This is a genomic window from Cryobacterium sp. TMT2-15-1, assembly GCF_004402345.1.
In the GTDB taxonomy this organism is placed as follows: domain Bacteria; phylum Actinomycetota; class Actinomycetes; order Actinomycetales; family Microbacteriaceae; genus Cryobacterium; species Cryobacterium sandaracinum.
Window position 1 is genome coordinate 1 of record NZ_SOGD01000056.1, and the last position, 57,061, is coordinate 57,061.

52 protein-coding genes and 1 tRNA gene (1 of these 53 cut by a window edge) are annotated in these 57,061 nt (G+C 67.1%); 35 read left to right on the top strand and 18 right to left on the bottom strand.

The window, feature by feature from the left end; all coding sequences use genetic code 11:
- The first annotated feature begins 765 nt into the window (after window positions 1-765).
- The gene (locus E3O62_RS14805) at window positions 766-1,374 is read left to right on the top strand and encodes a TetR/AcrR family transcriptional regulator (RefSeq protein ID WP_166784594.1); all 609 of its coding nucleotides are present in this window, start codon (window positions 766-768) and stop codon (window positions 1,372-1,374) included.
- Between the two features lie 227 nt (window positions 1,375-1,601).
- Here the strand turns inward: E3O62_RS14805 and E3O62_RS14810 are convergent, their stop codons facing one another.
- Entirely contained in the window at window positions 1,602-2,303 is a 702-nt protein-coding gene (locus tag E3O62_RS14810) for a response regulator (protein WP_134399004.1), read from the bottom strand.
- Complete coding sequence (locus E3O62_RS14815) at window positions 2,296-3,969, bottom strand: sensor histidine kinase (RefSeq protein ID WP_134399005.1); 1,674 nt, start codon at window positions 3,967-3,969, stop codon at window positions 2,296-2,298. The genes E3O62_RS14810 and E3O62_RS14815 overlap by 8 nt, the downstream gene beginning before the upstream one ends.
- Window positions 3,970-4,117: 148 nt before the next feature.
- On the opposite strand from E3O62_RS14815, the gene E3O62_RS14820 reads away from it, so the two are divergent.
- The 4 genes from E3O62_RS14820 (at window position 4,118) to E3O62_RS14835 (ending at window position 9,010) form a co-directional block, all read left to right on the top strand.
- Window positions 4,118-5,497, top strand: coding sequence for a cation:dicarboxylate symporter family transporter (locus E3O62_RS14820; RefSeq protein ID WP_134394239.1), 1,380 nt, complete (start codon window positions 4,118-4,120; stop codon window positions 5,495-5,497).
- Between the two features lie 385 nt (window positions 5,498-5,882).
- Window positions 5,883-7,151 (top strand): glycine betaine/L-proline ABC transporter ATP-binding protein, encoded by a 1,269-nt coding sequence (locus tag E3O62_RS14825; RefSeq protein WP_233191517.1) that lies wholly within the window; start codon window positions 5,883-5,885, stop codon window positions 7,149-7,151.
- On the top strand, window positions 7,148-8,035 hold the full coding sequence (locus tag E3O62_RS14830; RefSeq protein ID WP_134394238.1) for a proline/glycine betaine ABC transporter permease: 888 nt from the start codon (window positions 7,148-7,150) through the stop codon (window positions 8,033-8,035). Before E3O62_RS14825 ends, E3O62_RS14830 begins: the two co-directional genes overlap by 4 nt.
- Before the next feature lie 78 nt (window positions 8,036-8,113).
- Window positions 8,114-9,010 (top strand): glycine betaine ABC transporter substrate-binding protein, encoded by an 897-nt coding sequence (locus tag E3O62_RS14835; protein ID WP_134394237.1) that lies wholly within the window; start codon window positions 8,114-8,116, stop codon window positions 9,008-9,010.
- Window positions 9,011-9,078: 68 nt separating this feature from the next.
- Here E3O62_RS14835 and E3O62_RS14840 read toward each other — a convergent pair whose 3' ends face one another.
- From E3O62_RS14840 to E3O62_RS14865, 6 genes are all read right to left on the bottom strand, one after another.
- Window positions 9,079-9,861, bottom strand: coding sequence for an alpha/beta hydrolase (locus tag E3O62_RS14840; RefSeq protein ID WP_134399006.1), 783 nt, complete (start codon window positions 9,859-9,861; stop codon window positions 9,079-9,081).
- Window positions 9,862-9,961: 100 nt separating this feature from the next.
- Window positions 9,962-10,555 carry an energy-coupling factor transporter transmembrane protein EcfT gene (locus E3O62_RS14845; RefSeq protein ID WP_134399007.1) on the bottom strand — a complete coding sequence of 198 codons (594 nt, stop codon included), beginning with the start codon at window positions 10,553-10,555 and terminating at the stop codon, window positions 9,962-9,964.
- Between the two features lie 10 nt (window positions 10,556-10,565).
- Window positions 10,566-11,246, bottom strand: a complete 681-nt coding sequence (locus tag E3O62_RS14850; RefSeq protein ID WP_134399008.1) for an energy-coupling factor ABC transporter ATP-binding protein — start codon at window positions 11,244-11,246, stop codon at window positions 10,566-10,568.
- A complete protein-coding gene (locus tag E3O62_RS14855; protein ID WP_134394233.1) occupies window positions 11,243-11,902 on the bottom strand; it encodes a biotin transporter BioY in 660 nt (219 codons plus the stop codon). The genes E3O62_RS14850 and E3O62_RS14855 overlap by 4 nt, the downstream gene beginning before the upstream one ends.
- A 326-nt stretch (window positions 11,903-12,228) precedes the next feature.
- A complete protein-coding gene (locus tag E3O62_RS14860; RefSeq protein WP_134394232.1) occupies window positions 12,229-12,621 on the bottom strand; it encodes a hypothetical protein in 393 nt (130 codons plus the stop codon).
- Window positions 12,622-12,712: 91 nt separating this feature from the next.
- Window positions 12,713-12,901, bottom strand: coding sequence for a hypothetical protein (locus E3O62_RS14865; protein ID WP_134394231.1), 189 nt, complete (start codon window positions 12,899-12,901; stop codon window positions 12,713-12,715).
- A gap of 106 nt (window positions 12,902-13,007) precedes the next feature.
- On the opposite strand from E3O62_RS14865, the gene E3O62_RS14870 reads away from it, so the two are divergent.
- Genes E3O62_RS14870 through E3O62_RS14880 form a run of 3 tightly spaced genes read left to right on the top strand, consistent with a single transcriptional unit; the run spans window position 13,008 to window position 18,444 of the window.
- The gene (locus E3O62_RS14870) at window positions 13,008-13,625 is read left to right on the top strand and encodes a TetR/AcrR family transcriptional regulator (protein WP_241973531.1); all 618 of its coding nucleotides are present in this window, start codon (window positions 13,008-13,010) and stop codon (window positions 13,623-13,625) included.
- Window positions 13,626-13,630: 5 nt separating this feature from the next.
- Window positions 13,631-16,531: an MMPL family transporter gene (locus E3O62_RS14875; RefSeq protein WP_134399010.1), complete on the top strand. Its 2,901-nt coding sequence runs from the start codon at window positions 13,631-13,633 to the stop codon at window positions 16,529-16,531.
- Window positions 16,528-18,444 (top strand): YhgE/Pip family protein, encoded by a 1,917-nt coding sequence (locus E3O62_RS14880; protein ID WP_134399011.1) that lies wholly within the window; start codon window positions 16,528-16,530, stop codon window positions 18,442-18,444. Before E3O62_RS14875 ends, E3O62_RS14880 begins: the two co-directional genes overlap by 4 nt.
- Window positions 18,445-18,705: 261 nt before the next feature.
- On the opposite strand, the gene E3O62_RS14885 is transcribed toward E3O62_RS14880, so the two are convergent.
- Complete coding sequence (locus tag E3O62_RS14885) at window positions 18,706-19,482, bottom strand: PspA/IM30 family protein (protein ID WP_134399012.1); 777 nt, start codon at window positions 19,480-19,482, stop codon at window positions 18,706-18,708.
- Window positions 19,479-20,117: a hypothetical protein gene (locus E3O62_RS14890; RefSeq protein ID WP_134399013.1), complete on the bottom strand. Its 639-nt coding sequence runs from the start codon at window positions 20,115-20,117 to the stop codon at window positions 19,479-19,481. Before E3O62_RS14890 ends, E3O62_RS14885 begins: the two co-directional genes overlap by 4 nt.
- Before the next feature lie 203 nt (window positions 20,118-20,320).
- Here E3O62_RS14890 and E3O62_RS14895 point away from each other — a divergent pair, with 203 nt between their 5' ends.
- The 10 genes from E3O62_RS14895 (at window position 20,321) to E3O62_RS14940 (ending at window position 33,181) form a co-directional block, all read left to right on the top strand.
- The gene (locus E3O62_RS14895; protein ID WP_134394249.1) at window positions 20,321-22,573 is read left to right on the top strand and encodes a bifunctional alpha,alpha-trehalose-phosphate synthase (UDP-forming)/trehalose-phosphatase; all 2,253 of its coding nucleotides are present in this window, start codon (window positions 20,321-20,323) and stop codon (window positions 22,571-22,573) included.
- Between the two features lie 46 nt (window positions 22,574-22,619).
- Window positions 22,620-24,314: a dihydroxy-acid dehydratase gene (ilvD, locus tag E3O62_RS14900; protein ID WP_134394225.1), complete on the top strand. Its 1,695-nt coding sequence runs from the start codon at window positions 22,620-22,622 to the stop codon at window positions 24,312-24,314.
- A 37-nt stretch (window positions 24,315-24,351) separates the two neighbouring features.
- Window positions 24,352-26,172: an acetolactate synthase large subunit gene (locus tag E3O62_RS14905; protein ID WP_134394224.1), complete on the top strand. Its 1,821-nt coding sequence runs from the start codon at window positions 24,352-24,354 to the stop codon at window positions 26,170-26,172.
- A gap of 3 nt (window positions 26,173-26,175) precedes the next feature.
- Window positions 26,176-26,685: an acetolactate synthase small subunit gene (gene ilvN, locus E3O62_RS14910; protein ID WP_104102867.1), complete on the top strand. Its 510-nt coding sequence runs from the start codon at window positions 26,176-26,178 to the stop codon at window positions 26,683-26,685.
- Between the two features lie 41 nt (window positions 26,686-26,726).
- Window positions 26,727-27,755 carry a ketol-acid reductoisomerase gene (gene ilvC / locus E3O62_RS14915; protein ID WP_134394223.1) on the top strand — a complete coding sequence of 343 codons (1,029 nt, stop codon included), beginning with the start codon at window positions 26,727-26,729 and terminating at the stop codon, window positions 27,753-27,755.
- Between the two features lie 328 nt (window positions 27,756-28,083).
- Window positions 28,084-29,724, top strand: coding sequence for an alkaline phosphatase (locus E3O62_RS14920; RefSeq protein WP_134399014.1), 1,641 nt, complete (start codon window positions 28,084-28,086; stop codon window positions 29,722-29,724).
- A gap of 11 nt (window positions 29,725-29,735) precedes the next feature.
- Complete coding sequence (locus E3O62_RS14925) at window positions 29,736-31,025, top strand: alkaline phosphatase family protein (protein WP_134399015.1); 1,290 nt, start codon at window positions 29,736-29,738, stop codon at window positions 31,023-31,025.
- A gap of 99 nt (window positions 31,026-31,124) precedes the next feature.
- A complete protein-coding gene (locus E3O62_RS14930) occupies window positions 31,125-32,180 on the top strand; it encodes a zinc-dependent alcohol dehydrogenase family protein (protein ID WP_134399016.1) in 1,056 nt (351 codons plus the stop codon).
- Between the two features lie 39 nt (window positions 32,181-32,219).
- Window positions 32,220-32,816, top strand: a complete 597-nt coding sequence (locus tag E3O62_RS14935) for a hypothetical protein (protein WP_134399017.1) — start codon at window positions 32,220-32,222, stop codon at window positions 32,814-32,816.
- Window positions 32,813-33,181 (top strand): hypothetical protein, encoded by a 369-nt coding sequence (locus E3O62_RS14940; protein ID WP_134399018.1) that lies wholly within the window; start codon window positions 32,813-32,815, stop codon window positions 33,179-33,181. The genes E3O62_RS14935 and E3O62_RS14940 overlap by 4 nt, the downstream gene beginning before the upstream one ends.
- Before the next feature lie 162 nt (window positions 33,182-33,343).
- Here the strand turns inward: E3O62_RS14940 and E3O62_RS14945 are convergent, their stop codons facing one another.
- Complete coding sequence (locus E3O62_RS14945; protein ID WP_134399019.1) at window positions 33,344-33,739, bottom strand: DoxX family membrane protein; 396 nt, start codon at window positions 33,737-33,739, stop codon at window positions 33,344-33,346.
- A 97-nt stretch (window positions 33,740-33,836) separates the two neighbouring features.
- Between E3O62_RS14945 and serA the strand changes: the two genes are divergently transcribed.
- Entirely contained in the window at window positions 33,837-35,429 is a 1,593-nt protein-coding gene (gene serA / locus E3O62_RS14950) for a phosphoglycerate dehydrogenase (protein ID WP_134399020.1), read from the top strand.
- On the opposite strand, the gene E3O62_RS14955 is transcribed toward serA, so the two are convergent.
- Window positions 35,419-36,012 (bottom strand): TetR/AcrR family transcriptional regulator, encoded by a 594-nt coding sequence (locus E3O62_RS14955; RefSeq protein ID WP_134399021.1) that lies wholly within the window; start codon window positions 36,010-36,012, stop codon window positions 35,419-35,421. The two genes, serA and E3O62_RS14955, sit on opposite strands and share 11 nt — an antisense overlap.
- Window positions 36,013-36,143: 131 nt before the next feature.
- Between E3O62_RS14955 and E3O62_RS14960 the strand changes: the two genes are divergently transcribed.
- Entirely contained in the window at window positions 36,144-37,631 is a 1,488-nt protein-coding gene (locus E3O62_RS14960) for an MFS transporter (RefSeq protein WP_241973537.1), read from the top strand.
- Between the two features lie 158 nt (window positions 37,632-37,789).
- Here the strand turns inward: E3O62_RS14960 and E3O62_RS14965 are convergent, their stop codons facing one another.
- Window positions 37,790-38,041: a DUF6458 family protein gene (locus E3O62_RS14965; protein WP_134399022.1), complete on the bottom strand. Its 252-nt coding sequence runs from the start codon at window positions 38,039-38,041 to the stop codon at window positions 37,790-37,792.
- A gap of 102 nt (window positions 38,042-38,143) precedes the next feature.
- Between E3O62_RS14965 and E3O62_RS14970 the strand changes: the two genes are divergently transcribed.
- The 3 genes from E3O62_RS14970 to E3O62_RS14980 are packed head-to-tail and all read left to right on the top strand — an operon-like array spanning window position 38,144 to window position 41,126.
- Window positions 38,144-39,217 (top strand): 3-isopropylmalate dehydrogenase, encoded by a 1,074-nt coding sequence (locus tag E3O62_RS14970; RefSeq protein WP_134394214.1) that lies wholly within the window; start codon window positions 38,144-38,146, stop codon window positions 39,215-39,217.
- The gene (locus E3O62_RS14975; protein WP_134394213.1) at window positions 39,214-40,359 is read left to right on the top strand and encodes a branched-chain amino acid aminotransferase; all 1,146 of its coding nucleotides are present in this window, start codon (window positions 39,214-39,216) and stop codon (window positions 40,357-40,359) included. The genes E3O62_RS14970 and E3O62_RS14975 overlap by 4 nt, the downstream gene beginning before the upstream one ends.
- Entirely contained in the window at window positions 40,356-41,126 is a 771-nt protein-coding gene (locus tag E3O62_RS14980; RefSeq protein ID WP_134399023.1) for a fumarylacetoacetate hydrolase family protein, read from the top strand. The genes E3O62_RS14975 and E3O62_RS14980 overlap by 4 nt, the downstream gene beginning before the upstream one ends.
- Window positions 41,127-41,129: 3 nt before the next feature.
- Here the strand turns inward: E3O62_RS14980 and E3O62_RS14985 are convergent, their stop codons facing one another.
- Window positions 41,130-41,735, bottom strand: a complete 606-nt coding sequence (locus tag E3O62_RS14985) for a TetR/AcrR family transcriptional regulator (RefSeq protein ID WP_134399024.1) — start codon at window positions 41,733-41,735, stop codon at window positions 41,130-41,132.
- 92 nt (window positions 41,736-41,827) lie between these two features.
- Here E3O62_RS14985 and E3O62_RS14990 point away from each other — a divergent pair, with 92 nt between their 5' ends.
- Complete coding sequence (locus E3O62_RS14990) at window positions 41,828-42,847, top strand: NADP-dependent oxidoreductase (protein ID WP_134399025.1); 1,020 nt, start codon at window positions 41,828-41,830, stop codon at window positions 42,845-42,847.
- Between the two features lie 48 nt (window positions 42,848-42,895).
- Window positions 42,896-43,603 (top strand): type 1 glutamine amidotransferase domain-containing protein, encoded by a 708-nt coding sequence (locus E3O62_RS14995; protein ID WP_134399026.1) that lies wholly within the window; start codon window positions 42,896-42,898, stop codon window positions 43,601-43,603.
- A 56-nt stretch (window positions 43,604-43,659) separates the two neighbouring features.
- Here E3O62_RS14995 and E3O62_RS15000 read toward each other — a convergent pair whose 3' ends face one another.
- The gene (locus E3O62_RS15000) at window positions 43,660-44,760 is read right to left on the bottom strand and encodes an aminotransferase class V-fold PLP-dependent enzyme (protein ID WP_134399027.1); all 1,101 of its coding nucleotides are present in this window, start codon (window positions 44,758-44,760) and stop codon (window positions 43,660-43,662) included.
- An 81-nt stretch (window positions 44,761-44,841) separates the two neighbouring features.
- Here E3O62_RS15000 and E3O62_RS15005 point away from each other — a divergent pair, with 81 nt between their 5' ends.
- From E3O62_RS15005 to E3O62_RS15035, 6 genes are all read left to right on the top strand, one after another.
- Complete coding sequence (locus tag E3O62_RS15005; RefSeq protein WP_241973533.1) at window positions 44,842-45,846, top strand: LysR family transcriptional regulator; 1,005 nt, start codon at window positions 44,842-44,844, stop codon at window positions 45,844-45,846.
- Window positions 45,839-47,359, top strand: a complete 1,521-nt coding sequence (gltX, locus tag E3O62_RS15010) for a glutamate--tRNA ligase (protein ID WP_134399028.1) — start codon at window positions 45,839-45,841, stop codon at window positions 47,357-47,359. The genes E3O62_RS15005 and gltX overlap by 8 nt, the downstream gene beginning before the upstream one ends.
- A gap of 136 nt (window positions 47,360-47,495) precedes the next feature.
- Window positions 47,496-47,567 (top strand) — tRNA-Gln (locus tag E3O62_RS15015).
- Window positions 47,568-47,901: 334 nt separating this feature from the next.
- Entirely contained in the window at window positions 47,902-48,429 is a 528-nt protein-coding gene (locus E3O62_RS15020) for a hypothetical protein (protein ID WP_134399029.1), read from the top strand.
- A gap of 420 nt (window positions 48,430-48,849) precedes the next feature.
- Window positions 48,850-49,542: a response regulator transcription factor gene (locus E3O62_RS15030; RefSeq protein WP_134399030.1), complete on the top strand. Its 693-nt coding sequence runs from the start codon at window positions 48,850-48,852 to the stop codon at window positions 49,540-49,542.
- Window positions 49,539-50,657, top strand: a complete 1,119-nt coding sequence (locus tag E3O62_RS15035; RefSeq protein ID WP_134399031.1) for a cell wall metabolism sensor histidine kinase WalK — start codon at window positions 49,539-49,541, stop codon at window positions 50,655-50,657. Before E3O62_RS15030 ends, E3O62_RS15035 begins: the two co-directional genes overlap by 4 nt.
- On the opposite strand, the gene E3O62_RS15040 is transcribed toward E3O62_RS15035, so the two are convergent.
- Window positions 50,649-53,036: a cation-translocating P-type ATPase gene (locus E3O62_RS15040; RefSeq protein ID WP_134399032.1), complete on the bottom strand. Its 2,388-nt coding sequence runs from the start codon at window positions 53,034-53,036 to the stop codon at window positions 50,649-50,651. The genes E3O62_RS15035 and E3O62_RS15040 overlap by 9 nt on opposite strands.
- A 376-nt stretch (window positions 53,037-53,412) precedes the next feature.
- Between E3O62_RS15040 and E3O62_RS15045 the strand changes: the two genes are divergently transcribed.
- The 4 genes from E3O62_RS15045 (at window position 53,413) to E3O62_RS15060 (ending at window position 55,779) form a co-directional block, all read left to right on the top strand.
- Complete coding sequence (locus tag E3O62_RS15045; protein WP_134399033.1) at window positions 53,413-53,664, top strand: SHOCT domain-containing protein; 252 nt, start codon at window positions 53,413-53,415, stop codon at window positions 53,662-53,664.
- On the top strand, window positions 53,661-55,169 hold the full coding sequence (locus E3O62_RS15050) for a multicopper oxidase family protein (RefSeq protein WP_134399055.1): 1,509 nt from the start codon (window positions 53,661-53,663) through the stop codon (window positions 55,167-55,169). Before E3O62_RS15045 ends, E3O62_RS15050 begins: the two co-directional genes overlap by 4 nt.
- 104 nt (window positions 55,170-55,273) lie before the next feature.
- Window positions 55,274-55,603, top strand: a complete 330-nt coding sequence (locus E3O62_RS15055; RefSeq protein WP_134399034.1) for a hypothetical protein — start codon at window positions 55,274-55,276, stop codon at window positions 55,601-55,603.
- The gene (locus E3O62_RS15060) at window positions 55,600-55,779 is read left to right on the top strand and encodes a hypothetical protein (protein WP_134399035.1); all 180 of its coding nucleotides are present in this window, start codon (window positions 55,600-55,602) and stop codon (window positions 55,777-55,779) included. The genes E3O62_RS15055 and E3O62_RS15060 overlap by 4 nt, the downstream gene beginning before the upstream one ends.
- 89 nt (window positions 55,780-55,868) lie before the next feature.
- On the opposite strand, the gene E3O62_RS15065 is transcribed toward E3O62_RS15060, so the two are convergent.
- Entirely contained in the window at window positions 55,869-56,837 is a 969-nt protein-coding gene (locus E3O62_RS15065; RefSeq protein ID WP_134399036.1) for a M56 family metallopeptidase, read from the bottom strand.
- Window positions 56,834-57,061: the 3' portion of a BlaI/MecI/CopY family transcriptional regulator gene (locus E3O62_RS15070; protein ID WP_104171636.1), read on the bottom strand. 153 nt of this gene lie beyond the right edge of the window; only the last 228 of its 381 coding nucleotides appear in the window; its start codon lies off the right edge, out of view; it ends in the stop codon at window positions 56,834-56,836. The genes E3O62_RS15065 and E3O62_RS15070 overlap by 4 nt, the downstream gene beginning before the upstream one ends.

The window sequence follows — 57,061 nt, forward strand, 5'->3', positions numbered from 1 at the left end:
CCTCACGTCGGTCCCGGGCGAAGAGACGGGAACGACCGAACCCGCCGCTCACGGGCAGATCGAGGGCAACCCGGTGCCGATCTCGCAGGAAACCATCGATCGGCTGCTCTGCGAGACCGGCACCCGCGGCATAAAGTTCGACGACAACGGCCAGATCATCGACGTCGGCCGCGACGAACGACTCTTCACCGAGGCACAGCGGACCGCAATGGGGGTACGTGACGGCGGATGCCTCTGGGGCGGCTGCGACCGGTCACCGGCCTGGTCCGAGGCCCACCACATCAACGAGTGGCTGAAGGACACCGGGAACACCAACCTCGCCAACGGAGTACTGCTCTGCCACCCGCACCACCTGCTGCTACACAACCAGCACTGGAAGATCACCCGCACCGGAAACCANGTCGACCCGAAGCAGACACTGATCGCACTGCCGCGCAAGCGAGTGGGGCTGCAGGGCGTGGCTCTGGTCCCGGCTCTTGACAGGCTCGACCACCCGCGGGCTTGACTGTTGGGGACGGGAAAGAGGCACTCCGTGGCGGGCGATGGGGTTTGACTCGGGGGAGCAAACCCCAGCCAGATGCGAATCCGACTGGGGTTGCGTTGGTCCCCGGGTCCCCCTGAATCCCCCCGGTCAGTCGAGAACCGAATCTCACCCGGGGACTTGTACGATCGTACAGCACTCTCAGGTGAAGGCGTCCCAGCCCCGATGGTTACGCTGGCATATCGCACCATTCGGTCGAACGGTGACGATTCTCGGAGGTGCTGGTGGCTGGAAGTGATGCTCGCAAGATCGAGGCGCGTGAACGCATCCTGGCAGCGGCGGCAATCGAATTCGCCGACCGCGGCTACGCGGGCACCTCGATCGGCCTGGTTGCCGAAAAGTCGGGCACCGGCAAGGGGTTGGTGCAGTACCACTTCAAAGCCAAGTCGGATATGGCGCTCGCGCTCGTTCATTCCTCGTTTTCGCGGGCTCCGTTCGCCAACGTGCTGGGCGATGCGTCACCCGTGCGCGGGATCGAGGCCATCGTGGCGTCGATCCGCGGGGTTGCCGGCGCCTTCCGGAACGACGTGCGCGTGCGGGCCTCGGTGCGGCTCGTGCGGGAATATCACCTGATCCCGGCAATCCTGCCGACCCCGTACGTGGGCTGGGTCGCGCGCATCGCGATGCTGCTTGGCGAGGCCGAGGCTGCGGGGGAGATCCCCGCCGGGCTCGACCACGACCGCGAGGCCTGGCATCTGGTGGCGTACTTCAGCGGGGTTCAGGAGGTATCGAACCGGCTTGCCGAACGGGAGGACCTGCCGGAACGGATCGAGGAGATGCTTGCGCGGTCCCTGACTGCGCTGGGTGTGGTGGACCTCGACCGGTTCCTCTAAGACCCTGGCTGGCACCGGGTGCCCCGCCGCGGGATACAACAACCGTTCCGGCGCTGGTTTCGGTTGCGCCTGAGGGCCCTCCTTCGGCGGTGCGGTCCGCGCCGGTGGTCACGGCCGCCCCGACCCGCTGCATCGCGTGGCTGATCCGGCGTCTGACCCGGGTGCAGGACGACCACCTGTCCGAGATCATGAAGGAGGAGCAGCTCTGGAACAGCTACCCGAACGGTTCACCGGCGCCAGACGTATTCGTTTTCTGGCCGCCCCGGCGTACCGTAGCGCGGCGACCGTTCGAGCGAGCCGGTGTCGGCCAGATGCTCAAGGTAGCGCCGGGCGGTCACCCGCGAAATGCCGAGCTGCTCCATGACCTCGCTGGAGGAGACCGGAACGATCTGCAGCTTCAGGAACTCGATCACCGCGCCTAGGGTGCCCTCGGACAGACCCTTCGGCCGCGGCAGCTCGGTGGGCGTGCGCAGGCTCGCGAACGCCAGGTCCACGTCGGTCTGGCTGGTCATCGCGGACAGTCCGCCCAGTTGGAGCCGGAAGTCCCGATACTGCACCAGCTTCTGCGCGAAGGTTGAATAGGTGAACGGCTTGATCAGGTATTGAACAATGCCGGCCGCCACGGCGCCGCGAACAATGTGCAGTTCGCGCACCGCCGTGATGGCGATGATGTCCGTGGTCAGGCCGGCTGCGCGCATCCGCCGGCTCACGTCGAGGCCGTGCAGGTCGGGCAGGGTCATATCCATCAGCACCAGATCGATGGGCTGCCCGGCGGTGACGGCCGCAGCTAGGGCGCGCAGGGCGGAATGGCCGTCGCCGACGGTGCCCGCGTGCACGAAACCGGTCAGACGCCCGAGATAGGCGGCGTGCGCCTCGGCCGCAATGGTTTCGTCTTCCACGACGAGCACCCGGATGTCCCGTTCAGTCATGCGATCCGCCCGTCGCCGCGAGGTCGGGTTCGATGCCCGCAGCGGGCTCCTCCGGCTGCCGGGGGAGGGCGACCGTGAACACGGCCCCCTCGCGGCGGGTGATGCTGAGGCTGCCGCCGAGCCGGTTGACCGTCTGCCGCACCAACGCCAGTCCGAGGCCGCGGCCGAAACTGCCGGGCTCCTTGGTGCTGTAACCGCGGCGGAGGATGTCGGTCACGGCGTCCGGGTCGACGCCGGGCCCGGTGTCGGCCACCTCGATCGCCACCGACGAGGGCGTGGAGCCGACCGAGAGGTGCACCCGGCGGGGTGCCTCGCCGCCGGCGGCCGCGTCGAGCGCGTTATCGACCAGGTTGCCCACGACCGTGACCAGGTCCTGCGCCGTCAGGCCGGAATCGGCGAGGGTTCCGGCCGCCTCAACCGTGAGCAGCACGCCCAGCTCGCTGGCTTGGGCGAACTTGCCCATCAGCAGGGCGCTGAGCACCGGTTCGTCCACCGAGTCGAGCATGTCATCGGTGAGTTGCTGGCTGAGCTCCAGGTCTTTGGTGGCGAAATCGAGGGCCTCGGCGCCGCGCCCGAGTTCCATCAGGGACACGATGGTGTGAAGCCGGTTGGCGTGCTCATGGGTCTGGGCGTGCAGGGCATCCGAGAGGGTGCGCATCGACCGGAGTTCGCTGCCCATCGATTGCAGGTCGGTGTGGTCGCGGATGGTCGCAACCCAGCCCATCGGCGCGGGTTTGGTGCGGCCGCTGCCCGGTTTCAGTGCCGGCAGCTGGCTGACGACCAGCACGCGCGTGTCGGTGACGTGGATCTCGTCGGTGGCGGGGCGGCCGCTCTTCAGTAGCTCGGCGAGTGCCGGGGGAAGGTCGAGACGGTCAAGGCTCTGCGTGGCGGCGGAGGATGCTCGGCCCTCAGTCGGTGAGCGCGGCGGCAGGCCCAGCAGCCGGGCAGCCTGATCGTTGTAGAGCACGACCTCGCCCGTGAGAGTGACGAGTACGAGACCCTCCCGCACCGAATGCAGCACCGAGTCGTAGTAGACGAAGAGCTGGGCGAGCTGCTCCGGTCCCCAGCCGAGCGTGACCCGGCTCAGATAGCGACCGAGCAGCCAGGCGGCGAGGGTGCCCGTGGCTAGCAGCATCAGGGCCACCCCCAGCACGGCCGGCAGCCGCGCGCTCAGCGCGATGGAGAGGTTGCTCGTCTTCACCCCCGCAGCCACCAGGCCCTGAACGGCTCCCTGCTCGTCGGTGATCGGAACGACGGCCCGCACCGAGGGTCCGAGCGTGCCCGTGGTCACCTCGGTGAACGGTTCCCCGGCCAGGGCGGGCGTGACGCTACCGATGTAGGGGCGGCCGATCTCCAACTCGGTCGGGTGGGTCCAGCGGGTGCGGTCGGGCGCCATGATCGTGATGAAGTCGAGGGTGGCGTCGGCGGTGACCCGCTCGGCGTACGGCTGGAGCACCGCGCTGGGATCGGCTGAGCGGCTGGCCTCCAGTACGAGCGGGTTGTCGGCGATGGCGCTGGCGACGGACAGCATCCGTTCCTCGGCGGCGACGAAACCACGGTCGCGGGCGTCCACGAAGGCCGCGGTGCCCGCGAACACGGTTATCGCCATGATGACCAGGGCGTTCGCCAGGAACAGGCGGCGCGCAATGCTCCAGCCTTGCCCCATCGCATCCTTCTTCCATTTGCGCGACCGTGACCAATATGACCGCAACAGTGACGCGGGCGCCCCGGTCGTCCATTCTGAAACACACCACGGATGGTCCGGGCGCACCAGCGCCTCACCCCAGCCTAGTTACTAGACAAAGGAGTCTTTTATGGCATCACTGCCTCGCGCTCGCGCTGCACAGCCCGCGAAGAAGTTTGACAAGTCCCACTACTTGTACATGGCGGTCATCGTCGCGGTGATCATCGGCGTCATCGTCGGCCTGCTCTTCGGCGGCACAGACGGATTCGCCGTCTCGCTCAAACCGCTCGGGGACATCTTCATCGCCCTGATCAAGATGATGATCTCGCCGATCATCTTCTGCACGATCATCCTCGGCATCGGGTCCATCGCGAAGGCCGCCACTGTCGGCAAGATCGGCGGACTGGCCCTCGGCTACTTCCTGACCATGTCCACCTTCGCCCTGGCGATCGGCCTCGTCGTGGGCAACGTGATCAAGCCCGGCTCAGGGCTCGATCTCACCGCGACCACCTTCGTGCCGCCGGAAGCCGCCGAGTCGGACTTCTTCCTCGGCATCATCCCGACCACACTGTTCTCCGCACTGACCGCCGGCAACATCCTGCAGACCCTGCTGGTGGCCCTCATCGCCGGCTTCGCGCTGCAGAAGATGGGAGCCGCCGGCAAGCCGATCCTCGAGGGCATCGCGCACGTGCAGGCCCTGGTCTTTCGCATCCTGATCATGGTCATGTGGCTCGCGCCGATCGGCGCCTTCGGTGCGATCGCCGCCGTCGTCGGTGCCACCGGCTTCCAGGCCGTTATCAGCCTCTTCACCCTGATGGGCGCCTTCTACCTGACCTGTGTGCTCTTCATCGTCGTCATCCTCGGCGGGTTGCTCAAGATCGTCACCGGCATCAGCATCTTCAAGCTGATGCGCTATCTCGGCCGAGAGTACCTGCTGATCTTCTCTACCTCCTCCTCCGAGGCGGCGCTGCCGCGCCTGATCGCCAAGATGGAGCACCTCGGCGTCTCCAAGCCGGTCGTGGGCGTCACGGTTCCCACCGGATACTCCTTCAACCTCGACGGCACCGCGATCTACCTGACCATGGCGTCGCTCTTCATCGCCACGGCCATGGGTCAGCCGCTCGCCCTGGGCGAACAGATTGGGCTCCTCGCCTTCATGATTATCGCCTCCAAGGGTGCCGCCGGAGTGTCCGGTGCCGGGATCGCGACCCTGGCCGCCGGCTTGCAGGCCCACGCCCCGCAGCTGCTGGAAGGAGTCGGCTTCATCGTGGGCATCGATCGCTTCATGTCCGAGGCCCGCGCGCTCACGAACTTCACCGGCAACGCCGTCGCCACCGTGCTGATCGGATCCTGGACCAAGGAGATCGATCGTGCCCAGGTCGACCGGGTGCTCGACCGTCACGAGCCGTTCGACGAGACCACGATGATCGCGCACCACGGTGTGCCCAGCGCCGCCGAAACGGCCACCGCGACCGAGAAGTCCGCGCAGATCGCGGCGCTCAAGGCCTGAGTCCGGCCGGGTCGTCGAACGCGACCCGGCACGGATGCCCCGCGGCGACTGTCTCGCGGCCTGCGCTAGGGCCGGTTCCCCTCACTACCCGAATCCGTCGAGATCGCAGCTTCTGCGACGCAAGTACCCCCCCCGTGTTAGAGTAGCTTCTGGTCTTACGACCCTTCACCAGGACGCGAATGGACAGCCACGGCCCCATCGGTACGGCGCTTCGTATGGTGAGGCCATGACGGATGCGATCCCCATGATCGCTCCAGCCCACGCTTTCCATCGCGTCGAGGCCGGTCACGGCCTACCCGTCCGACACAGCGTGCATCCGTTCCGTCGGCCGTGATTCGGCCCCGCCCGGCGTGCACCGGGAGAATCCGTGACCGAAACTATTGCCGTGAAGGCAGATCGACTGTACAAAGCGTTCGGGCGTCGTCCGCACGAGCTCGTCAAGAAGCTGACCGCGGGAGCCAGCCGCGATGAGGTGTCCTCGCTGGGCACCGCCGCCGTTATCGACGCCTCATTCGAGGTCCACCGTGGCGAAATCTTTGTGGTGATGGGGTTGTCCGGTTCGGGCAAATCCACCCTGATCCGCATGCTCAACGGGCTACTCGACGCCACCTCCGGCAGCGTGACGGTGGCCGGCCAGGCCATCACCGGTATTTCCGCCGCCGCGCTGCGCGAGGTGCGCCGCACAAATATTTCCATGGTGTTCCAGCACTTTGCCCTGCTGCCGCACCGCACCGTGATCGACAACGTCGCCTACGGACTCGAGGTGCAGGGCATGGGCCGCGAGGAGCGGCTCGCCAAGGCGCGCACCATCATCCGCCTCGTCGGGCTCGACGGCTGGGCTGACAGCCTGCCGTCGGAGCTTTCCGGCGGAATGCAGCAGCGAGTCGGCCTCGGCCGGGCCCTCGCCGCCGACACCGACGTCCTCCTGATGGACGAGGCGTTCTCGGCCCTTGACCCGCTGATCCGCCGCGAAATGCAGGAGCAGCTGATCGAGCTGCAGGCCGAGCTCGGCAAAACCATCATCTTCATCACCCACGACCTTAACGAGGCCATGTTCCTCGGCGACCGCATCGCGGTCATGCGCGACGGTCGCATCGTTCAGATCGGCACGCCCGAGGAGATCCTGACCGACCCGGCAAACGACTACGTCGCTCAGTTCGTGCAGGATGTCGACCGCGCCCGGGTGCTGACCGCGGCCAGCGTGATGGAGCCCGTGCGCTCCGTGGTCACGATCACCGGCGGCCCCCGAGCCGCGCTCCGCACCATGCGCGACCTGCAGACCTCCGCCACCTTCGTGCTCAACCGCGACCGCACCTTCGCCGGTGTGGTGCGCGATCGCGACGTGCTGGGGCAGGTCAAGGCCGGCGAGACCGATCTGCGCGCGATAGTGCGCACGGATGCGATCTCCGTCAACCCGGACACCCCGCTGGTCGACCTGGTCGAACCCTCGGTCGGCAGTGACCTGGCCATCGCCGTGGTCGATGAGAAGAACCGTCTGCTCGGCGTCATCCCGCGGGTGACCCTGCTGGCCGCGCTCGGCAACGTGAGCACGAATACGGGGGACGTGCCCGTGATCGAGCCCGCGGCCACGATTTCCATCAGCGTGATCACCGAAACCCTCCGCGACACCGCTCTGGAAGGAGCCGACCTGTGAACGACTTCCGACTTCCTCTGGGCATGCTCGTCGAGGGGTTCATCGACTGGATCACCGACACGTTCGGGTTCTTATTCGACCTCATCCGGGCCGTCTTCGACGGTGCCTACGAACTGGTCGACTTCCTCCTGGTGGCGCCGCCCTTCTGGGTGATCATCGTGCTCTCGGCGGGGCTGGCCCTGGCCACCCGCGGTTGGAAATTCATGGTCGGTACCGTCCTCGGTCTGATCGTCGTCGTCGGCGTCGACCAGTGGGAGAACGCCATGGACACCCTCGCACTGGTGCTGGTCGCCAGTGTGCTCGCGATCGCTCTCAGCCTGCCGCTCGGCATCCTGGCGGCGAAATCCGCGGTGGCGTCCAACATCATCCGGCCGATTCTCGACTTCATGCAAACCATGCCGGCCTTCGTGTACCTGATTCCCGCGCTGATCCTGTTCCGCGTGGGCGTCGTGCCCGGAATCGTGGCCACCATCATCTTCGCGATGGCTCCGGGAGTCCGCCTCACCGAGCTGGGCATCCGCGGGGTCGACCGAGAAGTGGTCGAGGCCGGACAGGCCTTCGGCGCCTCGCCCTGGCGCATTCTCCGGCAGATCCAGCTTCCGCTGGCGATGCCGACGATCATGGCGGGTATCAACCAGGTCATCATGCTCTCGCTGTCGATGGTCGTCATCGCCGGTATGGTCGGGGCCGGGGGGCTGGGAGCGGATGTCGTCGCCAGTCTGAACCGCATCGACGTCGCACTCGGTTTCGAAGCCGGCCTCGCCGTGGTGATCCTCGCCATCTTCCTCGACCGCCTGACCGCCGCACTCGGCACCGGCGACACCCCGCTCGGTCGAAGCATGTCGGCCCGCAAGCGCCGTGCCCAGCAAGCCCTGGCCGCCTGAGTCCGTGCGCCGCGCACAGAACCTCCTGATTTCTCATTCTGCCCCGGTCGCCCACCAGGCGACACGAAAGGAAACAATATGAAAAACCGATCACTGTCCCTGCTCGCACTCGGAGCCGTTGGGCTCCTCGCACTCAGCGGCTGCGCCTCGGCCGAGGCCGCCGTCGTCGGCGACGGGAACAAGGACCAGAAAGACATCACCATCGCCGTGTTCAACGGCTGGGATGAAGGCGTCGCGGTCTCCGAACTGTGGAAGGCCATCCTCGACGAGAAGGGCTACAACGCGGAGTTGGAATACGCCGACGTTGCCCCCGTCTACTCGGGTCTCTCCACCGGAGACTACGACATCAACATGGATGTCTGGATGCCGGAGACCCACGCGTCCTACGTGAAGGAGTACGGCGATGACATCGTCGACCTCGGCGCATGGAACGAGGAATCCCGCCTGACCATCGCCGTCAACAAGGATGCCCCCATCGATTCCCTCGACGAGCTGGCCAGGAACGCCGACAAGTTCGGCAATCGCATCGTCGGAATCGAACCCGGAGCAGGCCTGACCAAGGCCACCACCGAGAAGGTCATCCCGGCCTACGGCCTCGACGACATGGAATACCTGACCTCATCGACCGCGGCCATGCTCACCGAGCTGACGGCGGCCACCAAGGCGGGCGAGAACATCGTCGTCACCCTGTGGGAGCCGCACTGGGCCTACGGTTCGCTGCCGATCAAGACCCTCGAGGACCCCAAGGGAACCTTGAAGAACACCGAGTCGCTGCACAGCTACGTCAAGTCCGACTTCGCCGCGGACTTCCCGCAGGCCACCGAGTGGATCAAGGGCTTCGACATGGACCTCGACAAGCTCTACTCGCTTGAGAAGGCCATGTTCGTCGACTACGACGGCAAGGACTACGAGCCGATCGTGGCGAAGTGGATCTCCGAGAACCAGGAGTACGTGGATTCTCTGACCACCGCATAACACAGAACACAAACTGCCCTGGTGCCGTCGCCGAGCTCGACGGCGATTGTCCCGGCAACGGTTGCCGACTACGGGGTTGTCTGTGTCAGGAATCCAGTGAGCTCGCGGGTGATTTCGGCGGCAACGGCATCCGTTGACTTGGTGGCAACACCGTCGCCGCTCTGCACGCCGTAGTCGCCGAACCGCGCATGGTTGGCTCCGTCGATTTCGACGAAACGGGTGTCGGGCACAAGCAGATCCGCCCTGTCGGCGATCTTCTCCGGGGTGCTGAGGCGGTCGGCGCTGCCGCTGAGGCTGAGGGCCCGCAGATCGGTGCGCTCCGGCGCGACCGCGCAGTAGCTGCCGAACAGTACGAGCCCGGCCACCGCGGGATCGTCCGCCAGCATGCAGGCTCGCACGCCGCCGATCGAGTGGCCGCCCACGAACCAGGTGGAGACCTCGGGGACGGCGTCGGTGAAGGTGGACAGCATCCGGCGGTCGAAGATGGCGAGGTTGAGCACCGGCTTGGTGATCACAACGGTCACCCCGGTGTCTTCAACCGTGCCTGCCAGCTTGTAGAGGTAGGCATAAGGGTCGACCCGGGCACCGGGAACGAAGACCAAGCCGATGTCCCCGGCGTCGTCGGCGGGCGCGAGGACGACCGACGTGGGGGTGTCGGTGACGGTCACGTTCGGGCTGGCGAAAACCTCGTCTGCCGCGGCCCGATCGGCCACGCGCACAGTGTTCGCCCAGGCCAGGAACACGATCACGACGAGTACGAACGCGGTCAGGCTCCACCAGCCGCCGGCCCGGATGCCGCTCCGCAGCCGTCCTCGTCGTCGTGCCTCGGTCGTACCGCTGGGCTGGGTCATCGCGTTCCGCTCCTCGCCTGTCCGGTCGGGGTGAGACCGGAAACCGCTGATGGTCTCAACCTAGCCGCAACCGCACTGCCGGGACCGAACCGCTCCGGCCTCAGTCGTCGAGACCGCGGGCGGCCAGAGCCTCGCCGATCGCATCCGCGGCGTAGAGCGAGCGCACGACCACCGGCACGGCCAGGGCGAGCAGCGAACCCTGGGTGCCGCGCGCCCGACGTGCCTCGATCACCTCGGACACGATCTCGGTGACGAGCGGGATGCACCGCAGGGTGAGGGCGAGGAGGAGGCCGACCCGGTCGGCGTCGACCCAGCGACGGAACGGTCGCAGAAGCTTCTGAAAGCCCTCGAGCACGGCCGTGACCGTGGTCGTCACGGTGAACAGTGCCGCCAGCGCCACGGCGATCAGCAACCGCCCGGCCATCAGGCCGGCCGTGGTCCAGTCGGCGAACAGCGCCTGGAGTGGAACGGCGATCACCAAAATCCACAGAATCGGGCCGATCTGCTGCCACGCGGCGCCCAGCGGCACCCGCGCCACCAGGAACAGCGCGGCGACCCCGAGAAGGCAGGCACCCAGCTGCCAGAGCTCGCCGAGCGAGCCGACGAGCAGCACGGCGAGCGAGAGAAGCACGAGCTTGAGCAGCATCGGCGCGCGGTGGATCAGCGAGTGGCCAGGGTGATAGAGCCCGATCATGCCGGCCCGATCATGCCAACAGCTCCCGGTACGCGCCGAGCGCGGCATCCGGTTCACCGTCGGCGACCACCCGGCCGTCCTCGATCACAATCACGCGGTCGAAGGCGGCGAGCAGGTCCAGCTGGTGGGTGACCACGATGACCTGCTGGCTCAGGCCGAGCAGAAGTTCGGTGATGCGCCGGGCATTGCGTGCGTCGAGCAGTGTGGTCGGCTCGTCGGCGACCACGATCTCAGGCTCCGCCACGAGCACGGCCGCCAGCGCCAGCAACTGCTTTTGGCCGCCGGACAGCCGGTGCGCCGGATGGTCGGCGTGCTGGTCGAGCCCGAAGCGCTCGAGCGCCGCCCGCGTGCGGGTCGAGATCTCGAGCGGGGTCAGCCCGCGGCGGCGCAGGGTGAAGGCGACGTCTTCGGCCACGGTGGGCATCACGATCTGGTTGTCCGGGTTGGTGAAGATGAAGCCGACCTGCCGGCGCACCGCCTTGGTGTTCCGGGCCACGTCGAGGCCGCCGACGCTGACGATTCCGGTGTCGGGCTTGATCAGTCCGTTGATCAGGCGCACGAGGGTGGACTTTCCCGACCCGTTCGCCCCGACAATGCCGATGCGCTGTTCGGTGAGGGACAGACGGATGTCCCGCAGCACCATCCGTTCACCGAACGCATGCGAGACACTGTCGAAGTCGATCCTGCTCATGATGCGGGCGTGACTGCTCCGGCGGTGACGTCGTCGGCCTCGGGCGCGGGAGCGGCGCGGCGGCGCGGCGGGATCAGACCCGGGTAGGCCCTGTGAACCTGGCGGGCCACCAGTACGGTCACGACCACCTTGATCAGGTCGCCGGGCAGAAACTTCGCGGCGTCGACGAGAGCAACCCACAGCGGCAGGCCCAGGTTGATCGCGGTGACAGGCACGCCGATCAGGTAGACCACGACGATGCCGCCGAGCGTGGTGGCGCCGAGCGCCGCCCAGAGCCGGTAGCGGGGGAGGAGCAGGCCGGTCAATGAGCCGATGACCAGGGCGCCGAGCAGCCAGCCGTAGAGGTAGCCGGCGGAGGGTGAGGTGGTGAACCAGACGATGCCGCCGCGCCCGCCAGACAGCAGCGGGAGGCCGGCGGCGGCGAGGGCGAGCAGGAGGAGCACGGAGAAGAAGCCCTTGCGCGCGCCGAGGATCGCCCCGGCCAGCATCACCCCGAGGGTCTGGAAGGTGATTGGCACGGCCACCGCCCCGATGCTCAGGGCGCCGGGCAGTCCGAGTGCGGCGATCAGGGCGGCGAAGATGGCGATTTGCGACAGGTCGCGCGCGCTCATGATGCGGGTTGTCGGGGTGCGGGCGATGCGGGGGCTGGAAGTCATGTTCTTCAATCTAGAATTCCGCGGCAGGGCGAGTCCGAAGAAGACCTACAAAGAATGCGGCGGAACTCTATCAGGATGCGTCCGGCGAGCCCCCCGGCGCAGGGGTGCGCCGGGAAGACCCCGGCGGGACGCATCCGCTCCTCCGCGATGAGAGTGAGGTCGAGTCTCCGTTGAGCTGTGCAGCTTCGTGCGCTTGAACGGGAACACGACACTGTCGTCGAGCGTAGAGCGTCGAGCGTCGTCCTCTCGGCCCTGCCCGACGCCGACGTGTGGGGACTTCGACCGGCTCTATCACCGGGGGGCTCACGCCGGGCGGGTGGCCTGGGTCAGGCGACGAGGCGGGCGTTGTCCGTCGAAGCAGCGGCGGAGAAGCGCGGAAGGGAGGCCGTCGGCGCCCGCTCCGGTTCGGCCCAAACGGAGATCGGGGCGGGGATGAAGGGGAGCGCGGTGGGCTCGGCGATGACCTCGCCGCGAAGAACGGCGGTCTCGGTGCGGAGCACGGAGGCCAGGGACGAGGCAATCTGGTTCGCCTTCAGATCGTGGAAGATCACGTCGGTGTCGTCACTGCTGCGGGGAACCAGAGTCCACTGGCCTTGGGCGCCGACGAGACGGGCGATTTGGGTGTGCAGGAGCTCGAACACCTGAGCGTCGCTGAGCTCGGGAACGGGCGGGGGGATGACCGGTGCGACCGGTGCGACGCGACGTCGTCGACCAAACATCGGGAGCCCCTTTCGGCTAACGTGCCCGTGAACTCTTCAGTTTGCCGTGCGGCGCCCTGCGGCCCGCGCTGACACGCCGACAGTGGAAGACTTAGTCCTCGATTCGGCGATCGTCGGCATCCTGGATGACGGTTCCGATGGCTACCGCGGCGCTGAGCAGCCAGCCGACCCACATCAGCACTAGGCGCCAGTCGCGCGGACCGGTGCGGGTGGCACTCAGAATGTTCCAACCGCCGGCGAGCACGCCGATGATGGCACTGCTGAAAATGAACTTTCGCATGAAGACCTCCGCGTCTAACGCTACCCGGAAGTCGCCCTGCTGCGCGTTTCCCGACAATCTGACCGATCGGACAGGCTCTGACCGATCGGTCAGGTACCGTAATTGGGTGACTCCAGAGCCCGTTCTGCCCCAGCCCCCCCACAACCGCCAGAGCACCAGCGTAGAACTGCGCGCGACAGCGCTGGAACAGTTCGCCTCGGTCGGGTTCGCCGGCACCTCGCTGCAGCAGATCGCCGACGCGGCCGGGTACTCCAAATCGAGCGTGCTCTACCACTTCGCCTCCAAGGAAGCGCTCCTCGACGAGGTGCTCACCCCGGCGGTGAACCGGTTGGAGGGCATTCTCGAGCGGTTCCTCGCCACCGAGGAGAGCGCCCTGACCCGGAGCCGGTTCGTGAACGACTTCATCGACTTCATCCTCGAATTCCGCCTCGAGCTGCACACCTTCATCAACCAGTCTCAGTCGCTGCGCGGCATCCCCGTGATCGACCGTGCAGGAGTGGTGATCGTGCGCCTCTCCGACACGCTGTGCCACGGCGATGCGAGTACGGAGGACCGCATCCGCTTCGGTATCGCCCTCGGCGGCGCCGCCTACACCCTGGTGGCCGGCATGACGTTCCTCGGAGAGGAGATAGCCCCGGTGGAAGAGGTCCGACCGGCTCTTTTGACCGTCATCACCGAGCTGCTTGCCCCTGTCACCGTTCGCACCGCCCCGTCCCGGAAGTAGCACCCATGGCAACCCTGCTCTATCGAATCGGCCACTTCGCCTACCGGCGTGCGGGCCTGATGCTCGGCATCTGGGCCATCCTGCTGGTCGGGATCCTCGGCTCCGGGTTGGCCCTCGGTGGCCAGACCCAGGAGTCGTACGCGATTCCCGGCACGGAATCACAGGACACCATCGACAAGCTCGGCGAGGTGTTCCCCCAGGCGGCCGGCGCCGCGGTACAGGTTGTCTACACGGCCCCGGACGGGGCATCCGTCACCGACGAGCCTTACCGCACGGCCATCGTCGACATGGCGGCCGAACTCGCGGACGTGCCCGGCGTCGACTCGGTGCTGACGCCCTATGACGAATATGCGTCGGGCGCGATCTCCGACGACGTGGAGAGTGCGTTCAGCCAGATTCAGTTGTCCGCCTTATCAACCGACGTCACCGCGGAAACCCTCGACGACGTGACCGGGACGCGGGATATCGCCGAGGAGGCCGGCCTCGAGGTCGCTTTCGGCGGCCAGGTGTTCCAGGACAACACCTTCGGCATCACCATTTCCGAGGTGCTCGGCCTGATCTTCGCCGGCGTGGTGCTGATGATCACCTTCGGTTCGCTCGTATCCGCCGGGATGCCGCTGCTGATGGCCCTGGTCGGCGTCGGCGCCGCCATCGGCGGCATCACCGTGATTTCCGCATTCGTGCCCGTCTCGAGCACGGCCCCCATGCTCGCCCTGATGCTCGGGCTCGCCGTGGGCATCGACTACGCGCTCTTCATCCTGTCGCGGCACCGCACGCAGCTCGCCAACGGGGTCGAACCACACGATTCGGCCGCCTCGGCCGTGGCCACCGCCGGCAGCGCCGTCGTCTTCGCCGGGATCACCGTGATCATCGCCCTGCTCGGGCTGCTCGTGGTCGGCATCCCGTTCCTCAGCGTGATGGGGCTGGGCGCCGCCTTCGCCGTGCTGGTCTCTATCTTCGTGGCGGTCACGCTCCTCCCCGCCGTTCTCGGCCTTGCCAAGGGGCGCCTCACTCCCAAGACAGGCAGCCGCGCGTACCGCCGGGCCACCCGGCCAGACACCGGCCGGCCCACCCTCGGCCACCGCTGGGTCAACCTCGTGCTCAGGGCGCCGGTCGTGGCCGTGCTCCTCGTGGTGGGCGTGCTCGGCACGCTGGCGATCCCGGCCCTCAGCCTCGATCTGAACCTGCCTGACGGGGCATCCGAGCCGGCCGGTTCGACGCAGCGAGAGGCGTTCACCATGCTCGAGGAGGGCTTCGGTCCGGGCTACAACGGTCCGCTCATCGTCGTCGTCGACATCACCCAGACGACGGATATCTTCGGTGACCTCGACACTATCGGCGCGGCCCTGCGCACCCTGCCCGACGTGGCCTTCGTCGGCACGGGCACTCCGAACCCGACCGTCGACACCGCCATCATCCAGGTCATGCCGGACAGCGCGCCGAACGCGCCCGAGACCAAGGCGCTCGTGCAGGCCATCCGCGATCTGGCACCATCGATCGACGACAACTTGGGCACCCCCATCGCCGTGACCGGCGCGACCGCCGTGTCGATCGACATCTCCAACCGCCTCAGCAACGCGCTCGTGCCGTTCGCCCTGATCGTGGTGGGGCTCTCGATCTTCCTGCTGACCATGGTGTTCCGGTCGATCTTCGTGCCGATCAAAGCTGCCCTCGGGTTCCTGCTGTCGGTGGCCGCATCGATCGGCGCGACCGTGGCGATCTTCCAGTGGGGCTGGTTCGCCGAGCTGCTCGGGGTGGAAACCCCCGGGCCGATCCTGAGTTTCCTGCCCATCCTGCTGATGGCCGTGCTCTTCGGGCTGGCCATGGACTACGAGGTGTTCCTCGTCTCGGGCATGCGGGAGGAGTTCGTGAAGACCGGCCTGGCCCGCGAATCCATCGTGCACGGGTTCTCCCACGCCGCCCGCGTGGTCACGGCCGCCGCCCTGATCATGTTCTTCGTCTTCTTTGCCTTCGTGCCCGAGGGCACCGGGGCGATCAAGGGCATCGCGTTCGCCCTCGCCGTCGGAGTCTTCCTCGACGCGTTCCTGGTGCGGATGACATTGGTCCCGGCCGCGATGGCCCTCGCCGGCGATGCCGCCTGGTGGCTGCCACGCTGGCTCTCCCGCATTCTGCCCGACGTCGACATCGAGGGTGAGGGTCTGCGCCGACACCTGGCCGACAAGGAATGGGCCATCAGCCAGCCGCACGCCATCACAGCCGAGGGAGCCGTCTTCGGGCTGCCGGAGAGCCCCTTCAGACCGCTGGACCTCACCATCGACGCCGGCGCGGTGGTGGTACTGACCGGCTCCGCCACCCACCGCCGCGTCGTCGCCGCCACCCTGGCCGGCCGGCTCGACCCGGTGTTCGGCCGCCTCCAGGTCATGGGCTCCCCGCTGCCGTCCGAGCGCAGCCGCGCCCTCCGCGCGGTGGCGCTCGCCGACGTGGGCGACAGCCGCGACAGTGGGCTCACCGTGGGGGAGTTGCTGGCCGAACGGCTGGACCTGGCGCATCCGTGGTACCGCGCCGCGTCGCGCCGCTCGCTGCTCGCGGGGTGGATCGCGCGCCTGAACGGTGCGCTCGGCACTCCGCCGAGCGGCCGGGACTCCGGCCCGATCGTGGCCGGCACGACGGTATCGTCCCTCTCCGCCCTGGGCCGCGCCGCGGTGCTCGTGACGGCGGCGCTCACCGAAACCCCGGGAGTTGTCATCGTCGACCTCGGCGAGGGACTGCCTGTCGACCCGGCGGGGCGGGACCTCGTGCAGGTGCTGGCGATCCTCGCTCCGGCATCGACCGCCCTCATCGTCGGTGCCGCCTCCTTTCCTGAGGCGATCCCGGTCTACCGCGGGGCCCGCCCGGTGCAGACCCTCGAACTCGATTCCCGTGACCGAAAGGCCCTGCAGCGATGAGCACCAGGCTCGAGAAACTGTTCAGCCGCACGCCCGGGCAGCGCCGATGGGCTCTCGGGGCCCTGATGGCGGGTCTGATCGTGGTGCCGTTGGCGGTTGCCGGACTCTTCGCCGGCGCCCTCGCCACCGCCGATCAGCGCGTGGACACGCTGCCGGCGATCGTCGTCAACAATGACGAGATCGTCACCACCACCCTGCCCGACGGCACCGAGCAGCCGGTGCTCGCCGGCCGCCTGCTCGTGACCGAACTCATTAAGCCTACCGATGCTGGGTCCGAGGCCACCGGGTTCGACTGGACCATCTCCAACTCTGCGGATGCCGCGGCGGCCCTGGAGTCCGGCGACGCCTACGCGGTGCTCACGATCCCGAAGGACTTCTCGGCGTCGGTGACCTCGCTGGGCGGGGCGGTTCCCACCCAGGCCGACTTGGGCATCCGCACGGATGACGCGCACTCGTTCCTGGCCGGATCGGTGGCCCAGTCGGTGGGCACCGCCATGTCGGGCGTCTTCGGCCGCGAGATCACCTCGCAGTACCTCAACGGGCTCTACACCAACCTGGCCGTGCTGGGCGAGTCCCTCACGCAGGCGGCGGATGGCGCCGCGCAGGTTTCGACCGGGGTCACCGGCGTGGCCACCGGACTCGATTCGCTGGCCGGCGGCACGGCCGCCGCGGCATCCGGGGCCTCGTCCGCCGCGACCGGCGCCGCCAGCTTCTCCTCCGGCGTGACCGAGTACACCCAGGGCGTCACCGGACTGAGCCACGGCCTGACCCGGCTGAGCACGGGCGCGGCCGGGCTGGCTCCGCTCGCGACCGGCCTACCGGCCTACGCGGCCGGGGTGCAGGCCAGCGCCGACGGTTTCAGGCAGCTGAACGCGGCCATGCAGAGCGACTCGCGGGTCGCCGACTACGCGCCAGCCCTGCTGCGGCTCCAGAGCGGACTCGACGCCCTCGCCGCGCAGAGCACCGGCATCAGCCAGGCGGGTCCGGGCCTCGAAAGCGTGCTCGATGGAGTGTATCAGAGCGCCAACGGTGCAAGCCTGCTCTCCGCCGGCGGAAGCGACCTCCGCGGCGGTGCCAGCGACCTCGCCACCGGCGTTGCCGGCATCTCCACCGGCCTATCGCAGCTGGCCACCGGAACAACGGATGCCGCGGCGGGCGCCCGCCTGCTCGAATCGGGCGCGGTCGAACTCGCCAGCGGACTGCGGGACGCCGCGGACAGCGCGGCCCCGCTCACCGACACCGACCCGGTGACGACCGCGGCGGTCGTCTCCGAACCGGTCGGCATCACCGCGGAGCGCGACAACGCCTTCGCGTCGATCGGCCCGGTCATCGGCATGGTCTTCGTGCCGATCGGCCTGTGGATCGGTGCCCTGGCGATCTTCCTGGTGATGAAGCCGCTGTCCGCGCTCGCGCTCGCGTCGACCGCGTCGACCGGCAACCTCGTGGCCCGCAGCCTCGGCCGTGCGTTCGGCATCGCCGCAGCGCAGGCCGTGGTCGTGGTGTTGTTGCTGCACACCACTCTCGGCGTCTCGTGGTCGATCCTGCCGTCAACCCTGGCCTTCGCGGTGTTCCTCGCCTTCGTGTTCGCGGCGGTGCACCACTTCCTCACGGCGGCGTTCGGCCGGGTCGGAATCGTGGTCTCCCTGGTACTTCTGGCGCTGCAGCTCACCGTGGTGGGTGGGCTCTACCCGATTGAGCTGGTGTCGGCCCCGTTCCAGGTGATCAGCCCGTACCTGCCGCTCACCTGGGCGGTGCGGGGCATGCAGGCCATCGTCTCCGGGGGAGGCGGCAGCGCCGGCGGGCCCGCGGCCATCCTGCTGATCGTCGCGCTGGTGAGCGTTCTGACCTCGTACTGGACCGTCGCCAGTCGGCGCGGCGCCCGCTCGTTCGGCCTGGCGCAGGCCCGCAGCTGACGCGGGCCATCTGTGCGCGTGTGGCTGACTCAGGACATCCGTCGCCCACATTCTTCAGTCGCCGCGGACCAGTGCGGAACAGGTGCGGATACCCGGCTCGGCCCGGTCGGATTTCCTGAGTTGGCCACATCTCCCGCCTGATGCGCCGAAGTGCCTGTGCGGTTCGGGCATGCACCTCGCGCCGTGTTCTGTCGTGCAGCGCGAACGAATTCGACGGAGATTTTGTCAAGATCGATCCCGGATGCCCTGGGGCGACCAGGATCAGGGGAGAGGCGGGCCCTGGCCGATACTCAACCAGGCGTCGGTTCCTCCGCGAGCGTTCGGGCCGGGGCCTCGGTCCGTGGCGCGGGCGTCCTTCATCGCTTGAAGCTGGCGGTCGACAGCCGCTCTGGTCGCCCCCGCCGAAAGCTGCCGCTCGAGGTCCGCGTCGAGCGGGGCCGTGACATCGTTCAGAGCCCCGCTGGAGAGCAGCTCGTCGGTGGCGGCGGCGCGGGCCTGCATCTGGGTGACCCGGTCCTTGGCCCGGTCGAGGTTGGCACCGACCGTGCCCAGTTGCGAGCCGATGCCCGACGCGGCCTCGTTGGCCTTGACCCGAGCCTCGGAGGCAGCGTAGGTGGCCTTGATGGTCTCCTTCTCCGTGCGGAAAGCGGCGACACGTTCGGCGAGGCGTCGCTCGTTGTCCTGCAGTTGCGCCTGCTGCTGCGCCAAAGTGAGGTACTGGTCACGGATGGCTGCCACCTGGCCCTCAAGGAGCGACCGGCGTTCCAGCGCCGTGCGGGCCAGATCTTCCCGGCCCTGGTTCAGCGCCTCCTGGGCCTGATCGGCCAGCCGCTGGTAGCGGCCGCCCATGTCCTGCCCCTGCAACTCAATCCGCTTCTTCGCCGTTGCGACCTCGGCCAGCCCCAGACGCACCTGCTGGAGCGACTTCACCTGCTGCTCGTAGCTGTCGTCGAGGGCCTCGCGGGGGTCTTCGATCCGGGTCAGGGCCCGGTTTGACTTGCTGCGGAGGATGATGCGCAGCCGCGAGGTGAGGCTCATGATTCGGTCCTTCTGTTGAAAGTATTCATGGGCAGGGGCCGGCGCGGATCGGGGAGCCCGCCGTTGCCGTTGAGGGACTGGCCGTTGAGGGAGCGCAACTCAGCGACCCCAGCCCGGAGCGCGGCTAACTCGCGGTCGACCTCGGAGCGAAGAACCGTAAGGGTGTCATCGGTGAGCTCTCCGAGACCGGCAGCGACTGCCGAGCGCAGCCGGCGCACCAACCCGGCCACCTGGTCGACGCGGCGGCCGGCCACCGACAGCGCCTCGGCGAGCACGACAGGATCGGTCTCGCTCGTCAGCAGCCGCAGCTGTGATTGCAACGTGACGCTTTCGTCCTGAATGCCACGGAAAAGTCGTGGAAGCTCGCCGAGCGGGCCCTGGCTGCTCCGGGCCAGGTCGACGGCTGCCTGACCACTGTCGAGAGATTCCTTCAGCCGCAACTGCAGCTTCCTAAGCTCGTGTTGCGGTCCCCAACTCAGGATGGTGCGAGAACGTAACACCGCGCCGGTCAGCCTGCGGCTACGGCAAATGCGCCGGTACAGCCTCCGCACCAGAACGAAGAACGAGACGGAGACAGCGAGGCTGATGGTCGCGAGTGAGATCAACACCCAGCTCAGCAGTGAATTCAGGTCCATGGGTCCGCCTCTTTCAAACAGTCAGCCGGGGTCGCGCCACACCCGGACACGATCCACGGGATAAAGTACGCGAGTTACCTCAAAGTTGTCCCCATGTCGGGCGATCGTGGCCGAGGGGCCAACCCGGCCACCGCTTTCGGCCCACTGGTAGCCTTCGGAGACCACCAAGGCGTCGCTCTGCGCTCGCCGGAACGGAAGATCCCATTACCTCTGCAGCCGAACCCACGGCATCCGCCACCCCGGACTCCACCTATTCGCTGGTCGTGGTCTCCAACCGCCTCCCGGTCGAGATCGAGGTTTCCGAGGACGGAACGGAGGGCTGGCGCACCTCGCCCGGCGGCCTGGTCACCGCCCTCGAGCCCATGATGCGCAGCTCCGACGGCGCCTGGGTGGGCTGGCCCGGCATCGCCGACCGCACCTTCGATCCGTTCGAGAACGACGGCATCTCCATCGTGCCGGTGCGGCTCAGCGAGTCGGAGCTGGAGGAGTACTACGAGGGCTTCTCCAACGACACGATCTGGCCGCTGTACCACGACGTGATCGCGCCACCGCGCTACCACCGCGAATGGTGGGAGGCCTACGTTCGGGTGAACCGCCGCTTCGCCGACGCCGCCGCATCCGCCGCCGCGCCCGGCGCCACGGTGTGGGTGCACGACTACCAGTTGCAGCTCGTGCCACGGATGCTGCGCGACGCGCGGCCCGACCTCGTGATCGGGTTTTTCAACCACATCCCTTTTCCGCCCTACGGGATCTACGCCCAGCTACCCTGGCGCAAGCAGATCCTCGACGGACTGCTCGGCGCCGACCTGATCGGTTTCCAGCGCCTCGCCGACGCCGGTAACTTCTCCCGAGCCGTGCGGCGCCTCTACGGCTATCCGACCCGCGGCGTCGCCATCGACGTGCCCGCACCCGAGGGCAAGCATCGCCGGGTGATCGCCAAACACTTCCCGATCTCCATCGACGCCGCCGCCTACGAGGAACTGGCGCGGCGGCCCGAGATCCAGGAGCGGGCGCGCCAGATCCGGGAAGACCTCGGCAACCCCCGGACGATCATGCTGGGCGTGGACCGGCTCGACTATACCAAGGGCATCGCCCACCGCATCAAAGCGTTCGGCGAGCTGCTCGCCGACGGCAGCCTGAGCGTGGAGGACGTCACCCTGGTGCAGGTCGCCAGCCCCTCCCGGGAACGCGTCGGCGCCTACATCGCCCTGCGCGACGAGATCGAACTGGCCGTCGGCCGCCTCAACGGCGACTTCTCCACCATCAGCCACACCGCCATCAGCTACCACCACCACGGTTACCCGCGCGAGGAGATGGTGGCGCTCTACCTCGCGGCCGACGTGATGCTCGTGACCGCGCTCCGTGACGGCATGAACCTCGTCGCCAAGGAATACGTGGCCGTGCGCTTCGACCGCGACGGCGTGCTCGTTCTGAGCGAGTTCGCCGGCGCCGCCGACGAGCTCAAACAGGCCGTCCTGATCAACCCGCACGACATCGACGGCGTGAAGGCCGCCATCCTCCGGGCCGTCGCGATGCCCCGCCAGGAACGGCTGCGACGCATGCGCGCGCTCCGCCGCAAGGTCTTCGACAACGACGTCGCCGCCTGGTCCTCTTCCTTCCTCCGAACCCTGACCGAAGGGGCCGCCGTTCGTCCCGGGATCCCCGACACCCTCGCCGGTGCTTTGAAGGATCTCAGCCGCGCCGACAACATCCTCGTGGCCCTCGATTTCGACGGGACGCTTGCCCCACACGTCGACAATCCCGAAGACGCGCGCGCCGTGGCAGGCACCCGCGAGGCCGTGCAGCGCCTGCTCGACCTCGACGGGGTGCGGGTCGCGTTCGTCTCCGGCCGGGCCCTGGTCAGCCTGCGGCACGTGTCGCAGCCGCAGACCGATGTGCTCCTCACCGGCTCGCACGGGATCGAGGTGCAGCTGGACACCCCCGAGATCGAACTCGACCTCGTCACCGAGGAACTCGAGCAGCTCGACGTCCTCGCCCGGGTGCTTGAGCGCATCTCCGGGAGCATCGACGGAACCTGGATCGAACGCAAGCCGGCCGGTCTCGCCCTGCACACCCGGCTGGCGACGCCCCGGAAAGCGGCGGCCGCCCTAAAGGCCGCACGCGAGGAGCTGGGCACGCTGCTGCCCGGCCTGACCGTGCGGGACGGCAAAGACGTGATCGAATTCGCGGTGCGTGCCAGCACCAAGGGCGACGCTCTTGAGCGGTTGCGCCGGCACGCGGGGGCCGACCGGGTCTTCTACGCCGGCGACGACACCACCGACGAAGACGCCTTCGCCGTGCTGCGGCCCGGCGATGTCGGCCTCAAGATCGGGGCAGGCGACTCGCTCGCCGGCTACCGGGTGCGCGGCCCCGAAGACGTGCCGCTGGTGCTGGGCCTGATCGCCGCTGCCCGCGCAGCCGTCGCCGCGGAGCGTGAGGCCGCCGCCGGAGCGTGACCCTCGGGCGACGTTCCGCCTTCAGCGGACGTTCTAGACTCAGTGCATGACTGAGATTGACATGAAGCCTCGCAGCCGAGACGTCACCGATGGTATCGAAGCCACCACCTCGCGTGGGATGCTCCGGGCCGTCGGTATGGGAGACGCTGACTGGGAGAAACCCCAGATCGGCATCGCAAGTTCGTGGAACGAGATCACGCCCTGCAACCTCTCCCTGGACCGCCTCGCGCAGGCCGCCAAAGAAGGCGTGCACGGCGGCGGCGGCTACCCGCTGCAGTTCGGCACCATCTCCGTCTCCGATGGCATCTCGATGGGCCATGAGGGAATGCACTTCTCCCTCGTCTCCCGTGAGGTCATCGCCGACTCTGTCGAGGTCGTCATGCAGGCCGAGCGCCTCGACGGCTCCGTGCTGCTGGCGGGCTGCGACAAGTCGCTGCCCGGCATGCTGATGGCCGCGGCCCGCCTCGACCTGGCCAGCGTTTTCCTCTACGCAGGATCGATCGCACCCGGCTGGGTCAAGCTTTCCGACGGCACCGAAAAAGACATCACCATCATCGACTCCTTCGAGGCGGTGGGCGCCGTCAAGGCCGGACGGATGTCCGTGGCCGACGCCAAGCGCATCGAGTGCGCCTTCGCTCCCGGCGAGGGCGCCTGCGGCGGCATGTACACGGCCAACACCATGGCCAGCGTGGCCGAGGCTCTCGGCATGAGCCTGCCGGGATCGGCTTCCCCGGCCTCCGCCGACCGCCGCCGCGACTACTACGCGCACCGCTCCGGCGAGGCCGTCGTCAACCTGCTGCGCCTGGGGATCACGGCCAGGGACATCCTGACCCGCAAGGCCTTCGAGAACGCGATCGCCGTGGCGATGGCGTTCGGCGGCTCCACCAACGTGGTGCTGCACCTGCTGGCCATCGCGAACGAGGCCGAGGTCGAGCTCACCCTCGACGACTTCAACCGCATCGGCGACACGGTGCCGCACATCGGCGACCTGAAGCCGTTCGGCAAGTACGTCATGAACGATGTCGACCGTCACGGCGGCGTGCCGGCCGTGATGCGGGCCCTGCTCGAGGCCGGTCTCATCCACGGCGACGCGCTCACCGTGACCGGCAAGACCGTGGCCGAGAACCTTGCCGAGATCGACCCGCCCGAACTGGACGGCGAGGTGCTGCGCACCCTCGACAACCCCATTCACGCCAGCGGCGGAATCACCATCCTCAAGGGCTCTATCGCCCCCGAGGGTGCCGTCGTCAAGACCGCCGGCTTCGACTCCGACATCTTCGAAGGACCCGCGCGCGTGTTTGAGCGTGAGCGCGCCGCCATGGACGCTCTCACCGCGGGGGAGATCCAGAAGGGCGACGTCGTCGTCATCCGCTACGAGGGACCCAAGGGCGGGCCCGGAATGCGGGAGATGCTCTCGATCACCGCCGCCATCAAGGGCGCCGGGCTCGGCGCCGATGTACTACTCTTAACGGACGGTCGATTCTCAGGCGGCACAACCGGACTGTGCATCGGCCATATAGCACCCGAAGCGGTGGACGAAGGTCCTATCGCCTTCGTGCGCGATGGTGATCTGATACGGGTCGATATCGCAGCTCGCACGCTCGACCTACTGGTCGACCCTGATGAGCTGACCGCCCGGAGTGTTGGCTGGGCACCTCTGCCTCCCCGCTACACCCGGGGCGTTCTCGCAAAGTACTCGAAGCTTGTCCAGTCTGCGGCCGTCGGCGCCGTCACGGGCTAGCACTCACTATTCGTCATCGAACTAGGGAACTGATCACATGACCGCGGAAACACCCGTGCCATCACCGTCGCCCTCACCTGCCGCGGCCGCCGGGGCGCCCGACTCGGGGGCGCCGGAAATCCTCACCGGTTCCGGTGCGATCATCCGCTCGCTGGAGTTGCTGGGCGTCACCGACGTCTTCGGTCTGCCGGGCGGCGCCGTCATTCCGCTCTACGACGAGCTGATGAGCCAAACCGTGATCCGGCACATCCTGGTGCGGCACGAGCAGGGTGCCGGCCACGCCGCGGAGGGCTACGCCTCGGCGAGCAACCGCGTCGGGGTGGCCATCGCCACCTCCGGGCCCGGCGCCACCAACCTTGTCACCGCCATCGCCGACGCTTACATGGACTCGGTGCCGATCCTGTGCATCACCGGCCAGGTCTTCTCCACCCTGATGGGTACGGATGCCTTCCAGGAGGCCGACATCGTCGGCATCACCATGCCGATCACGAAGCACTCCTTCCTGGTCAAGCGTCCCGAGGACATCCCCGCGGCTATCGCGTCGGCTCACCTGATCGCCTCCACCGGCCGGCCCGGCCCGGTCCTGGTGGACATCACCAAGGACGCCCAGCAGAAGAGCGCCCCGTTCATCTGGCCGCCCAAGCTGGACCTGCCCGGCTACCGGCCGGTCACCAAGGCCCACGGCAAACAGGTGCAGGCTGCGGCCCAGCTGCTCGCCGAGGCCAAGAAGCCCGTCCTCTATGTGGGTGGCGGCGTCATCCGTGCCCGCGCGTCGGAAGAACTGCTCGCGTTCGCCGAACTGAGCAAGACGCCCGTCGTCACCACGTTGATGGCGCGCGGCGCGTTCCCGGACTCGCACGACCAGCACCTGGGCATGCCCGGGATGCACGGCACCGTGTCCGCTGTGCTTGCGCTGCAGGAGGCCGACTTGATCATCGCGCTCGGCTCCCGCTTCGACGACCGGGTCACCGGCAAGGTCTCCGAGTTCGCGCCGCACGCCACGATCGTGCACGTCGACATCGACCCCGCGGAGATCGGTAAGATCCGCGCCGCCGACGTTCCCATCGTCGGTGATGCCAAGGAGGTCATCGCAGACCTCACCATCGCCTACGCGGCCGCCATCACCACGACGACGCCCGACGTCAGCGTTTGGTGGACCTATCTCAAGGGTCTGCGGGAGGAGTTCCCGCTGGGCTATTCCGAGCCGACCGACGGCCTCATGAGCCCGCAGTTCGTGATCCAGCGCATCGGCGAGCTGACCGGGCCGGAAGCCGTCTACGCGGCCGGTGTCGGCCAGCACCAGATGTGGGCGGCCCAGTTCATCAAGTACGAGCGGCCCAATTCCTGGCTGAACTCCGGGGGCGCCGGCACGATGGGCTACTCCATCCCCGCAGCGATGGGCGCCAAGGTGGCCGAGCCCGACCGGGTGGTCTGGTCGATCGACGGCGACGGATGCTTCCAGATGACCAACCAGGAACTGGCCACCTGCACGATCAACAACATTCCGATCAAGGTCGCCATCATCAACAACTCCTCGCTGGGCATGGTGCGCCAGTGGCAAACCCTGTTCTACGACGGACGGCACTCCTTCACCGATCTGCACACCGGGCACGGGTCCGCCATGGTGCCGGACTTCGTGAAGCTGTCGGAGGCCTACGGTGCCCTCGCCATCCGGGTCACCAGCCCCGACCAGGTCGACGAGGCCATCAAGCTGGCGTTGGCGACCAACGACCGGCCCGTGGTGATCGACTTCATCGTGAGCCGGGACGCAATGGTCTGGCCGATGGTGCCGCAGGGTGTCAGCAACAGTTATGTGCAGTATGCCAAAGAACACGCACCGACCTGGGAAGAGGAATAACCCGTGAGCACCCACGTCCTGAGCCTCCTCGTCGAGGACAAGCCCGGCCTGCTCACCCGGGTCGCCGGCCTCTTCGCCCGCCGCGGCTTCAACATCGAGAGCCTCGCCGTCGGCCACACCGAAATCCCCGGGCTCTCCCGCATCACGATCCTCGTCGACGTCGAAGACGCGCCGCTGGAGCAAGTGACCAAGCAGCTGAACAAGCTGATCAACGTCATCAAGATCGTCGAACTCGACCCGGCCCAGTCGGTGCAGCGCGAACACCTGCTGGTGAAGGTGCGCGCCGACAACACGACCCGGTCGATGGTGCTCGAAGCCGTGACCCTGTTCCGGGCCCGGGTCGTCGACGTGTCCGTCGACGCGGTCGTGATCGAGGTCACCGGGGACTCCGGTAAAACGCAGGCGCTGCTGCGCGTGCTCGAACCCTACGGGATCAAGGAAATCGCCCAGTCCGGCCTGCTCGCCATCGGCCGCGGGTCGAAATCGATCAGCGAGCGCGTCTTCAAAAACTAGAGCTCGACCACCGACTACAACAACAAGGAGAACATTTACTCGTGTCTGAGATTTACTACGACAAAGACGCCGACCTGTCGATCATCCAGGGCAAGAAGGTAGCCGTCATCGGCTACGGCTCGCAGGGTCACGCCCACGCGCAGAACCTGCGCGACTCGGGTGTCGAGGTCGTCATCGGCCTCAAGGAGGGCTCGAAGTCCAAGGCCAAGGCCGAAGAGGCCGGCTTCACCGTTCTCAGCACCGCCGAGGCATCCGCCTGGGCCGACGTCATCGTCATCCTGGCGCCCGACCAGGTGCAGCGTCACCTGTTCGCCGACGACGTGCTGCCGAACCTCGCTGCGGGCAAGGCCCTTGTCTTCGGACACGGCTTCAACATCCGTTTCGGCTACATCAAGGCCCCCGAAGGCATCGACGTCACCATGGTCGCCCCCAAGGGACCGGGCCACACCGTGCGCCGCGAGTATGAGGCCGGCCGCGGCGTTCCCGTGATCGTCGCCGTCGAGAAGGATGCCTCGGGCGCGGCCTGGCCGCTCACCCTCAGCTACGCCAAGGCGATCGGTGGCCTGCGCGCCGCCGGCATCAAGACCACCTTCACCGAAGAGACCGAAACCGACCTGTTCGGCGAGCAGGCCGTGCTCTGTGGTGGCGCGTCGCAGCTGATCCAGTACGGCTTCGAGGTTCTCACCGAGGCCGGCTACCAGCCGCAGGTTGCCTACTTCGAGGTGCTGCACGAGCTCAAGCTCATTGTCGACCTGATGTGGGAGGGGGGCATCGCCAAGCAGCGTTGGAGCGTCTCCGACACCGCCGAGTACGGCGACTACGTCTCCGGCCCGCGCGTCATCGACGCCCACGTCAAGGAGAATATGAAGGCCGTTCTCGCCGACATCCAGAACGGCGCCTTCGCGGCCCGCTTCATCGGGGACCAGGACGCCGGAGCACCGGAGTTCCTCGCTCTGCGCAAGAAGGGTGAAGAGCACCCCATCGAAGCCACCGGCCGTGAGCTGCGCAAGCTGTTCGCCTGGAACGCCTCCGCCGACGACGACTACACCGACGGCGAAGCCGCGCGCTAACACCCGAGCTCGCATCGGCAGCGGGGCCAATCCACTCGATTGGCCCCGCTGCCTGTTAGCGGCGCTGATGGTCCCGAGGATGCGTTCGGGGTGCTTGCCACGCCCAGTCGACCATTCCGTATGCTTTCGGGTGATCACGGTGATTCCGCGGAACTTCAGCTGTCAGCTGAGCGCCGTGCATCGGGAAGGCACGATTCGGCCTTCCGGGGAATCCATCCCCGCCGAAGCGGTGCGGGCAATGGACCTCCGTAGAACCCTCAAGGAATCGGAGGTGAACAAGTAACTGGAGTGCACGGCTCCGTGAACAGGCACCCCCAGACTGGGTGGCATGAGTCCTTTCAACAGACGTGATCTGCTGCGATCCGCCGGCGTCATCGCCTTCGCCGGGGCAACCGCGAGCGCGGCCCAAGGTCGCCCTGGCCCGGCCGCCGGTTCCGCAGCCGTCCCTGATTTCCTGCACGGCGTCGCCTCCGGAGACCCTCTGCCGGACAGCGTGCTGCTCTGGACCCGGGTCACACCGACGCCCGATGCGCTGCCCGGCTCGGGGCTCGGCCCCGACATCACGGTCGGCTGGGAAGTGGCCGAGGACTCCGGATTCCTGCGGGTGGCTAGCAGCGGCTCCGTCACCACGGGCCCCGCCCGCGACCACACGGTCAAGGTGGTCCCGACCGGGCTGAGGCCCGGCACTCCCTACTGGTACCGATTCAGCGTCGCGGGAGCGACCTCAGCGACGGGCCGCACGCGCACGGCCCCAGCCGCCGGGGCTGCCGTGGAGCGCCTGCGGATGGGTGTCGTGTCCTGTGCGAACTGGCAGGCCGGCTACTTCTCGGCTTACCGCCATCTCGCCGATCGGGGCGACCTGGACGTCGTTCTGCACCTCGGCGACTACCTGTACGAGTACGCTCCGGGCGAGTACCAGGCACGCGACGTCGTCGTGCGCGCGCATGACCCAGCGGTCGAGATGACCACGCTGACCCATTACCGTCGTCGGCATGCCCAATACAAGACCGACCTCGACCTGCAGGCGCTGCACGCCGCGGTCCCGTTCGTGGTCACCTGGGACGACCACGAATTCGCCAACGATGCCTGGTCTGGTGGGGCGGAAAACCACACCGACGGCATCGAGGGCACCTGGGCGGTCCGGCGCGAGGCTTCCCAGCAGGCGTACGCCGAATGGATGCCCGTGCGCTACGAGCCCGGCGGTCACATCTATCGGCGTTTCACCTTCGGCTCTCTGGCCAGCATCTCGATGCTGGACCTGCGTAGCTACCGCAGCCAGCAGGCGTCGAGCGTCGTTGATCCCGCTGTCGGCAGCCCAACCCGCACCCTGACCGGTGAGGCGCAGATGACCTGGCTGCTGGACGGCTTCTCCTCGACCCAGGCCCAGTGGAAGCTGATCGGAAATCCCGTGATGATCGCGCCCATCCGGTTCCCGTCCACACTCAGCGCGAGGGAAGTCGGCGCCGTGGGACAGCTGCTCGGGTCGACCACGATCGACGGCGTTCCCTACAACGTGGACCAGTGGGATGGCTATACGGCGGACCGCAGCCGGGTGATCGGTCACCTCCGGGACAACGCGGTCACCGATGCGGTCTTTCTCACCGGGGACATCCACTCGGGCTGGGCCTGCGATGTACCGGCGGATCCGCTTACCTACCCGTCCAACGGTGCGTCCGTGGCCACTGAACTGGTCTGTACCTCGGTGACCAGCGACAATCTGGACGACATCCTGCGGTCACCGCCACGTACGGCATCTCTGGCCGTCGAGGAAGCGTTCAAGGCCGCGAACCCGCACGTGAAGTACCTGGATTTCGACTCCCACGGCTTCTCCGTGCTCGAGGTCACGCCGGCTTCCCTGCGCATGGATTGGTATGCGCTCTCTGAGCGCACCGACCGTGCGGCGACGATCAGCCTGGCCACGTCCTGGCAGGTCGCCGCGGGCACCCAGTCCGTCCGGCCCGCCCGGTGAACGGCGTACCGATGAGCTTCTCCGAGCCCGACCGCCGCCAGTTTCTCCGGCTGGCGGTGGCCGGTGGGGCCTCCGTCGTGCTGTCCGCCGCGGTCGGGAGCGAATTCCCCGCTTCCGCCCGGGCGGCCGGCGGCCTGGCCACGCCGGACCGCACCCGGGTGTACGTCCTGGTGGTGGACGGTTGTCGGCCCGATGAGATGACGCCACAAGTGACACCTCGGCTGGCGGCATTGCGCGCTGCCGGAACCAATTTTCCCGGCGCCCGGTCCCTGCCGGTGATGGAGACCATCCCCAATCACGTGATGATGATGACCGGGGTTCGACCCGCGCGCTCCGGCGTGCCGGCGAATGCCGTCTACGACCGAACCGCCGCCGTGGTGCGCGACCTGGACCGGCCGACCGATCTGCGCTTCCCGACACTCCTGGACCGGCTCAGGGACACAGGCTTCACGACGGGCTCGGTACTCAGCAAAAGGTATCTCTTCGGCATCTTCGGCGAACGCGCCAGCTACCGCTGGGAGCCGTCCCCACTCCTGCCGGTGACCGGGCACGCCCCGGACGACTTCACGATTGATGCCCTGATCGCCATGGTCGACGGTGTCGACCCCGACTTCGTGTTCACGAACCTGGGTGACGTCGACCGGGTGGGGCACTCGGATATCACCGGCACCACCGTGCAGGCCGCACGGACCGCTGCCCTGCGCGGAACCGACAACCAGGTCGGCCGCTTCGTGGACCACCTCGTGGCCACCGGGCGATGGGAGAGCAGCGTGTTGATCGTGCTCGCGGATCACTCTATGGACTGGTCGATTCCGTCGAACGTCATCTCCGTGGATCAAATTCTCGGTGCACGAGCGGAGCTGCGGGCGCAGATCCAGATCGCGCAAAACGGCGGGGCCGACCTGCTCTACTGGACGGGGCCGGCGGCTGACCGTGATGCCGGGCTGGCCGAGGTCCGCTCTCTCGTGACGGCGCATCCGGGCGTCTTGTCGATCAGTGACCCGGCCGAGCTGGTCCTGGGCCCGGAGGCCGGCGATCTGGTCGCCTTCTGCCGCGCGGGCTGGCGATTCTCTGACCCGTGGGTCGCGTCCAACCCCATTCCCGGCAATCACGGGCACCCAGCCACTGAGCCGATCCCGTTCTTCATCAGCGGAGGCAGCCCGCGGGTCATTCGCGGTGCAGTGCTCTCCGAGCCGGCGCGCACGATCGACGTTGCACCCACAGTAGGTTCGCTTTTCGGGCTGGCCGCCCCGGCGGGCGGCTATGACGGCACCGAGAGGGCCGGGGCGTTCCGATCCTGACGGTAGACACCGGCGCCGGCAGGCCTCAAAAATCAACTACGGGAGTACCGTGAGCGGTGGTGGGCGAGAGCCCGGATCACGTCGACGAAGGAGTCAGCAATGAAGGCACTGGTGTATCACGGTCCCGGCATGAAGGCGTGGGAAGACGTGCCTGACCCCACAATCGGCGGATCGGCCGACGCGATCGTGCGCGTGGACACGACTACGATCTGCGGCACGGACCTGCACATCCTCAAGGGCGACGTGCCGACCGTGGCGGAGGGCCGCATCCTCGGGCATGAGGCTGTGGGCACGATCGTGGAGATCGGCACCGCCATGCAGACCCTCGCGGTGGGCGACCGGGTCATCGTCTCCTGCATCAAGTCCTGCGGGCACTGCGTGAATTGCAAGACCGGGCTGTACTCGCACTGCCTGGGCGACGAGGGGGCGTCCGGCATCGGCTGGGTCTTCGGCCACCTCATCGACGGCACCCAGGCCGAATACGTGCGGGTTCCCTACGCCGAGAACTCGCTGCACCGGGTGCCGGCCGGGGTCACCGACGAGGAGGCCGTCATGCTCTCCGACATCCTGCCGACCGGGTTCGAGATCGGCGTGCAGTACGGCCGGGTCAAGCCGGGCGATGTGGTGGCCGTGATCGGCGCCGGGCCGGTCGGCCTCGCCGCCATCACCACGGCCGGGCTCTACGGCGCCGGAACGGTCATCGCCATCGATACCGACGAGAACCGGCTGGAGCAGGCCCGCCTGTTCGGGGCGACGGACGTGGTCGTCTCCGGCGGCCCCGACTGGAAGCAGCAGGTGCTGGCGTTGACCGACGGAGCCGGCGTCGACGTCGCCATCGAGGCGGTCGGCATCCCGGCCACCTTCAGCATGGCGCTCGAGGTGGTGCGCCCCGGCGGCAATGTGGCCAACGTGGGCGTGCACGGCAAGCCGGTCGAGCTCCATCTGGAGGACCTGTGGATCCAGAACATCAACATCAGCATGGGGTTGGTCAATACCAACACCACGCCCATGCTGCTGAAGCTCGTCGCGCAGAAGAAGATCCCAGCCGACAAGTTGGCCACGCATCGGTTCCGGATGGACCAGATCCTCGAGGCGTACGACACCTTCTCCCGCGCGGCGGAAACCAAGGCGCTGAAAGTCGTGATCAGCCGGTAGCGTGCGCCGACCCGGGCGGCGGCTCGGTACGCTGGACCCATGACTTCTGGACACTCCGGTGACGACAACCGGGACGACGCCCTGGGCTGGGCCGGCGACGACGACCCCACGCTCGTCTCCGGCGACGAGTCCGGCGAGGCCGCACGGCCCGCCGAGCCCGATTCGGGTGCTTTCGTCACGACCGGCTCCGGCTCCGGCTCTGGCTCCGGCTCTGAAACCGAAACCGACATCGCGGCGGATGCCGACACCGGTTCCGTCGCGCCGCCGGAGGGGTGGACCGTGGCCGGTCCGGCATCCGCTGTCGCGGCGAAGGCGGCGGCCGACGCCGCCGTGACCCGCACGGCCACGAGTTCCCTGGCGCTCGTCTCGCTCGGAATCTTCGGCGGAATATATCTGCTCTACACGGTGGGCTGGTTCATCGGCGTGGGCCGCATCCAGACCCCGCCCGCCGACGTGTTGTCCGAGTTCATGTTCTCCCTCGGTCTCTGGCTGGCCGTGGCCGCCCCCGCGGTCTGGTTCGCGGTGACGTTCTGGCTGACCAGAACGCATCCCCGAGCCCGGATCGGCTGGCTACTCCTCGGAGTCGTTCTACTCGCCCCGCTGCCGTTCATCTCCGGACCGGGGGTCATCGCATGACCGATTCACCGGTGACCACGCCCGCGGCCGTCCCCTCATCCCGGCGGCGCACCCCGCGCTGGCTGTCGACGGGCATCGCGATCCTGTTCGGCCTCTTCTATGCCTACGACATTTGGGAGGGCGTCGGCAACCTCGTCGGCCTCAACATCCTGGCTCGAAGCCTCGACACCCAGCTGAGCGGACTCGGCATTTTCGTGCTCCTCGTCGGCATCCTGGGCCCGCTCCTCGTCTTCGTGCTTGCCGCATGGATCGGGCGCTCACGCGGACCCGCCGCGCAGGCTGCCCTGCTCCTGGTCGGCCTGGGTCTGAACGCCGCGATCGCCGCCAACATCTTCACCCTCGGCGCGGGCAGCCTGCTCGCCTAGCCCGGCCTGCTCGCCTGGCCCTGCCGCACGCTGTCCTGAACGAATTCGACGGAGATTTTGGCTCCCCTGCTCTCTCCGTGGCTGTTTGACTCAAAAGCTCCGTCGCATGGGTTCGACACCGGGCAGGGCGCTCCGCCTGTGGTGCACGGCGTCGCCTAGCGCTCAGGCGATCGCGACGACGATCAGCCCCATCAGCACGAGCTGCCCGGCCAGCCGCGGCACGAGGGGGATGGCGGCCACGCCGAAGCGGTCCGGGTAGCGCGCGGCGAAGGCGTTGGCGGGGAAGATCGCGGCCAGGAACACGATCAGGCAGACGCCGGCCGTCACCATCGTGGGTGGATACAGCAGCCCGAGCCCGCCCGCGATCTCGCAGACCCCGGTGAGGATGACGAGGTTGTCGGGGCTGAGCATTCCGGTCGTTCGCAGCCGTGGCGGGATCATCGCGCTCATCGTGCGCGCCACCCTCGGCACGAAATGTGTGATGCCGGCGCCGATGAAAACCACCGCCAGCACGATGCGCACGGCGAACTGGAGGTCGGGGGATGTAACGCTGCTCATGGCTCTATTCTCCAGCCGATAGAGTGTTTTCATATCTGGCGCCCCACGGTCGCGGCGCAAGCCATGTTTTTCTGCTGCAATCGGAGGATCCGTTTTCGTGTCAAAACCTGTTGTCCTAATCGCTGAAGAATTATCGCCTGCCACCGTCGACGCCCTCGGGCCCGACTTCGAGGTTCGCTCCGTAGACGGCACCGACCGGGTCGCGCTACTCGCCGAACTGGCCACGGCGCATGCCGTGCTGGTGCGCTCCGCCACGAAGGTGGACGCGGAGGCAATCGCCGCCGCACCGTTACTGAAGGTCATCGCCCGCGCGGGCGTCGGCCTCGACAACGTCGACATTAAAGCGGCCACGGCTGCGGGCGTCATGGTCGTCAATGCCCCGACGTCCAATATTATTTCCGCCGCAGAACTGACCGTCGGGCACATCATCAGCCTGGCCCGTCACATCCCGGCCGCCCACGGCGCGCTGGCGCAGGGGCAGTGGAAGCGCTCCAAGTACACCGGCGTCGAGCTCTACGAAAAGACCATCGGCATCATCGGCCTCGGCCGCATCGGTGCCCTCATCGCGGCGCGGATGCAGGCCTTCGGCACGAACATCATCGCCTATGACCCCTACATCACCTCCGCCCGCGCCCAGCAGCTCGGCGTGGTGCCGGTCAGCCTCGATGAGCTCCTCGCGCAGTCGGACTTCATCACCATTCACATGCCCAAGACGCCCGAGACAAACGGCATGATCGGCGCCGAACAGTTCAAGCTGATGAAGCCCACCGCGTTCGTCGTGAACGTGGCCCGCGGCGGCCTCATCAACGAGGACGACCTCTACGACGCCCTCACGGCCGGCACGATCGCCGGCGCCGGCCTCGATGTGTTCGTCAGCGAGCCGCCGACCGGGTCGAAGCTGCTCGGCCTCAACAACATCATCACCACGCCTCACCTCGGCGCCTCCACGGACGAAGCCCAGGAAAAGGCCGGCGTCTCCGTCGCCAAGTCCGTTCGCCTCGCCCTGTCGGGGGAGCTCGTCCCCGACGCGGTCAACGTCGCCGGAGGCGTTATCGACCCCTACGTGCGCCCCGGCATCCCGCTGGTGGAGAAGCTCGGCCAGGTCTTCTCCGGTCTCGGCGCCCACAGCCCGCTGACCAGCGTCGACGTCGAGGTGCGCGGCGAGCTCGCCGACTATGACGTGAGCGTGCTCCGGCTCGCCGCGCTCAAGGGCATTTTCACCAATGTCGTCAGCGAGACCGTGTCCTACGTCAACGCGCCGTTGCTCGCCGAGCAGCGCGGCGTCGCGGTGCGCATGATCACCGACAAGGAGTCGCTGGAGTACCGCAACGTCATCACGCTGCGTGGCGCCCTCGCGGACGGCTCGCAGGTCTCGGTGTCCGGCACCCTGACCGGCACCAAGCAAATCGAGAAGATCGTCGAGATCAACGGCTACGACGTCGAGGTTCCGTTCGACGACCACCTGATCGTGATGCTCTACACGGACCGTCCGGGAATCGTGGCCGTCTACGGCCGCGAGTTCGGCGACGCCCAGATCAACATCGCGGGCATGCAGATCGCCCGCCACGTGGCCGGCGGCAAGGCCCTGAGCGTACTGACGGTCGACTCGCCCGTTCCGGCGAGCCTGCTGGCCACGGTGCGCGACGCGATCTCGGCCGAGGCCATGATCGAAATCTCCATCACCGAATAGCAGTTCCGTCGGTCATTCGGTCGATCACCGCGAGCAACCGGTCCAGCCTCGTCTTCGATGTGTCATCGACGGCAGGCTGGCCGGGGCTCGCGAGGGTGGATTCGTAGTACAGCCCGTCACTGACGAGCATGATCACCTCGGCCACGTCCGGGTCTCCCACCGCCTCCTCGATGACGCTCAGCCACTGGCGCCGAGTTGAGGCCAGGGCCGCATTGGCCAACGGATGTGCCCCCTGCGCGAGCCTGACGGCCGCACCGATCGACTGGTCGAGCACCGTCCCCTCGCTCATCGACGTGCGGATCAGGTAGTCGACCGCTCCGGCCGGGGCCGCTCGAATCTGCTCGACATCGTCGGCGACGAGCGCGTCGAGCCGGGCCAGGAGCCCCTCCACGAGTGCGTCCTTCGACCCGAAGTGGTAGAGCAGACCGCCCTTCGACAGGCCGGCCGCCACCGCCACCGCCTCGAGGGTGGCCGCCCGTTCGCCCTGGTCGATCAGGAGGTGTGCGAACGCGTCCAGGATGCGATCGCGCGTGGGGGAGAGGCGCGGCACGTTCCCGGCCGGGGCTGCGGTATCAGAGCTCATGGTGCTACTATACCGTCTGGACGGTTTACTTTACCGTCTGGACGGTACAGCATCCGTCCCCGGAGCCGAAAGCAGTCGTTACCGTGTCCAATTCCGTCCGAGAAACCGCCACCGTCGTCGCCGTCAGCCGTGTGAACAGCCCCCGCCGCCGGTGGTGGGCGCTCGTCGTACTCATGTTGCCCGTGCTCCTGGTCTCGATCGACAACACGGTGCTCAACCTCGCCCTGCCGGCCATTTCCGAGGACCTGCGGCCGACGGGCACGCAGCTGCTCTGGGTAATCGACATCTATCCGCTCATGCTCGCCGGCCTCCTGGTGGCCATGGGCAGCCTCGGTGACCGGATCGGGCGCCGCCGGCTGCTGCTGATCGGCTCCGCCGGGTTCGGCGCCGTTTCCGTGGTGGCCGCCTTCGCCCCGAGCGTCGAGTGGTTGATCATCGACCGCGCCGTGCTGGGTTTCTTCGGCGCCATGCTGATGCCGCCGACGCTGTCGCTGCTCCGCTCCGTCTTCACCGACCGCAACCAGCGGCGGCTGGCGATCGCGATCTGGGCGAGCGGTTTCGCCGCAGGCAGCGCGCTCGGCCCCGTCGTGGGCGGCGTGCTGCTGGAGCACTTCGCCTGGGGCTCCGTCTTCCTGCTCGCGGTGCCGCTGCTCCTGCCGCTGCTGGTTCTGGGGCCCCTGTTCGTGCCGGAGTCCCGCGACCCGAACCCCGGACGCATCGACGCCCCGAGCATCGCGCTCTCGCTGGCGGCCATGCTGCCGGTCGTCTACGGGATCAAGGCCCTGGCGGAGCACGGACCCACGCCCTTCTCGCTCGGCCCGATCGTGCTCGGACTCGCCGCAGGCGTGCTCTTCGTGCGTCGCCAGCCCCGGCTGACGCACCCGATGATCGACCTCGGGCTGTTCCGCCAGGGGGCCTTCAGCGGTGCGATCGGCGTCAACCTGCTGAGCGTCGTGGCTCTCGTCGGCGGCCTGTTCTTCGTCTCCCAGTACCTGCAACTCGTGCTGGCCCTTTCGCCTCTGGAGGCGGGGCTGGTGCTCGTGCCGGGACTGGCGGCGATGATCGTGTCCGGCCTCGTTATCGTGCCCATCGCCCGGCGCGTGCGGCCGTCGATCGTCGTTCCGGTGGCACTGCTGATCTCGGCCGTCGGCTACGCGGCCGCCGCCCTGCGCGGGGGAGACCTCGACGCTGTCGGCATCGCGCTCATCTTCGTGGCCCTCGGGATCGGGATCGGAGCGGCCGAAACGGTCTCGAACGAACTGATCGTGGCGAACGCCCCGGCGGACAAGATGGGGGCGGCATCCGCTGTCGGCGAAACGGCCTATGAACTGGGCGCCGTGCTCGGCACGACCATCCTCGGTACCATCCTGACGGCTTCCTACCGCAGTGCGGTCGTTTTGCCGGAGGCCCTCACGGCGGCGCAGAGCGCGGCGGCGGCGGAGACCCTCGGCGGTGCGGTGGCCGTGGCCGACGGGCTGCCCACCGGTCTGGCAAACGTGCTGCTCTCATCGGCCCGCGATGCCTTCACCAGCGGAATCGGGCCCACGGCCTGGATCGGCACCATGTTGGTGCTGGCGGCGGCGTTTGTGGCGCTGGTCGCCCTGCGCAAGGCGACCTGATCACCTGATCCGCGTCGTGCCGGTGGCCGGCTTTGAACCAATTCGACGGAGATTCTTGTGAAAAAGCCCTGCTACACCGTGTTCAGGGGCGATTTCGGCAAAATCTCCGTCGAATTCGTTCGGGAACGGTCAGGACTCATTCATGAGGAGTCACCGCCCTAGACGTCGTCGACGGATCGCTTCTGCGACGTGACCTGTTCCCCGCTCGCCGGGTCGACGGCGCTGCGGGTCGTGGTGATGCTGCTGCGCTTGCGGGTCAGCAAGACGATGCCGATGACCATGATGACGGCACCGGCGCCCATCAGGATGTAGCCGACCAGCTCGATGTCCATCCACTCGACGGTCAGGTTCAGGGCGAACACCATGATGGCGCCGACGACTAGAAGGAAGATTCCCAATCCGAGACTCATGCGGAACTGCTTTCTATTGGTTGTCAGGAGTTGTCCAGCTTAGACACTCGTTGCGTCGCAGTAGGGTTTATCTACAGCCAACTTTCAGACATACGGAGTCGAATGTCCCCTCTCATCAAGCTTGCTGTCATTCCCGGCGACGGAATCGGTCCCGAGGTCGTCGCCGAAGCGGTCAAGGTTCTCGAGGCGGCCACGTCTGCCGACGACGTCACCTTCGACGCAACCTGGTTCTCCCTCGGCGCCGCACGGTTTCTGGAAACCGGCGATGTGCTGACCGATGACGACCTCGCGGCGATCGCCGGCCACGACGCCATCCTGCTCGGCGCCGTCGGCGGCGTGCCGGGGGACCCCCGCCTCGCCAACGCGAATATCGAGCGCGGCCTGCTGCTCAAGTTGCGCTTCTCGCTCGACCACTACGTGAACCTGCGCCCGAACGTTCTCTTCCCTGGCGTGCCCAGCCCGCTGGCGTCTCCGGGCACCGTCGACTTCGTCGTCGTGCGCGAGGGCACGGAGGGTCCCTACGTGGGCAACGGCGGAGCGATCCGCCAGGGCACCGCGCACGAGGTGGCCAACGAGGTCTCCGTCAACACGGCCTTCGGCGTCGAACGCGTGGTGCGCTACGCCTTCGCCCAGGCCCAGGGTCGGCCCCGCCGCCACCTCACTCTCGTGCACAAGACCAATGTGCTCGTCTTCGCCGGCAGCCTGTGGCAGCGGATCGTCACCGCCGTCGCAGCCGAATACCCCGAGGTGACCGTCGACTACCTGCACGTCGACGCGGCCACGATTTTCCTGGTTTCAAATCCGAGTAGATTTGACGTCATCGTCACGGACAACCTCTTCGGCGACATCCTCACCGATCTCGCGGCGGCAATCACCGGCGGCATCGGCCTTGCGGCCTCCGGGAACATTAACCCTGAGGGCAGGTTCCCCAGCATGTTCGAGCCGGTACACGGTTCGGCACCGGACATCGCGGGCAAACAACTGGCTGACCCCACGGCGGCCATCCTGTCGGTGGCGCTACTCCTGGAGCACTTCGGATTCACGGATGCCGCGGCCCGGGTGACTGCCGCCGTGATCGCCGACATCGTGGCCCGGGCGGCTCTCGGCACACCCCGGAGCACCAGCGCCGTGGGTGACGCCATCGTGACTCGACTGACAGACAAGGGAATCCAATGAGCCAGCCAGCGCCCCCGACGACATCCGGCACCGCCACCTTCCCGCTGAGGTTCAGCCTGACGCCGTCGACCGCGGCCCGCACGAAGATCGAGCGCGAAGAGATCCTCGTCGATCCCGGCTTCGGCAAGAAGTTCACGGACCACATGGTCGCCATCGACTGGACCCTCGACGCGGGCTGGCACAACGCCCGGGTCATGCCCTACGGTCCGCTGCACCTCGACCCGGCCTCCTCGGTGCTGCACTACGGCCAGGAGATTTTCGAGGGGCTGAAGGCCTACCGTCACGCCGACGGGTCGATCTGGACCTTCCGCCCGGAGAAGAATGCCGAGCGCCTGCGGCGCTCCGCACGCCGCCTGGCACTGCCGGAACTCTCCGAGGTCGACTTCATCGAATCGATCAGGCAGCTCGTGGCCGTAGACGGCGACTGGGTGCCCTCCGCTGCGGAGACCAGCCTTTATTTGCGCCCGTTCATGATCGCCAACGAGAGCTTCCTCGGCGTGCGGGCCGCGCACCAGGTCGGTTACTACGTGATCGCCAGCCCGGCCGGCGCCTACTTCGCCGACGGTGTGGCCCCGATCAAGATCTGGCTCTCGACCGAGTACTCCCGCGCCGGCCGCGGCGGCACCGGCGCGGCCAAATGCGGCGGCAACTACGCCGCCAGCCTGCTGCCTCAGATGCAGGCTTATGACAACGGCTGTGCCCAGGTGCTCTTTCTCGACGGGGAGACCAGCAGCCGCATCGACGAACTCGGCGGCATGAACGTGTTCTTCGTTCATGGCACCGACACGCTCGTCACCCCGCGCTTGACCGGCGCGATCCTCGAGGGCGTCACCCGCGACAGCATCATCCAGCTCGCCCGGGACCGAGGCCTGACCGTGGAGGAGCGCGACGTGACTCTCGGCGAATGGCAGGACGGTGTCGCATCCGGTGCCATCACCGAGGTGTTCGCCTGCGGCACGGCCGCCGTCGTTACCCCGATCTCGCAGCTCAAGGGCCCGAACCTCTCCATCGGCGACCCGGATGGCCCGGCCGGCCAGATCACGATGGCGCTCCGCCAGGAGCTGACCGACATTCAGTACGGCCGCCTGCCCGACCGCCACGGCTGGCTCACCCGGCTCGACGCCCCGGTGCGACCCGCGTGAAAATCGCACGGTTCAGTCACGAGGGACTCATCTCGTTCGGCATCGTCGACGACGACGACATCGTCGTTTTAAAGGGTGACCCGATGTTCGTGGGCTATGACCCGTCCGGGGAGCGCGTGGCCCTGCGCGACGTGAAACTGCTCGCCCCGGTGATCCCGCGGTCGAAGATCGTGGGCATGGCGTGGTCCTACTTCGCCGACGCGGCCGAGCAGTCTGCCGCGGCCGGCTCGCCCGGTGAGCCCAGGTTTTTCCTCAAGCCGAACACCTGCGTCGTCGGCCCCGGCGACCCGATCACCGTGCCGGCGTCCTCGGACGACGTGCACGTCGAGGGGGAGCTCGCGATCGTGATCGGCAAGATCACCCGCAACGTGTCCGTCGACGCCGCCGAGGACTCCATCTGGGGCTACACGGTAGCGAACGATGTCACCGCCCGAGATCTGCAGGAGCTCGACGGCGACCTCACGCGGGCCAAAAGTTTCGACTCGTTCTGCCCGCTCGGACCGGTCATCGACACCGAATACGATTGGACCACGCTGACCATCGAGTCCCGCATCAACGGCGAGGTCTTCCAGAAGGGCAATGCGACGCTGCTCAAGCACACCGTTGCGGAGATGATCTCCTTCGTCTCCAGCGTGTTCACCCTGCTGCCGGGCGACGTCATTCTGACGGGTGCCCCCGACCGGTCCGCCTCCGTCGTGCACGATGACGCCGTGCAGGTCGAGATCGCCGGCATCGGCGTGCTGGCGAACCCGGTTCGGCGCGCCTGATCGTCAGGCGTCGGTCGCGTCGTGCACGGGAAACCAGGACCGGATTTGCTCCGTCGCTGTGTCCAGCAGCGCCACCGATTCGGTGGCGTTGACCCGGGCGAGCAGCATGGCGCTCATGCCGAGCGAAGCCAGGGTGCGGGCGCGGTCCGGCGCGCTTCCTCCGGCGGCGGTCCCGGCCGCCCGGAGGGCGTCCTGGAGGGTGTCCGTCAGCTCGGACCGGTAGCCCTCCACGACCTGGCGGGCCGGGTCGTCGTGCCCGGCGAGGCCTGCGGCGCAGTTCACGAGCAGGCAGCCGCGGCGCGGGGAGTCCTCCGGCAGGGCGGAGACCGCCGATCTGAGTTCGCTGAAATAAGCCAGCAGCGAGGCCCGGCCGATCCCCGGCCCGGTCAGGGTCCGCAATCTCGGGCGGATGACGGAGGCCTGGTAGTCCTCGACGGCGGCGTCGAACAGGCCACGCTTGCTGCCGAAGGCGTGGTAGAGGCTGGATCGACGGAGACCGGTCGCTTCTTCGAGGTCGGCGAGCGAGGTAGCCTCGAAGCCCTTGTCCCAGAACAGGTCCCTGGCCGTCTGGACGACGGCTATGCGCTCGAAACTCTGCAGCCGCCCCATGGTGTTTCCTCCGTTTTCGCTGTGAGTGGTTTTGTGTATCGCTCAGTACACAATATATTAAACCATCCGTTACAAAAAGCAGAGGAGCCGCCATGGCCTCGTCCAGCACCAGCACCCAGATCCAGCTTGTCGACCGCCCCACCGGCTGGCCAACGGATGCCGACTTCGGCACCATCCGCATCGACCTGCCCGAGTTGACCCCCGGTCAGGTTCGCGTGGCCAACGAGTTCGTCTCGGTCGACCCCTACATGCGCGGCCGGATGAACGACGCCAAATCCTACTCCGCCCCCTACGCCCTCAACGAGACGATGACGGGCGGGGCCGTCGGCCGCGTCGTCGCATCCGCCTCTGACGAGGTTGCCGTCGGCGACGTGGTCGTGCACCAGTTCGGCTGGCGCGACCTGGTTCAGGAGGAAGCCGCCGGCTTCCGCGTCGTCCCGGAAATCCCCGGCGTGCCTCTCTCCGCCTACCTCGGCGTGCTGGGCATGACCGCACTCACCGCCTACGTGGGCCTGCTCGAGGTGGCCGAGCTCACGGACGGCGACACCGTTTTCGTTTCCGGCGCGGCCGGGGCCGTAGGCAGCATGGTCGGCCAGATCGCCCGCCTCAAGGGCGCGAACCGCGTGATCGGTTCCGCCGGGTCGGCCGAGAAGGTTGCTGTGCTGACCGAGAAGTACGGCTTCGACGCCGCCTTCAATTACAAGGACGGCGACATCGCCAAGCAGCTCGCCGCCGCGGCTCCGGACGGCATCGACGTCTACTTCGACAACGTCGGTGGCGAGCACCTCGAGGCTGCCCTGGCCAGCTTCAACGACGGCGGACGCGCCGCCCTCTGTGGCGCGATCTCCGTCTACAACAACACCGAGGCGACCGGCGGCCCGCGCAACCTGGCGAACATGATCGGTCGCGGGCTGACCCTGAAGGGCTTCATCGTGGGCAACTACATGCAGCATTTCCCCGCGTTCTCCGCCGACATGGCCGGCTGGCTCGCCGCGGGCGACGTCGTCTTCGACGAGACCGTGGTCGACGGGATCGACCACGCGGTCGACGCCTTCCTCGGCCTCATGCGCGGCGAGAACACCGGCAAGATGGTCGTCCGCACGAACGTCTGACTTTCCCGACAGCATCCATTTCACACGATCACACACTCTGGAGAACCCATGAATTCCGTACTTTTTGTCGTCAGCGCCGCTGATCACTGGACCCTCAACGACGGCAGCCTGCACCCCACCGGCTATTGGGCCGAAGAGCTCGCCGAACCGCACCGCCGGTTCACCGAGGCCGGCTGGCAGATCACCATCGCGACGCCCGGCGGCGTCGCCCCCACCATCGACGCGGGAAGCCTGGCACCCCAGGCGGCCGGCGGGGAAGACCGGGCCGCGGCCATCGTCGCCTACCTCGACACCATCGGCAGTGAACTCGACGAGCCGCGCTCGATCAGTGACATCGCGGTCGCCGACTACGACGTGGTCTTCTACCCCGGCGGCCACGCCCCGATGGAGGACCTGGCCGTCGACGCCGACTCCGGACGCATCATGACCGAAGCACTCGACTCCGGAACGATTCTCGGCGTACTCTGCCACGCCCCGGCCGCCATGCTCGCCGCCCAGCGAGCCGACGGCAGCTGGCCCTTCACCGGCTACCGCATGACCGGCTTCACCGATGAGGAGGAGACTCTCGGCGGCCTCGCCCCCAAGGCGCCGTGGCTCGTGCAGAGCCGCCTGGTCGCGCTGGGCGCCGACTTCGTCGCCGGCGCAGCCTGGGCCGAGCACATGGAGATCGACCGCAACCTGTACACCGGCCAGAATCCGGCTTCCTCCGCTGCTCTCGCCGGCGCGATCATCACCGCCGTCACCGCACAGAAGTAGTCGAGTCGCCGCGAGACCCTGTGGCTGAGCGGCCCCTCGCGCCCGTCGAGACCTGGCTACGAACGCAGGGCGCGCAGGGCGTCGGCGACGTCGTCCTCGTCATTCCACAGGTGGAAGGCGACGCGGGCCCGCCCGGCCCTGCCCGACGCGGTGAGACCTGCCCGGGTGAGGCGGTCAAGGTCGGTGCGGTCGGCATCCGGCCAGGTCACGATCGACTGCCCGGCCGGGGCGAGCCCGAGCCCGGTGCAGAGCGCGTCGCCCAGCGCCACCGCGTGGTCGCGCACCGTCGACAGGTCGAGCCGCCCGAAGAGCTCCAGTGCGGGTTCGGCGCCCACCCAGGCGTTCCAGGCCGGAGAGACGTCAAAGCGGCGCGCATCAGCCGCGAGGTCCATGTCCGGTCCGTAACAGGAGGCCCACGGGTCCCGGCCGGCGTACCAGCCCGACTGCACCGGGTGCAGCCGGGCGGCCAGCCGCTCGGCCACGGTCAGGAAGGCCACGCCGCGCGGGGCGCAGAGCCACTTGTAGCTGTGGCAGATAGAGGCGTCGAACACGGATGCGTCCACCGGCATCCACCCGACGGCCTGCGTCGTGTCGCAGAGGGTGAAGCACCCGTGAGCACGGGCGGCGGCCACGATCCCCGCGGTATCGGCGACGGCACCGGTGGCGGACTGCACGAGCGAGAACGCCACAAGCCAGGTGTCGGCGGTGATCCCGACGGCCAGCTCGGCCAGAGGCAGGTGCCGCACGGTGACCCCGCGGTGCGCCTGGCTAAGGAACGGGAACACCATCGAGCTGAAATCGCCGTCGACGCAGAGCACCTCGGCCCCGTCGGGCACGCCCGCGGCGAGCAGGCCGGCCAGCACGGATGCCTGAGACCCGATCGCGACCCGGCTCACCGGAACAGCGACGAGTCTGGCATACGCGTGCCGGACCCGTTCGACCACGGCGGCGTACCCCGCCGCCGACGCGGTGCCCAGCGCCCAGGCGTCGGCGTCCACGCGCAGGGCCGCTTCCGTTTCCCGGGTCGGCAGCCCGAGCGTGCAGGCCGCCAGATAGCCGCGGCCGCCCCGGAACCGCTCGCGCGCCTCGCGTACGCCGATGCGGTCCGCCACCGTCGAAAGCGGCGAACGGGACGCGGAAGATTCGCTCTGGTTCATCCCTCCAGCATGCGACCGGCCTATTCATTCGACAACAGCCAGTAGCTGAGGCAATCCATAAGCATCAGTTATGATCACTTCGTGCCCGCCCTCGTCCAGCCCGAACTCGACTCCACCATGCTGCGCGTCGTGGGCGCGCTCGCCGACTGCGGCTCAATCACGGCGGCCGCGGCGGCGCTCGGCTACAGCCAGCCCGCCGTGAGCCAGCAGCTCAGACGGCTCGAGCAGCGCATCGGGATGGCCGTGATCGAACGCATCGGCCGCGGGGTGCGGCTCACCGAGACCGGCCGGCTGCTCGCCCGGCACGCCACCATCGTGAGCGGGGCCCTGGACGCCGCCGCGGGGGAATTGTCCGAGCTGCGCGGCCTGCGCGCGGGCCGGGTGCGACTGGCGGCGTTCCCGTCCGCCTCGGCGACCATTGTGCCGCGCCTGCTCGCTGACCTGCAGCGCCGTCATCCGGGAATCAGCGTCACCTACCTTGAGGCCGAGCCGCCCGAAGCCGTGGCTCTGGTGCGCCAGAACCAGGCCGATCTGGCGATCACGTTCAGCTACCCCGGCGACCGGGTCGACCCTCACCGGGACAGCGCCGAAGGCCTCGTCGTGACCCGGCTCCGCCGGGACGAGATGATGCTCGTGCTGCCGGCCGGACATGCCCTGGCCAAAAACGGCGTAGTCGACCTCGGCGACCTCGCCGAGGAGAATTGGATCGGCGGATGTCCTCGGTGCCGCGGCCACCTGCTGGAGCTTTGCGGTCACAACGGTTTCACGCCCCGCATCTCCTACGAGACCGACAACGCGGCCGCCGTGCTCGGCCTCGTGGCGGCCGGCATCGGGGTGGCGATGCTGCCCGCGCTCGCCCTCGACTCCGTCGGCGCGCAGCCCCTCGTCGCCATCCGGCCCACCCGCGGCCGCGACCACCGCACCCTGCACACGGTCACGGTCACCGGGGCCGCGGCCGTGGCGGCCATTGCCGTCACCCTGCGCCGGCTCGCCGCACTGGCCGGACCGGAGGCGGCACCCGCGGCGCCACCCGTATCCCCACCCGCGCCTCACCCGGAGGCAACTAGAATCGGGGGTGATGTCTGAGACAATTGCGCACCCGTTTTCCACTGCCACCGGCACCGACGTTCGCGTTCGGTTCTGCCCCTCACCGACCGGAACGCCGCACGTCGGTCTGATCCGCACGGCGCTCTTCAACTGGGCTTACGCCCGGCACACCGGGGGCACGTTCATCTTCCGGATCGAGGACACCGATCCGGCCCGCGATACCGAGGAGAGCTTCGTGCAGCTCCTCGACGCGCTGCACTGGCTGCGCCTGGACTGGGACGAGGGCGTCGAGGTCGGCGGACCGCACGCTCCCTACCGCCAGTCCGAGCGCTACGACATCTACCGTGACGTGATCGAGCAGCTCAAGGCGTCCGGTCACATCTACGAGAGCTTCGCCACCGGCGAGGAGATCGAGGTGCGAAACGTCGCCCTCGGCCGCGACCCCAAGGCCGGATACGACAACTTCGAGCGCGACCTCAGCGATGAGAAGAAGGCGGCCTTCCGTGCCGAGGGTCGCTCGCCGGCGCTCCGCCTCAAGGTGCCCGACACAGACATCTCCTTCGACGACCTGGTTCGCGGCGAGATCACCTTCCCGGCCGGCTCGTTCAGCGACTTCGTCGTCGTGCGGCCCAACGGGCATCCGTTGTACCCGTTCGTGAACCCGGTCGACGACGCCATGATGGGCGTCACCCACGTGCTGCGCGGCGAAGATCTGCTTTCCTCCACGCCGCGCCAGATCGCGCTGTACCACGCGCTGATCGACATCGGACTGGCCACGTTCGTGCCGCGTTTCGGGCACATGCCTTACGTCATGGGCGAGGGCAACAAGAAGCTCTCCAAGCGCGACCCCGAGTCCAACCTGTTCCACCACCGCGCTCGCGGCTTCGTTCCCGAGGGACTGGTCAACTACCTGTCGCTGCTCGGCTGGTCCCTCTCCAGCGACCGCGACGTGTTCACGATCGAGGAGATGATCGCCGCGTTCGACGTCGTCAACGTGCTGCCGAACCCGGCCCGCTTCGACCTCAAGAAGGCCGAGTCGCTCAACGGCGACCACATCCGGCTGCTCGACCCGGCCGATTTCGCCGCCCGAGTCATCCCGTACCTGGTGGCCGCCGGCGACGTGATCGAACCACTCAGCGAGGTGCAGCAGGCTATTCTCGAGGCCGCCGCACCGCTCGTGCAGGAACGCATCGCCCTGCTCGGCGAGGCACCCGGCATGCTCGGTTTCCTGTTCATCGGCGGCGACTCGCTGGCCTACCAGCCGGATGCCCTCGCCTCGCTCCCGCAGAACACGCGCGAGATCCTCGCCACGTCCACGGCAGCGCTGCTCGACATTCCCGAAGCGGAATGGACGCACGACCGGGTGCACACCACCCTGACCGAGACGCTGATCGACGGGCTCGCGCTCAAGCCGCGCGTGGCCTTCGGCCCCCTGCGGGTCGCGGTCTCCGGCCGGCGCATCTCGCCGCCGCTGTTCGAGTCGATGGAGATCCTGGGCAAGGCGGAGTCCGTGCTGCGTCTTGCACGTCTGGCTGCCACCACTCTCGAGTGACTGGCCTCGCGGGGCCGGGCCCTTCGGGGTCTGCCCCGGCAATCGGCTCGAGCCGGCGACGATTTCGGCTCTGGGTTTGTCCCGGCCCTCTGAGTGGGTTAGAGTTACGAGTCGGTCCGTTCTGAGGAACAGACATTGGGGTATGGTGTAATTGGCAACACGACTGATTCTGGTTCAGTTGTTCTTGGTTCGAGTCCAGGTACCCCAGCAGTAGTAGGCGCAGGATGTCGCGGCGATATCACCCATCGCCTGTCCTTCCCCCGTGCCCCGAAACGGCCCTGGTGGCCAGAACCAATACCACAAGCGCCATGCGGGGCTGCAGCGGCGTTTTGCTGCCCGGGTTGGTTCGCTCTCGTCACGACGCAACTGAGCTGACCCTCGTCGCATAACGACCGTCGGCGTGCGCTGTGCGGATCGGCATGATCCTGGCCAGCGCGTTTCATCAAACCTTCACATGCACGGGGGCTGGAGCTTCATGCGCGGTCAGCATGCTGGTGTGTAGACATCAACTTGGTGGCTGAACGTGAAAGGTGTTGAGACTGATGAAACTCAATCGGAAGAACATGAGCGCTGGTATTGCGGGACTCGGGCTCGTCGGAGCGCTTGCGACGGGCGGTGTTGCCGCGGCGCAGGCCTCTACCGGTGGTGGGGCGATTTCCCAGCCACCATCGACGACCTCGTCGTCAGTTGGCGACCACCGGTCAGGCCACATGGCCGGCATGGCATTCGGGCAGAGTTCGCCCATGGTCGCGGTCGCGAGCTACCTCGGCTTGAGTCAGACGGAGTTGCACGACCGGCTGCAGTCGGGTGGGTCCCTCGCGGATGTCGCTGAAGCCCAGGGCAAATCGGTTTCTGGACTCAAAGACGCAATGGTCTCGCAGCAGAGGACCACTTTCGACTCCAACAGCACTCTGTCATCTGATGACAGGGAGGCAGCCGTAGAACAGATGAAGAGCCGCATTGACCTGATGCTGAATGCGACCCACACCCCAGGTGAGGGGATGGGCATGGGTTCGGGCGTCGGTATGCACTCGGGCGCAGGGAATGGTGACGACCTGACCGTCTCCTGAACAGGCAGACCGGTCCAGGGGCTGCCTGAATGTCCATAAATAAACACAAATTGAAGGAGCAGAAGAAATGATGTGGGGAAACGGATACAACATGACGTGGGGATGGCCGGTAGGGCTGCTCATGCTCATCGCAGTCATCCTCCTTGTTGTTTGGGTTGTGCGGGCTTTTGCTGGCGGAACTGAACGCGGTGGGTTCCGCGGGACTACTCCGCTGAGCCGCGGACAAGGCGAGCGCAGTCAAGCGCGTCAAATACTCGATGATCGATTCGCGAAGGGCGAATTGAATGAAACGGAATACCGAGAACGGTTGCAGGTACTCGAGAGCTAAGGCCTGGGGTGGTCCTCCCTCGCCGAGTCCCCGGGGCGCAGTGCAGAGACCGTGCCGCCGGACGGCGATAATCAGAAGAAAAGGGGTGAGCGATGCAGAAGGTCCTGGTTGTCGACGACGAGGCGCAGATCAGGACGGTCCTGCGTGGCTACCTGGAAGCGGAAGGTTATGACGTAGCGGAGGCGGCGGACGGCGCCGAGGCACTTGCGGCACTCCGCACGGAGCCACCCGCACTCGTACTGCTGGATGTGATGCTGCCGGGGATCGACGGGCTGGAGGTTCTCCGGCAGTTGCGAGGCTTCAGCGACGCGTACGTGATCCTCGTCACGGCCAGGGCGGAGGAGGTCGACAAGCTCGTGGGGCTCGGTGTGGGTGCGGATGACTACGTGACCAAGCCCTTCAGCCCGCGCGAGGTGACGGCTCGAGTGAAGGCAATGCTCCGTCGTGACAATCGGGGTGAGCGGACCGACGGAGACGCCCTGCTTCGCTTCGATGGATTGTCCATCAAACCCGCCCACCGAGAGGTTGTGGCGAATGGAGTCTCCGTGGGGTTGTCGAGCCTGGAGTTTGACCTTCTCACCGCACTCGCAACCGAGCCCGGGCGGGTGTTTTCCCGGGCACAACTGCTGGAAAAAGTCTGGGGCTACGATTTCTACGGCGACGAACGGGTCGTCGATGTCCACATCCGCAGTTTGCGCGCGCGACTCGGCGACGATGCCGGCGATCCACACCTGATCGCCACGGTGCGGGGCGTGGGCTACAAGTTTGTGGCCGGGTCCAGATGAAGATGCGTCTCTCGCTGCGCCTGTTCATCTCCTATGCCGCTATTGCCGTGGTCGGCGGCGTGGTGGCCTATCTGACGATCTCGCTGCTTGCTCCTCGATTGTTCGAAGACCGGCTGGGAATGATGATGGACAGTGAGGGCACCGGAATGTCGATGGGGGTTATGGACGCGACCAGCGTGCGCTCCGCTTTCCTATCCGCGCTCACGACCTCGCTGATCGTCGGGGTACTGGCCAGCGTCATCGCCGCAGGTTTCGTCGCCGCGGCAGTCACGGGGCGCCTACTTCGCCCCCTCAACGCTGTGCGGGCCGCGACCAAGCTGATCGCTGCCGGAAAATACGGAGGCAGGGTCCCCGTCCCGTCCGAGCCGGAACTCGCAGCGCTGGCCAGCGACGTCAATACGCTGGCCCAGGCCCTGGCCGATACCGAGTCCCGGCGAACCCGGCTGCTCGGGGAGGTTGCGCATGAAATGCGAACCCCACTGACCGTTCTGGACGGCTACGTCGAGGGGCTGATCGATGGCGTGTTCACCGCCAGCCCCGACACATTTGCCTCCCTCAGCGAGGAACTGCGCCGCCTGCACCGCCTCTCCGATGACCTGTCCAGCCTGTCGCGGGCTCAAGAACAGCGGCTCGACCTGCATCCAGTCGATGCCGACCTGGCCGATCTTGCGCGCCGCACGGCCAACCGGCTCGCTCCGCAATTCGAAGATTCGGGCGTGACGTTGACACTCAACGTCGACACGCCGCTACCCGTGCACGTGGACCCGGACCGGATCACCCAGGTTCTGACCAACCTTTTCGGCAACGCCCTGCTCGCCACCCCGGCGGGCGGTGAGGTCACGATCACGACGCACGGCGCCGACGGCCGGGGTGAGGTCGTCGTGATCGACACGGGAGTGGGCTTGGCTGAGGAGGACACGGAGCGTGTTTTCGAGCGGTTCTACCGTGTGCCCGGACAAGCCCGCCGCTCTGCCGGATCAGGGATCGGTCTCACGATCGCCCGGGAAATAGCGCGTGCACACGGCGGGGACGTGACGGCCTCGTCGGCAGGGACAGGGCAGGGAGCCAGATTCGCGGTCGTGATACCCCTGCGCGCCGCAGCCAGATCAGGCTGAAACTCCGACGTCATTCCCTGTTCCATCAGCCAATGTGGTGGCCGTTGTGCTCTCGGGCTGTCGCGGGAGGCGCAGCCGCTTGAGCAGCAGCGCGTTGACCGCGACGATGACGCTGGAACCGGACATGGAGATGGCGGCGATTTCCGGACTGAGCCGGATACCGAACGTCGGAAAGAAAACGCCGGCGGCAATGGGGAGCGCGATCGCGTTGTAGCCGACCGCCCAGCCAAGGTTTTGGCGCATTTTACGCACGGTGCCTTTCCCGATGCGCAGGGCGATGGGGACGTCGAGGGGGTCGGACCGCATCAGGACCACGTCCGCCGTATCGATGGCGACATCCGTCCCTGCCCCGATGGCGATGCCCAGGTCCGCCTGTGCCAAGGCCGGAGCGTCGTTGACTCCGTCGCCGACCATCGCGACTCGCTTGCCGGATGCCTGCAGCTCCTTGATTTTCGCGGCCTTGTCTTCCGGGAGCACCTCGGCGATCACAACATCGATGTGGAGCATGGAGGCGATCCGCTGCGCGGTCGCCTCATTATCGCCGGTGAGCATGACGACCTCGATACCCGCTTCGTGAAGAGCGACAACGGCGGCCGCCGCGGTCTCTCGAACGGCGTCAGCCAAGGCGATGACCCCAGCGGCCTTCCCGTCGACGGCGACGAGGACCGCCGTCCGTCCGGTCGCGGCCAGCGTCTGACGCTGGGCGGACACCGGATCGATATCGATGCCCTGGGCAACCATGAGTTTGCGGTTGCCGACGAACACCTGGCGTCCTGCGACTGTGGCGCCGGCACCATGTCCCGGAACATTGCGGAACGCAGATGCTTCCAACGCAGTCGCGCCGCGCCCGACGGCGTAACTGACGACGGCTGCGGCGAGCGGATGCTCGGACTCCCGTTCCACGGCAGCGACAAGGGCCAACAACTCGACCTCATCCATCCCAACAGCAATGCAGTCCGTCACCTCTGGTTCGCCCCGGGTCAGTGTACCCGTCTTGTCCAGCACGACCGTGTCGATGCGAGCCGAAGTCTCCAACGCGGTCGCGGTCTTGAAGAGGACACCGCGTTTGGCGCCCAGACCGGTGCCGACCATAATGGCGGTCGGTGTCGCGAGGCCCAACGCATCCGGGCAGGTGATGACGACAACGGTGATCGCAAAGAGGATCGCGGTAGGAAGGCTCGCCCCGGCCAAGAGCCACGCACCCAGTGTGGCGCTGCCGCCAATGAGTGCCACGAGCACAAGCCAGAATGCCGCGCGGTCGGCTAGCCGTTGTCCGGGGGCCTTGGAATTCTGCGCTTCCTGGACGAGGGCCACGATCTGCGCAAGCGCGGTGTCGGCGCCGACCTTGGTCGCCCGCACGCGCAAGGTTCCCGTGGTGTTCACGGTGGCGCCGATCACGGTCGATCCGCTGCTCTTGGCGACGGGAAGGCTCTCCCCGGTAACCATGGATTCGTCGATGTCGGACTCGCCGTCCTCCACAATTCCGTCGGTTGGAATCTTCCCACCGGGCCGCACCAGGAGCAGGTCGCCCGGGACAACCTCCGCGGTCGGGACCTCAACCGGTTCCCCGTCGCGGATGACGAATGCCAGCGACGGTGCCAACTCGAGCAGCGTACGGATGGCGTCGTTTGCGCCGCCCCTGGCACGCATTTCAAACCAGTGGCCCAGGAGGACGAAGCTGGTCAGAACGGTCGCAGCCTCGTAGAAAACTTCCCCACCACCGGTAAGGGTGACAGACAGGCTATAGAGCCAGCCCGCTCCAACACCGACGGCTACCAGAACCATCATGTCCAGGGTTCGGGCCCGCAGCGCCCGGAAGGCCCCATCGAAAAAGATCCAAGCCGAATAGAAAATGACCGGCAGAGACAGGATCAACGCGAAAACGTCATCCCGCAGCCCGAACGGGGCAGGAACCGCGAAACCGAAAACGTCCCGGCCGATCGGCGACCACAGGGTGATCGGAACCGACAGGATCGCCGCCACCATGAACCGGTTGCGCATGTCCCGGATCATGCCGGTCATGGACATGTCGCCGGGCGCGCCACCATGCCCCATGGTCTCCTGCATGGTTCGAGGCGGTTGTCCGGTCTTCATTTCATGTTCGGTGTGGTCGGTGACGGATGACGCCATCGGATCGCAGATGTGATCGGGCACGGAGCGTCCAGCGCAGTGGTAACCGCATTCCCGGACCCATGACGCCAGATCAGTGACGGAGGTCTGCCTGGGATCGAAGGTCACGCTCGCGGTTTGCGCTACCGGATTCGCATCAACGCTCAACACGCCGGGGCGGCGGGCGAGCACCGACTCGACGATCGCTCGCGAGGATGCCCATTGAACGCCCTGCACTTCGAGGACAGTAGTTTCGGCCTCCTGAGTCATGTGAATCTTCCATTCTGAAGAATCGGTCTCACAGCGACAATCTCCGTGTCGAATACTTTCATCCTATACCCATGGGGGGTATACGATCGGCGCGATCCACCTCGTCGGTGGAAGGCTGTCGTAGGGCCTTTGGGTCGTTAATCAGGCAACGCTACTAGGGTAGATAGTATTCCGGAATGCTTCTACCGGCTCACGGCTCGCTTGTCGTTCGTTGCTCGCCGTGACGGCTTGAGGCGCACTGAACGACTACCCCTTCCGGGAGGATGCACCGCCTGAAAAAGGGGAGTGGTGCACGCCGTGTGATTGTCCAAAATACCCCAAGGGGTATGCTTGTGGCAGTGTCTATTCTCGAAATATGAGTCGAAGGAGTCGGATCATGATGTGGGGCTATGGAGGAAGTATGGGGCTGTACTGGCTCTTCGGGCTGCTGACAATTGTCGGTATCTCGTTGCTGGTCGTGCTCATGGTTCGGCTGTTTTCTGGCGATCGTAGTATCGGGCCGAAACAGGGGGGAGAGGTTGGGCCTGGCCGCGCGCGCCAGATACTGGATGAACGTTTCGCCAGGGGTGAGCTGACCGCGGAGCAGTACCGCGAACAGCGCGCAGTCCTGGGCGAGGATAAGTGGTGAAGCCTCTCAGCCGTCGAAGCGCTCTCACGCTCGGTGGCCTCGGGCTGGCGAGCACGGTTGCCGGGGGAGCGGGACTTCTCTGGAGCCAGCAGACAGCATCGCCTTTGGCCACCGGCTCAGGCTTTGGGGCGCCCTCCGGTGATTCACTGGTTCAGCCGCCCGAGCTGCGTAGCGCCGATGGCCGCCTCAAGGTCCGCCTAGATGCTGCACCGGGGGACGTGAAGATTTCCGGTCGCGGCGCCACCGTGCTGAGCTATAACGGGGGCGTGCCGGGGCCTACCCTACGCGTTCAGGCGGGCGACACGCTCAGTGTGAGCCTGCACAACGGCCTCAACGATCCGAGCAACCTGCACGTGCACGGATTGCATGTTTCTCCGTCGGACAACGGCGACAACATGTTCGTGACCGTGAAGGCCGGAGACTCATTCGACTACGAATATCAGCTGCCGCCTGATCACCCGCCAGGAGTGTACTGGTATCACCCGCACCACCACGGGTTCGTCGCCGATCAGGTCTTCGGCGGCCTTTACGGGGCCATCATTGTTGAGGACCCCACGCCCATCAGGGCAACGCGAGAGCGCGTGCTCGTCATCTCAGACATCACACTGGACAGCCTGGGCCGCATCCCTCCCGTCACGCCGATGGAACAGATGGCGGGACGGGAAGGACAACTCGTTCTGGTCAACGGGCAGGTGAATCCGGTCATGACCGCCCGTCCGGGGGAACGCGAACGTTGGCGCATCGTCAACGCCTGTGTGTCCCGGTACCTGCGGCTGCGTCTCGACGGGCAGGAGCTACAACTCCTCGGCATCGACTCGGGACGGTTCCAGACCCCCGGCGACGTCGATGAGGTAGTGCTGTTACCCGGCAACCGAGCGGACCTCCTGGTTACCGCTGTCTCAGGGACATCCATCTTCCAGACCCTGCCCTACGACCGCGGCGGCACGAACGGAATGATGGGCGGGATGATGGGCGGCGGCGCTGGACCTAGCGGGCAGGACGCTCAGAGCAACCCTCGCGGCTTTTCAGTGGCGACACTAACGGTGTCCGGTGATGCGATGACCGCCCTGTCCGCAGTCCCCGAGCAGGCCGTGCCCCCAGATCTTCGTTCGCGGCCCGTGACGGCGCGTCGCGAGCTCACGTTCGGGATGGGAGTGGGCGGGATGAGGGACGGCTCGATGATGAGTTTCACCATTAATAATGAGGTGTTCGATGCGAACAGAACAGACACCACGGTTCAGGCCGACAGCATCGAAGAATGGACCCTGACAAACACCACCCAGATGGACCACCCCCTGCACCTGCACGTGTGGCCAATGCAGCTCGTTGAGGAAAATGGCAGGGCGGTCGAGTCTGTGGTTCGGCAAGACGTTGTCAATGTTCCGGCAGGGGGACGAGTGAAGGTCCGCGTCGCCTTCGACGACTTCGCCGGACGGACTGTCTATCACTGCCACATCCTCGATCACGAGGACAACGGGATGATGGGCGTCATTGAAGCAAAGTAACAACGACTCCTGACAGGGGCTTTCCTGTGTGACCGCGGTTCACTGCGACGGGAGCCGACCTCGGCTACTACTATGAAGGATAGTAGACAAAGAAGGAGGCGCTCATGCGCACACGAATCTGGATCATCTCCCTGGCCGCTGGTGCGTTGCTTGCAGCAGGCGCCGTCGCTCCGGCCTACGCGGCCGAGGGCAGCAGCCCTCCGGCCCCGGCGGGTCAGGCCGAGGATAGCGCCCGCGGACACATGGCCGCGATGCACAGAGCGCCCGGCCTGGTGAAAATGCACGAACAGATGATGGCCGGGATGTCCGACACGACTGACATGACGGCCGGTGCACCCGGCATGGCGAAAATGCACGAGCAGATGATGGCCCATCACCCGGCTGGCGACGCTTCGTCGGAGGCTGGCAATAAAAGCCCGGAGGCGTCACGGTGAGTACGGCGCTCTATGGTCTGGCCCTCCTGGCCTGCTCAGTGGCTATGGGCTTGATGATGTGGTTCATGATGCGAGGGAAGAAGACAGCTGATGCGCCGAAGTCGCTGTCGGCGGCCGATGAAATGGAGTTGACCGTACTGCGCGCGGAGGTGGACACGCTGCATCTGCCGGATTGAGGTTTTTTCCTGCCTCAACACTTGTTCGATGGCCGTCAGTGCGGTTGCAGTGTGAGATCCGGGCTTCCGGGGGGAATGCTCAGCGTCGATCACATGGTCAAGGACTGCTCGTCCTCCGGGCACGGGTCCATTGTTCCCGCTGCGGATGCGGGGGCGATGGCGAGGAACAAGGGCAATGCGATCAACAATCCCATAGCCAAAGCAGCGACGGTTGTCTTCCCGGCGCCGAGGGGCCGAACCGGTGAAATGAGTCTCCTGACTCGGCTGGGAGCTGACTCTCCCCCAGCGCCGAGGGCCGCCGCGGGGGTCAGACCGTGTTCAGCCAGGCGCACCAGGGCGGTGGCCACTGTGGTCCGGTCGCTGTGTCTGGCCGCACTGTCATCGGCCAGCATCTCGACGAGCCGGCCGAGTTCTCTGCGTGCGGTTCGAAACGCTGTGACGCGGGGGAAGGCATGCTGCAGTGCATCGGATGCCGCGAGGATGAGGTCGTGGCGTCCTCGCAGGTGCGCCCGTTCGTGAGCCAGAACGGCGAGGAGCTGATTGTGATCCAACGCCGACAGGGCGGCGCTGGTCAAGACGACCTGGTGAATCCTGCCTGGTAGGCAGTACGCGGCGGCGGCCGGATGGTCGACGACGAGAGCGTCGTATCGGAGGTGGGGTCGCGCGATGAGGGCCAGGGCGTCCAATTGCACTTTCCTGTTACGGGCTGCGATTGCCCGGTCTGCGGCCAGGCAATAGGCGACCCGGACGAGGATGGCACTTGCGGCGGCAGCGCCGGCGGCGCTGACCACGGCACCGCCCGGCGTGGAGTATTGCGCGAGGAGGGCCATCGCGCAGGTTCGGATCCAGTCGGCGAGGTTGATGGTCCAGGGAATCGCGGGGATGGCCAGGCTCGAACCGGCAAGCAGCACCGCCAAAACAATTGAGACGCTCAGCGTTTGCCAAGCAGCGATCCCGATCCGGGGAGACCGCTCGAGCCACGACATCCGGCGCAAGAGGGCCGGCCCCAGGACGGCCAGAATCACGGCGAGGACCGTCAAAACGGCTGGAGCAATCATGGCGCGGTGCTTGTGCGACCCTGAAGGTGCTCGTCAAGGGCAAGACGGAGGCTGGCGACTTCCTCTGGCGGAATATGGTCGAGGAAGTGCAAAAGTGTCACCGAAGTGTCAGCTCCTCCGGCGAGGACTTCCCCCATGAACGCGGCAGTGTGCTGCTCACGCGTCTGCGCAGGTCGGTAAAGGTACGCACGGCCGTCCTTCTCCCGGGTCAGCAAGCCTTTGCG

Coding starts and splice junctions, on each gene's coding strand:
- E3O62_RS14810 (WP_134399004.1), bottom strand. CDS start 2,303: ATGACTGAACGGGACATCCGGGTGCTCGTCGTGGAAGACGAAACCATT.
- E3O62_RS14815 (WP_134399005.1), bottom strand. CDS start 3,969: ATGGGGCAAGGCTGGAGCATTGCGCGCCGCCTGTTCCTGGCGAACGCC.
- E3O62_RS14820 (WP_134394239.1), top strand. CDS start 4,118: ATGGCATCACTGCCTCGCGCTCGCGCTGCACAGCCCGCGAAGAAGTTT.
- E3O62_RS14835 (WP_134394237.1), top strand. CDS start 8,114: ATGAAAAACCGATCACTGTCCCTGCTCGCACTCGGAGCCGTTGGGCTC.
- E3O62_RS14840 (WP_134399006.1), bottom strand. CDS start 9,861: ATGACCCAGCCCAGCGGTACGACCGAGGCACGACGACGAGGACGGCTG.
- E3O62_RS14845 (WP_134399007.1), bottom strand. CDS start 10,555: ATGATCGGGCTCTATCACCCTGGCCACTCGCTGATCCACCGCGCGCCG.
- E3O62_RS14850 (WP_134399008.1), bottom strand. CDS start 11,246: ATGAGCAGGATCGACTTCGACAGTGTCTCGCATGCGTTCGGTGAACGG.
- E3O62_RS14855 (WP_134394233.1), bottom strand. CDS start 11,902: ATGACTTCCAGCCCCCGCATCGCCCGCACCCCGACAACCCGCATCATG.
- E3O62_RS14860 (WP_134394232.1), bottom strand. CDS start 12,621: ATGTTTGGTCGACGACGTCGCGTCGCACCGGTCGCACCGGTCATCCCC.
- E3O62_RS14865 (WP_134394231.1), bottom strand. CDS start 12,901: ATGCGAAAGTTCATTTTCAGCAGTGCCATCATCGGCGTGCTCGCCGGC.
- E3O62_RS14875 (WP_134399010.1), top strand. CDS start 13,631: ATGGCAACCCTGCTCTATCGAATCGGCCACTTCGCCTACCGGCGTGCG.
- E3O62_RS14880 (WP_134399011.1), top strand. CDS start 16,528: ATGAGCACCAGGCTCGAGAAACTGTTCAGCCGCACGCCCGGGCAGCGC.
- E3O62_RS14885 (WP_134399012.1), bottom strand. CDS start 19,482: ATGAGCCTCACCTCGCGGCTGCGCATCATCCTCCGCAGCAAGTCAAAC.
- E3O62_RS14890 (WP_134399013.1), bottom strand. CDS start 20,117: ATGGACCTGAATTCACTGCTGAGCTGGGTGTTGATCTCACTCGCGACC.
- ilvD (WP_134394225.1), top strand. CDS start 22,620: ATGACTGAGATTGACATGAAGCCTCGCAGCCGAGACGTCACCGATGGT.
- E3O62_RS14905 (WP_134394224.1), top strand. CDS start 24,352: ATGACCGCGGAAACACCCGTGCCATCACCGTCGCCCTCACCTGCCGCG.
- E3O62_RS14920 (WP_134399014.1), top strand. CDS start 28,084: ATGAGTCCTTTCAACAGACGTGATCTGCTGCGATCCGCCGGCGTCATC.
- E3O62_RS14925 (WP_134399015.1), top strand. CDS start 29,736: ATGAGCTTCTCCGAGCCCGACCGCCGCCAGTTTCTCCGGCTGGCGGTG.
- E3O62_RS14930 (WP_134399016.1), top strand. CDS start 31,125: ATGAAGGCACTGGTGTATCACGGTCCCGGCATGAAGGCGTGGGAAGAC.
- E3O62_RS14935 (WP_134399017.1), top strand. CDS start 32,220: ATGACTTCTGGACACTCCGGTGACGACAACCGGGACGACGCCCTGGGC.
- E3O62_RS14940 (WP_134399018.1), top strand. CDS start 32,813: ATGACCGATTCACCGGTGACCACGCCCGCGGCCGTCCCCTCATCCCGG.
- E3O62_RS14945 (WP_134399019.1), bottom strand. CDS start 33,739: ATGAGCAGCGTTACATCCCCCGACCTCCAGTTCGCCGTGCGCATCGTG.
- E3O62_RS14955 (WP_134399021.1), bottom strand. CDS start 36,012: ATGAGCTCTGATACCGCAGCCCCGGCCGGGAACGTGCCGCGCCTCTCC.
- E3O62_RS14965 (WP_134399022.1), bottom strand. CDS start 38,041: ATGAGTCTCGGATTGGGAATCTTCCTTCTAGTCGTCGGCGCCATCATG.
- E3O62_RS14970 (WP_134394214.1), top strand. CDS start 38,144: ATGTCCCCTCTCATCAAGCTTGCTGTCATTCCCGGCGACGGAATCGGT.
- E3O62_RS14975 (WP_134394213.1), top strand. CDS start 39,214: ATGAGCCAGCCAGCGCCCCCGACGACATCCGGCACCGCCACCTTCCCG.
- E3O62_RS14985 (WP_134399024.1), bottom strand. CDS start 41,735: ATGGGGCGGCTGCAGAGTTTCGAGCGCATAGCCGTCGTCCAGACGGCC.
- E3O62_RS14990 (WP_134399025.1), top strand. CDS start 41,828: ATGGCCTCGTCCAGCACCAGCACCCAGATCCAGCTTGTCGACCGCCCC.
- E3O62_RS14995 (WP_134399026.1), top strand. CDS start 42,896: ATGAATTCCGTACTTTTTGTCGTCAGCGCCGCTGATCACTGGACCCTC.
- E3O62_RS15000 (WP_134399027.1), bottom strand. CDS start 44,760: ATGAACCAGAGCGAATCTTCCGCGTCCCGTTCGCCGCTTTCGACGGTG.
- gltX (WP_134399028.1), top strand. CDS start 45,839: ATGTCTGAGACAATTGCGCACCCGTTTTCCACTGCCACCGGCACCGAC.
- E3O62_RS15020 (WP_134399029.1), top strand. CDS start 47,902: ATGAAACTCAATCGGAAGAACATGAGCGCTGGTATTGCGGGACTCGGG.
- E3O62_RS15030 (WP_134399030.1), top strand. CDS start 48,850: ATGCAGAAGGTCCTGGTTGTCGACGACGAGGCGCAGATCAGGACGGTC.
- E3O62_RS15035 (WP_134399031.1), top strand. CDS start 49,539: ATGAAGATGCGTCTCTCGCTGCGCCTGTTCATCTCCTATGCCGCTATT.
- E3O62_RS15040 (WP_134399032.1), bottom strand. CDS start 53,036: ATGACTCAGGAGGCCGAAACTACTGTCCTCGAAGTGCAGGGCGTTCAA.
- E3O62_RS15045 (WP_134399033.1), top strand. CDS start 53,413: ATGATGTGGGGCTATGGAGGAAGTATGGGGCTGTACTGGCTCTTCGGG.
- E3O62_RS15055 (WP_134399034.1), top strand. CDS start 55,274: ATGCGCACACGAATCTGGATCATCTCCCTGGCCGCTGGTGCGTTGCTT.
- E3O62_RS15065 (WP_134399036.1), bottom strand. CDS start 56,837: ATGATTGCTCCAGCCGTTTTGACGGTCCTCGCCGTGATTCTGGCCGTC.